The following is a 57,671-nucleotide window of genomic DNA, read 5'->3' on the forward strand; positions in this document are numbered from 1 at the left end:
CCGCCCAGCGAACTGCCGCTCCACTCCAGGCCCGCCCGGCCGCCGGCCTGCGGCACCTGCACGGAAAACGACATCTCGGCCTCCGCCGTGGGCACCTGCAGCTCTTCGAACAGACGGGTCAGCAGCGGATAGGTGCGGTGGTTGAACACCAGAAAGCCCGTGTCCACCCCCTGGCTCACGCCGCCCAGCGCCAGATCGACCGTGTTGGCATGGCCGCCGAAATGGCTGCCTGCCTCCAGCAGGGTCACGCCATGCCCGCCCGGCGCGCCGGCCAGCCGCCGTGCTGCGGCCAGCCCCGCAATCCCCGACCCGATGACTGCAATGCGATGCATGGGAGCGTCCTTCCTGGTTGAATCGATCAGTCAGACCATGAAGATCAAACTGTGAACTGATGAGTTCAAACTATATACCAAACGTATCTGCTTTGCACTATTTGGTATCGGATATGACCTGTCGGGTCTAAAATATGGCTATGACAAGCCGCTCCTCCATCAAAGAACAGATACAGCGCGTGCGCGAGCAGGCCATCGTGGCGGCCGTCAACCGGCTGCTGGCCACCAAGGGCTACGACGCCATGACGGTGGACGAGGTGGCGGCCGAGGCCGGCATGGCCAAGGCCAGCCTGTACAAGCTGTTCACCTCCAAGGAAGAACTGGCAGGGGCCGCCATGGTGGGCGTGCTGGACCGTGCCCTGGCCTTCGTGGACGGCCTGCGCGACGAAGCCAGCCTGGCGGCCGAGGCCGGCACGCCGACGCGCCCGCTGGAACAGCTCAAGGCCGTGACGCGCTGGGCCATGCAGACCCAGCTGGAAGGCGAGATGCCCTCCCTGCCCGCGCAGAACTCCAACCTCAGCGCCTCGCTGCAATCCAACGACGACTACATGGACCGGCTGATCGCGCTGAGCAACCGCCTGAGCATCTGGATCACCGAGGCCCAGACCAGCGGCCAGATGCAGGCCACGCTGCCGGCCGAACTGGTGCTCTACACGCTGTTCGCGCGGGCCTGCGATCCGGTGGTGGCCCTGCTCAAGGAGTCGGGCCAGTACACGCACGCGCAGATCATCGACTGGGTGACCAGCACGACCTTCGACGGGCTGGCGGCGGCGGGCTGATCCGGTGCGCGGGATCGCACAGATCCCAATGCAAATGAGAATTCATATCAACTGGATAAAATGCCGGCAGTTTCTTGACGCACAAGAGGAAAGGCCCGGCACGTGCATCCATCCACCGACAGTGGCGCCAGCCAGGCTCTGGGCAGCATGTACGCGCAGCACAACCCTTGGCTGGTCGCGTGGCTGCAGCGCAGGCTGGGCAACCGCTGCGATGCGGCCGACCTGGCCCAGGACACGTTCACGCGCATCTGGGTCAGCGCCAGGACACAGGCCATCGAGGACATCCAGGAGCCTCGGGCCTATCTGACGACAGTGGCCAGGCGGCTGCTGGTCAATCACCTCGAACGCCGCTCGCTGGAGCAGGCCTACCTGGCGTCGCTGCACCTCCTGCCCCAGGCCACCGTGCCGTCCGTGGAGGCGCGGGCCATCCTGCTGGAGACGCTGCAGGAGCTCGATGCGCTGCTGGACGCCCTGCCCGCCAGGGTGCGCACGGCCTTTCTCATGTCCCAGCTCGAAGGCCTGTCCTACGAGGACATTGCCGACCGGATGCAGCTGAGCGTGCGCACCGTGACGCGCTACATGGCCCAGGGCTTTCGGCAATGCCTGCTGGTGATGCTGGAGCGCTGAGCATGCAGGCCGCAGACGCACGCATCCTGGACGAGGCCGCCCGCTGGCTGGCCCGCAGGCATGCCTCGGACTTCAGCGCGGCCGAGCAGGCCGAACTGGCGCGCTGGCGCAGCCAGAGCAGCCGGCATGAACAGATCTGGCAATGCGCCGAGCAGCTCAAGGGCCGCTTCAACACCGTGCCCGCCGCCGTCGGCATGGCCACGCTCAACCGCGCGCGCCCCTCGGCGGCACGGCGCCAGTTGCTGCGCTCGGCCGTGCTGGCCCTGGCCACGCCTGCGCTGGGCTGGCTGGCCTGGCGCCATCTGCCCTGGCAGGACTGGACGGCCGACTACCGCACGGCCAGGGGCGAGCGCCGCGCGGTCACGCTGGCCGATGGCAGCCGCGTGCAGCTGAACACGGCCTCGGCCATCAGCGTGCGCATGGATGGCACGGCGCGGCGCATCCGCCAGCATGCCGGGGAAATCCTGGTCGAGACCGCGCATGCGCCGCCCTACGCCTCCCAGCCTTTCATGGTGCAGACAGACGACGGCCAGATGCAGGCCCTGGGCACGCGCTTCATCGTGCGCAAGCTGGAGCGGGGCACGGCGCTGGCCGTGCTGGAGGGCGCGGTGCGCGTCACGCCGGCAGCATCGGCCACGGCCGTGGTGGTGCATGCGGGCGAGCAACTGCAATTCGATGGACAAGGCGCCAGCGCCACCCGCCCGGTGGCGCCGCGGGACTCGGCCTGGACGCTGGGCGTGCTCTATGCCGAGAACCTGCGGCTGCAGGACTTCCTGGCCGAGCTGTCGCGCTACCGCGAAGGCCTTGTGCGGTGCGACGACGATGTCGCCGACCTGCGCGTCTCCGGCACCTACCAGCTGCATGACACCGACCGCATCCTGGCCCTGCTGGCCCAGACCCTGCCGGTGCGCGTGCACGAGCGCAGCCGGTACTGGGTGACGGTGGCGCGGCGCTGATTCGATTTTTTTCTGCCGTGGCTGTCCGGTTTTTCGCTCTCGCCTGTCAAGGCTTGCGAAGACCACTTTCATCGACAGCCCAGAGGACAGAACACCATGCACTCCCCTTCTTCCACCGCCGGACCACGCGCCAGCCTGCGCGCCACCGCCTTGGCGGCCCTGGCCGTCAGCACCTCGCTGCTGCTGCACGCGCTGCCAGTCCAGGCGGCCGAGCCGGCCGCCAGCGCCGCTGCCAGGAGCTACCAGATCCAGCCGGGTCCGCTGGGCCCGGCGCTGATGGCCTTTGCCGCACAGGCAGGCGTGAACCTGGGCATGGACCTGCAACAGCTCGGCGGCATGGAGACACGCGGCCTGTCCGGCACGTTCTCCGTGGAAGACGGCTTTGCGCAGCTGCTGAACACGTCAGGCTGGACAGCGCGCCGCGTGGGTGCGGGCAACTACGCGCTGGAGAAGCTGCCTGCGGCGGCCCGCCAGGCGCCGTCCGCTGCTGCGGCCGTGCCCGCAGCGCCGGCCGCAGCCCCGTCCGCTGCCCAAGCCGCAGCACAGGCCACGGAGCTTGCCGCCATCACGGTGACCGCGCGCACGCAGAACAACCTGGTCGCGCCCTCGCGGCAGGTCACGATTCTGGAAGGCCAGGAGGTGGAGCAGCTGCGCCAGGGCTCGGACAGCCTGGCCACCATGCTCAGCAAGGTGGTCCCCGGCATGGCGGACTCCAGCCACACCATCACCGACTACGGCCAGACGCTGCGCGGCCGCAACATGCTGGTGCTGGTGGACGGCGTTCCGCTGAACACCAACCGCGACTCGTCCAGGAACCTGGCCAACATCAACCCGGCCGACATCGAGCAGATCGAGGTGCTGCGCGGCAGCAGCGCCATCTACGGCAGTGGTGCGGCGGGCGGCATTGTCTCCATCCGCACCAAGCGGCCCTCGGGCGAGACGCGGGCCGAGACCATCGTCACCGGCTCGACCCCGCTGTCCCGCCTGCGCGGCGCAGGACTGGGCGGCGAGGTGCAGCACTACCTGTCCGGCGGTGGCGAGGTGGTCGACTATTCGGTGAGCCTGGGCGCCAGGCACATGGGCGGCGCCTTCGACGCCAGGGGCAACCGCATTGCACCCGAGCCCAGCCAGGGCGACCTGTTCGACTCCAACATCTACAACGCCTCGGCCAAGATCGGCTTCAAGCTCGATGCCGACCAGCGCCTGCAATTGACCGCCAGCCACTACAACGCGGCCCAGGACACGGACTACGCCTCCGACCCGTCGGTGGCGCGGCTGCCAGCCGGAACGGCGGCGGCCCGCCCCATCAAGGGCCTGGTGCTGGCCGACCAGAACCAGATCAAGAACACCATGCTGGGCCTGGACTACGAGAACCGGGACATCGCAGGCAGCACGCTGGCCGCCCAGCTCTACTACCGGGACTTCTTCACGCGGTTTGCGCCCTTCGACGCACGCGCCGTGCCGGTGCGGGGCGCCAATGTCGATCAGTCCATGCAGAACTCCGAGGTCTTTGGCGGGCGCCTGACCCTGAAGACGCCGCTGGGCGCCGGCAAGAAGAGCCTGCTGATCTGGGGTGCGGACTTCAACCAGGAGCGCACCGACATGCCCATCGACATCTTCGATCCCCGGGCCTATGACGCCAGCGGCGGCCTGGTCTTTCACAAGACGGGCCAGCTGATCTACATGCCGCCCGTCACCACGCGCAGCATCGGCGCCTTCGCCCAGCTGCAGCACCGGTTCAATGCGCAATGGTCGGCGGAAGGCGGCCTGCGCTACGACCGCGCCCAGGCCAGCTTCAATGACTTCACGCCGCTGTCGCAGTCACGCGCCCCCAGCCCCCAGTCCGTGAACGGCGGCACCGTCAGGTACAACGCCTGGACCTACAACCTGGGCACGGTCTTCACGCCGGTCCCCGGCCAGGAGCTCTATGCCTCGTACAGCCAGGGCTTCGAGCTGCCGGACATCGGCGTGGTGGTGCGCAATGCCACGCCGGCCTTCAACCTGGGCAACTCCAACCTGCAGGCGGTCAAGACCAACACCTATGAAATGGGCTGGCGCGGCAAGTTCTCCAACGTGATGGCCAACCTCAGCGTCTTCCAGTCGCGCTCCAACCTGGGCGCCGTGCAGAGCTTCAACAATGGCCTGACCCTGCTGCGCACCCGCGAGAAGATCCATGGCATCGAAGGCGGCCTGGACTACTTCAGCGACGACGACCACTGGAGCGTGGGCGGCAGCTTCACCTGGATGAAGGGCCGCGAGCTGCCCCAGGCCGCCAGCGGCTACCAGGACATGACGGGCTTTCGCATCCCTCCGCTCAAGCTCACCGCCTATGTGGAGTACCGGCCCGACACGCGCTGGAGCCACCGCCTCCAGGCCACCGCCTATGCCTCCAAGGACTACCGCCTGGGCGGCAAGACCGGCTTCGGCCGCTATGACACACGGGGCTACACCACGGTGGACCTGATCAGCCAGTGGAAGATCGACCCCAAGAACCGTGTGTCCCTGGGCGTGGAAAACCTGTTCAACCGCCAGTACTTCCCGCTCTACAGCCAGCTGCTGCGCAGCAACAACAACACCAGCCGCCTGCCAGCGGCCGGCACGGTGCTGAAGATCAGCTACGCGCACACCTGGTGACCCCATAGGCAGGCACCGGTCGCCGCAGCCCGCCAACAACCGGCCGGGCACGGAAAGGGCCTCCACCCGACGCAGCCGATCAACGACCATCGGCTGCGCCCGGACCTCAAGGCCCCTTGCGCAGCGAGATCGGCGTGCCCCAGATCGGATCGGCGGCGCCCTGGCGGCCCAGCGTGGTGACCTGCATGGGCGCCAGCCGCGCCATGAGTTTTTCCTGGTCAGGGGTCAGGTTGGCGCGGGAGGCCAGATAGGTGCGCGTGAATTCCATGGGCACCGGCAGCGTGTGGACGGTGAAGTCCTCCAGCGGGCATTCGACCTTCTCGGCCGCCACCTTGCGGCAGCCCGCCTGGCGGAACTGGTAGCTGGGCGTCTTCAGATACGAGCGCTGGCTCAGCACCAGCTGCCCGCCTTCCAGCGTGAAACTGGCCAGGGCCTGCCGGGGCGGCACGCGCACCTGGACCTTGAGCGCAGGGATGTCGCGCGAGTCCGTGTCCTGGTAGTAGCCCGCACCCATGCCCGGCGTACTGTCCGTGACCTGCCGCTCGCCCCAGGCCACGCAATGGCCCGAGGCACGGTGCACCGTGGTGCAGTACTTCTCGGTGCGGGTCTGCGTGTGCGTGGTGGCCTCCTTCCAGTTCATCTCGGTATAGAACTCGCGGTAGGTCTCGGGCGCCAGGGACACCGTGCCGCTGGCGCCGCGGCCTGCGCCCGCAGCGCCCGCCTTGGGCCCCAGCTGGTCGAGCCGGGCATTGAGCCAGTAGTCATCGCCGCCCGTCAGCAGGTACTTGCCGGGGGGCAGGACATGGACCTCGAAGGCCTTGAAGAGGTAGGTGGTCTTGGGATCGCGCTGCAGCGCGTTGTTCTGGAACTTGCGGCCGAACACGATCTCCGGCCTGTCCTGGTGGGTCCACAGCACGTTCGAGGTCCATTTGGACATGCCGTCGGCGTCGGCCAGCGACTTGTGCGGCGTCAGGTCAGCCACCAGCACCACGGCCATGTTGGCCTTCAAGGCCTCGCTGATCACCCACAGCGTCTTCGCCTGCTCGGCTTCCTCCTTCTCGAGCTGCCCGCTGGAAGGCGGCGCGGCACACCCCGACAATCCCAGGGCGAGCACCAGAGTCGGCAAAACGAAGCAGGGGCGCTGCAGTGTCATCGTTGAAATCCTTGGAGGTTGATGCTGGAAAGGCGTCATTGTGCTGGGAGATCTCCGGCGGCCCCGGCCAGGGCAGGCCCTCGACACGGAAAAGCCGCCCGAAGGCGGCCGGTTCCAGGGAGCGCTGCACCAGCGCTGGCTGCGATCAATCAGCGTTGCTGTGGCTGGCGCAAAGGCTGCCCTTGTTGGCGGACGTTCGCCTTGCACTGCATCTGGCTGTAGTTCCTGTCCGTGATGGGTTGCCCCATCTGCATGGGAACATAGGCCGGATGCTGCGGGCCTCTCGTGGGAAGAAGCTGTTTCATAGTTCCATCCTCACGTCAAACGGAACGCCGCCCAGCCTGTCAGCGGGGCTGATTGGGCTGCTGCTGGCCTGGCTGGTTTTGACCAGGCTGCTTGTGCTGGGGGTTGTCCTGCTGCTGCTGTCCCGGGTTTTGCTGGTTCGGGTTCTGCTGCTGCGGGTTGTTTTGCTGCTGTTGCTGGTCGTTTTGCTGAGCCATGGGTATCTCCTTCACATGGTGGTCAAAGAGGCGCGTCAAACGAAGCGCCCGACTGCAGCGCAGATATGCACTGCGCTGGTAACCAGTGTGGGCCCGGACATGCGGCTCAGCCGTAGGACCGGCCAGAGCGTGCGCAGCCCCATGTTGCGACACCGCAGGTAGGCCAGCCGCCGGGTGTCCGACGGACATTTCGCACAGGGGGCAACGAAGGACCAGGGCAGGCCACGGCCTGCGCCCTACCCCGGCCCCCGCCTCACTCCACCGTCACGCTCTTGGCCAGGTTGCGCGGCTTGTCCACATCGGTGCCGCGTGCGCAGGCCGTGTGGTAGGCCAGCAGCTGCAGCGGGACCACGTGCAGGATGGGGCTGAGCGCGCCGTAGTTCTCGGGCATGCGGATGACATGCATGCCTTCGCTGCTTTCGATGTTGGTCTTGGCATCGGCCAGCACATAGAGCACGCCGCCACGCGCACGCACTTCCTGCATGTTGCTCTTGAGCTTTTCCAGCAGCTCGTCGTTGGGCGCCACCGTGACCACGGGCATGGCGCTGTCCACCAGGGCCAGCGGGCCGTGCTTGAGCTCGCCGGCCGGATAGGCCTCGGCGTGGATGTAGCTGATTTCCTTGAGCTTGAGCGCGCCTTCCAGCGCAATCGGGTAGTGGATGCCACGGCCCAGGAAGAGCGCGTTCTCGCGCTTGGCGAAGTCCTCGGACCAGCTGATGACCTGGGGCTCCAGCGCCAGCACGGATTGCAGGGCCACGGGCAGGTGGCGCATGGCGGCCAGGTATTGCTGCTCCTTTTCCTCGCTCAGCCGCCCTTGCGACTGGGCCAGGGCCAGGGTCAGCAGGAACAGGCCTGCCAGCTGGGTGGTGAAGGCCTTGGTGGAGGCCACGCCGATCTCCACGCCGGCGCGCGTGATGTAGGCCAGCTCGCATTCGCGCACCATGGCGCTGGTGGCCACGTTGCAGACGGTCAGCGTGTGCTTCATGCCCAGGTTCTGGGCATGGCGCAGCGCGGCCAGGGTGTCGGCGGTCTCGCCCGACTGGCTGATGGTGACGACCAGGGTCTTGGGATGGGGAACGCTGGTGCGGTAGCGGTATTCGCTGGCCACTTCCACGCTGCAGGGCAGGCCGGCCAGCGACTCGATCCAGTACTTGGCCGTGCAGCCGCTGTAGTAGCTGGTGCCGCAGGCCAGGATGAGCACGCGGTCGATCTCCTTGAACACGCGCCAGGCCGAAGTGCCCGTCTTGCCGTCCGAGGCCACGCCGTCGAACAGCTCGGGCACGATGGCCTGCACGCCTTCCAGCGTGTCGGCAATGGCGCGCGGCTGCTCGAAGATTTCCTTTTGCATGTAGTGGCGGTAGGGACCCAGCTCGGCCGCGCCGCTGTGGGCGTGCACGGTGCGCACGGGGCGCTGCTCGGGCGCCAGCCGCTCGCCGCCCTTGCCCACCAGCCAGTAGCGGCCAGGCTGCAGGTCCACGATGTCGCCCTCTTCCAGGTAGACGATCTGGTCGGTCACGCCGGCCAGGGCCATGGCGTCGCTGGCCAGGAAGTGTTCGGCACCGTCCTGGCCCACGCCCAGGATCAGCGGCGAGCCGGCGCGCGAGCCCACCACGCGCTGCGGTTCGTCCTTGTGCATGACGGCGATGGCAAAGGCACCATGCAGGCGCTGCGTGGCGGCCTGCACGGCCTCGAACAGGTCGCCGCCGTAGAGGCTGTCCACCAGGTGGGCGATGACCTCGGTGTCCGTCTGGCTGGCGAAGACATAGCCCTTGGACTGCAGCTCGGCGCGCAGGGCTTCGTAGTTTTCGATGATGCCGTTGTGCACCAGGGCCACGCGGGCCGGCTGGTCGGTGTCGGCCACGGGCGAGACGCCAGGGCCGTGGCTGAAATGCGGATGGGCGTTGCGCACCGCCGGCTCGCCATGCGTGGCCCAGCGCGTGTGGGCAATGCCGGTGTGGCCGATGACCTTGTCCTGTTGCACCTGGTCCATGAGTTCGGCCACGCGCGCCGTGGAACGGGCGCGCCGCAGGCCCAGGCTGTGCACGCCCTGTGCGTCCAGCGCCTGCACGGCCACGCCGCAGGAGTCATAGCCGCGATATTCCAGGCGCTGCAGGCCCTGGACGAGAACGGGGACGATATCGCGGAAGGAAACCGCTGCGACGATGCCACACATGGACAAGCTCCTTGTTTCGAGATGACGACGGATGCTACGCAGGTTGAAAAGAAATTTCTCTCCAGATTTCCTTATCTATTGAACTAATATTTCATCATCAGGCATTCAAGAAATATTATTTCAATATAAATAACAAAATGAACCAAAATTCCATTCAACTGGACGCTACCGACCTGCAGCTGCTGCAGCTGCTGCAAGAAGACTGCAGCCGCAGCAACCAGGCCCTGGCCGCGCTGCTGCAGCTGTCGCCGCCCACCTGCCTGCGCCGCGTGCGGCGGCTGCAGGAGTCCGGGCTGATCGAGCGGCGGGTGGCCATCCTGCAGCCCGAACGCCTGGCCGCCGCCCTGGGCCATGGGCTGCAGGCCATTGTGGAGGTCTCGCTGGACCGCCAGGACAGTGACGCGCTGGACGGATTCGAGCGCCGCGCCGTAGCGCTGGACGCCGTGCAGCAGTGCTGGCGCGTATCGGCGGGGCCTGATTTCATCCTCGTGGTGGCCGCGCCCGACATGCCGGCCTACCTGGAGTTGAGCCGGGCGCTATTCACGGGCGACGCCAACGTGCGCAATGTCAAGAGTTTTTTCAGCGTCAGGCGCGCCAAGTTCTCCACCGCCATGCCGCTGCCGCCGGCAAATCCCGGAACAGGCGCCCAATGAGGCCAGGACGCTTGATTTTGCGAGTAATTGTGCGCATCAGGAAACTGCGCGGCGGCGGGACTGCGTAGGACAGCAAGCCTGCAATGTGTCCCGAACGCCAACTTTGGGCAACGTTGGACTTTAAGGCGTTGCGCACGCACGGGGACAATGATACAAATTGATGCAACAACACTTTCTGACGCGCTAGGCAATCGGCGCGCACTCGGCTCGCACCGCCATGTCCTTGCGCCAGCGCATCCATCGCCGCACCTATCCCTTGCGCGTCTCCAGCATGGCTTTGGGTGGCCTCGTCGTGGGCACGACCATGACCGAGCTGGGCGCCAGCACGGCTGTCTGGGGCTTTGTGCTGGTGAGCGCCCTGGTCTGGCCGCACATCGCCTTTCTCCACGCCCGCCACAGCCGTGACAGCCACCGCGCCGAACACGCCAATCTGAAGATAGATGCGCTGATCATCGGCAGCTGGATTCCCGTCATGCATTTCTGTGCATTGCCCAGCATTGCGCTGCTGGCCATCAGCATTGCAGACCGCAACCACACGGCCACGCGCGACGGCTGGCTGCAATCGCTGTTCGCCACCTTCCTGGCCGCCGCCGCGGGGGCCCTGCTGCTGCGGCCCGCGCCCGAGTGGGAGGCCAGCCTGGCAGTGCAGCTGAGCATGCTGCCCCTGCTTCTGCTGCACAGCGTGTTCTCCAGCTGGTCCACGCGCCAGCTGGTGCGCAAGCTGGCACGACAGAACGTGAAGCTGCAGGTGCTCAGCCGCATCGACCCACTGACCACGCTGTACAGCCGCGACTACTGGTGGCAGAAGGCGCGCGCCGCGCTGCGCGACTACCGGCAGACGCAGACCTCGGCCTGCCTGCTGATCGTGGACATAGACCACTTCAAGCGCATCAACGACAGCTTTGGGCACACCGTGGGTGACGAGGTGCTGCAGGCCATCGGTCTGACCATCCGGCACTGCCTGCGATCGCATGACGCGGCCGGCCGCTACGGAGGCGATGAATTCGCCGTGCTGTGCATGCACACCCATCTGGACGATGCCTATGCGGTGGCCCTGCGCATACGCAACCAGCTGAGCCAGCTGCGCGTGCGCGAGCACCCGCATCTGCGCGTCAGCGCCAGCATTGGCGTGGCGGCGGCGGACCCCAGCTTTCTGTCGGTCAAGGACTGGATCAATGCGGCCGACAGCGCGCTCTACAGCGCCAAGGACGCCGGGCGCGACCAGGTGATACCTGCTGCGCCGCTGATGGCCGGCAGCGCGCCCACCAGGTCGGGCACGGACGCGGGCAGCGAGGCCTCGCGCCAGGCACACCAGCCCGAGCCGGACGACACGCTGATCTGAGGGCTGGCGCCAGCGGCAGGCAGACTCAGAGCCCGCGATCCGTGCGCCGCACTTCGCCGCCGGGCCAGTTCAGGCATACGCTGCAGCCGCCCGCCGGCGTGGCGCGGATGGTGGCCTCGCCGCCGTGGCGGCGCATGACGCCGCGCACCAGGGCCAGGCCCGTGCCCAGGCCCGGAAACTCCGACTCACGGTGCATGCGCTGGAAGATGCCGAACAGCGCGCCCGCACGCGAGGGGTCGAACCCCACGCCGTTGTCCGTCACGCTGAGCGTGATGCCGCCGTCGGCATGACGCTCCACATCGATGGCAATGCGCGGCTGGGCCACGGGCTGGGTGAACTTGACGGCGTTGTCCAGCAGCGCCTCCAGCACCTGGCGCAGCAGGGCCGCGTCGGCACGCACGGCGGGACTTTGCTGCGGAAGGCTCCATTGCAGCCGCGCAGCCGCGCCGCAGGCCGCCCAGCGCGGCTGCGCCAGCACCGCCGTGCGCGCCTGCTCCAGCAGTTCCTGCAAGGCAATGGGCTGCCACTGCATGGGCGTGCGGGCGGCGCGCGCCAGGGCCAGCAGGCCGTCGAGCATGCCGCCCATGCGTCGGGCGGACTGGTCCATGGTCTGCAGGAAGCCGCGTGCCTCCTGCAGTTCCTGCGGCGAAGGCGCGGCCTGCGACAGCAGCTCGTCCACCAGGGGTCCGAAGGACAGCACATGGCGCAGCGGCGCGCGCAGGTCGTGCGACACCGCGTGCAGCCATTCCTGCTGCGCGGCGCGCAGGGCCTGCAGCTCCTGCTCGCGCTGGGCCAGGCGCTCCAGCGCGTCCTGCAGCGTGCGGGGCGGGCCTTGCAGGTCGGCGGCAGGGTCGGGCGGAGGGTGGGCGAAAGGTTCCGTCATGGCATGAACAGGGTCAGGAGATTCGGAAAATCGGCTTGCCCCGTACGGGACCCGCCATCGATGCGGGCCCTCGAGCCCACGTGTCTCGGAAGTCTCAGGACTTGGGCAGTTTGACCGGGCGCTTCCAGCTGGTGATGCTCACCTGCCTGCCCCGCGATACCGTGAGCACGCCGGGCTCGGTGCTCTTGGTGACCGTGGAGCCGCCGCCCACCGTGCCGCCCGCGCCAATGGTGACGGGCGCCACCAGCACGCAATTGCTGCCGATGTGCACGTCGGCCTCGATCACCGTGCGGTGCTTGTTCACGCCGTCGTAGTTGGCCGTGATGGAGCCGGCGCCGTAGTTGACGCGCTCGCCCACCGTGGCATCGCCCAGGTAGGCCAGGTGGTTGGCCTTGGCGCCATCGGCCAGCACGGAGTTCTTGACCTCGACGAAGTTGCCGATGTGCACTTCGCGGCCCAGTTGCGCTCCGGGGCGCAGGCGCGCAAACGGGCCGACCAGGGCGCCCTCGCCCACGCTGACGCCGGCCTTCTCGCCATCGACATGCGTGTACGGATGGAGGACGGCGCCCGCCGCAATCGTGGCGTTGGCAATGCTGCAATAGGCGCCGATGCGCGCACCTTCGCCAATCTCCACATGGCCGCTGAAGATGCAGCCCACGTCGATCTCCACATCCTGCCCGCAGGCCAGGCGTGCCGCGCGGCCGGTGCGCGGGTCATCGCGCAGGTCAAAGCGCGCGGGGTCGGCCAGGCGCACGCCCTGCTCCATCAGCGTGCGGGCCTGGGCGCCCTGGTGGGCGCGCTCCAACTCGGCCAGTTGCAGCGGGCTGTTGACGCCCGCCACCTGCACCGGGTCGGCAATGCAGTGCGCGACCACGGGCACGCCGTCGGCCACGGCCATGGCGACCACGTCGGTCAGGTAGTACTCGCCCTGGGCGTTGTCATTGGTCAGGCGGGCCAGCCAGCCGGCCAGGTGGCGGGCCGGCACGGCCATGATGCCGCTGTAGATTTCCTGGATGGCGCGCTGGGCGTCATTGGCATCCTTTTGCTCGACGATGCGCTGCACCGTGCCGTCTTCGCCGCGCACGATGCGGCCGTAGCCTGTGGGATCGGGCAGGCGCACGGTCAGCAGCGCCAGCCGCCGGCCATCGGCCGCATCGACCAGGGCGCGCAGCGTGTCGGCCTGCGTCAGCGGCACATCGCCCGAGAGCACGATGACCATACCGTCGCCCGCCAGCGCGGGCACGGCCTGCTGCACCGCGTGGCCCGTGCCCAGCTGCGGCTCCTGGCGCACGAACTTCAGCGCCATGGAGCCGCCCTGGCAGGCCGCCGCCATGGCGGGCTCCACCTGGTCCGCGCCGTGGCCCGTGACCACCACGGCCGAACGCGCATCCAGCTGCGCTGCGGTCGCCAGCACATGGCCCAGCAGCGGGCGCCCCGCCAGGCGCTGAAGGACTTTGGGCAGGCGGCTTTTCATGCGCGTGCCCTTGCCCGCGGCCATGATGACGAGATCCAGAGGTGCTGTCATAGGTGATTCATCCAAAACGCCAGAACCTGTGCCGGCAACGCCGCCGATTATCTGTCCGCCAAGGGCTGCGGCCGGTCACACGATTGACGTATGCTGGCGGCGCCATGCCCCATGCCACCACTGCACCCGTTCCCCTGCTGCGCACACGCGCCATCGGAGCCGGCCATCTGCGTGCCTTCCTGGCCGTGGCCCGGCACCTGAATTTCCGCGCGGCCGCCGACGAGCTGTCGCTGACGCAGTCGGCCGTGAGCCGCCAGATCCAGTCGCTGGAGGATGAAGTCGGCGTGCCGCTGTTCCTGCGTCACACGCGCGCCGTGGAGCTGACCGGGGCCGGCGCCCAGCTGCTGCGCTCGGTGGCGCCCGCGCTGGAGCAGATCGACGCCTCGGTGCGCCAGATCCGCCAGACCGTGGGCCGCAAGAGCGTGGCCATCACCACCTGGGCCAGCTTTGCCGCCATGTGGCTGATCCCGCGCCTGGAGTCCTTCCAGCGCGCCTGGCCCGATATCGACATCCGCATCGACACCAGCGACACCGTGATGGACCTGGACACCACCGACGTGGACCTGGCACTGCGCTACGGCCGCGCGGGCGACGGCTGGCCCCAGGCGCAGCGCCTGTTCGGCGAGCAGCTGGCCGTGGTGGCCAGCCCGCGCCTGCTGGCCGGCGGCCCGCCGCTCAGGACGCCGGCCGACGCGGCCCGCTACACGCTGATCGAGACCGGCGACGCCCACCGCATGCCCCAGCTGGAGTGGCTGGGCTGGCAGCGCTGGTTCGGCGTGCAGGGCTGCGACCAGCTGCAGCCGCCGCGCTGGCTGTACTTCAACTACGCCCACCAGATCGTGCAGGCCGCACTGGCCGGACAGGGCCTGGCGATTGCACGCCTGCCGCTGGTGGCCGATGCGCTGGCGGCTGGCGACCTGGTCGAGGTGCTGCCCGCGCACCGGCTGGAATCGCCGCTGGCCTACTGGCTGATCGTGGGCCCGCGCAGCGCCGCGCGTCCCGAGGTGGCCGCCTTCTGCCGGTGGCTGCAGGAGCAGGCCGAGGTCACGCGCGAAACCGTCGAATCGCCCCCGGCTTGAAAAATACCCCCCACGCTCCCCATGCTGCGCAAGGTCCGCTGCCCACCGAGGGGCCGTTTTCATCTTGGGGCGGCCCGGCGATGAAAAAAGGACGCGGGCATGCCGGCGTCCTTCATTCCTGTGCAGCCGGGCGCATGGCCCGGCGCGGGCATCAGCCCAGCGTCACGCGCGCAAACTTGCGCTTGCCCACCTGCACCACATAGGTGCCGGCTTCGAGCTTGAGGCCCCGGTCGCTGATGGCTGTGCCATCCACGCGCACGCCGCCGCCGTCGATCAGGCGGTTGGCCTCGCTGGTCGAGGGCGCCAGGTTGGCCTGCTTGAGCAGGGCACCGATGCCCAGCGGCGCGCCCGACAGGCTGACCTCGTCGATCTGGTCGGGAATGCCGCCCTTGCTGCGGTTGTTGAAATCCTGCTCGGCCGCATCGGCCAGCGCCGCGCTGTGAAAGCGCGCCGTGATCTCCTTGGCCAGCAGGACCTTGGCGTCCTTGGGGTTGCGCCCGCCTTCCACCTCGGCCTTGAGCGCGGCGATCTCGGCCAGGCTCTTGAACGACAGCAGGGTGTACCAGTTCCACATCAGCGTGTCCGAGATGCTCAGCACCTTGGCGAACATGGTGTTGGCGTCCTCGGTGATGCCGATGTAGTTGTTCTTGGACTTGGACATCTTGTGCTCGCCGTCCAGGCCCACCAGCAGCGGCATGGTGAGCACGCACTGCGTGTCCTGCCCGTATTCCTGCTGCAGGTGGCGGCCCATGAGCAGGTTGAACTTCTGGTCCGTGCCGCCCATTTCCAGGTCGGCGCGCAGCGCCACCGAGTCATAGCCCTGCAGCAGCGGGTAGAGGAATTCGTGCAGGCTGATGGAGCTGCCCTCGGTGAAGCGCTGGTGGAAGTCGTTGCGCTCCATCATGCGGGCCACCGTGTACTTGGCCGACAGCTCGATCATGCCGCGCGCGCCCAGCTTGTCGCACCACTCGCTGTTGTAGCGCACCTCGGTGCGCGCCGGGTCCAGCACCTTGGCGGCCTGGGTGTAGTAGGTCTCGGCGTTGACCTTGATCTGCTCGGCCGTCAGCGGCGGGCGCGTGCTGTTGCGGCCCGAAGGGTCGCCGATCAGGGTGGTGAAATCGCCGATCAGGAAGATCACCTGGTGGCCCAGGTCCTGCAGCTGGCGCATCTTGTTGAGCACCACGGTGTGGCCCAGGTGGATGTCGGGCGCCGTCGGATCCAGGCCCAGCTTGATGCGCAGCGGCACGCCCGTGGCCTCGGAGCGGGCCAGTTTCTGCACCCAGTCGGCCTGGGGCAGCAGTTCATCCACGCCGCGCAGGGTGATTTCAAGCGCTTGGCCTACACCTTCAGTGACCGGGTATGTTGTAACAGCAGATTGATTCATAAGGGTTTTTCGCCAGGCCGCGTAGGACCGCGTCGGTATACTCCGGGGATTTTCCCGCTGCGGCGAATTCTAGACGCCCGCCTTTCCGCACCACAGAGCGCGGACTTGTTGCCCGTCTGGAGAGCGTATCCCGCCGCTGCGATGCTGTCCGGCCCCCAGGCCGGATGCGCGCAACCCAAGGATCTGATGTTGTGAAATATGGCTTGAACCATGCCAGCGGTGCTCTTGTTGCGCGGCTGACCTCCGTGATCCAGCAACACCCCAAGCGTGTCACCGCAGCACTGGCAGCCATCTTGCTCACGGGCGGCGGCGGCGCCTTCGCCGTGGCCAACCTGGGACCCGATCCGGCCGACCTGCCGGTGCGCATGCTCTCCACGCCCGTGGAATCGCTGGCAGAAGGCCAGACCCTGGCCGAGCTGACCGACAGTGTGCAGGGCATGTCCCTGTACCGTTCCGAATACACGCGTGGCAGCGACACGGCCGAAACCCTGCTGCAGCGCCTGGGCGTGGCCGATCCGGCCGCCGCCGCCTTCATGCGCGGCAACGACCAGGTGCGCCAGCATGTGCTGGGCCGCGCCGGCCGCCTGGTGACGGCCGAGACCACGCCCGACCACCAGTTGTCCCTGCTGACCGTGCGCTGGGCACCTGACGAGGACGGCAGCTTCCGCCGCCTCGTGGTCGAGCGCAAGAACAATGAACTGAGCACACGCATCGAGACGGGCAAGCTGACCGCCTCGCCGCGCCTGGCCGGCGGCATCATCCGCAGCTCGCTGTTCGCCGCCACCGACGCGGCCTCCATTCCCGACGCCGTGGCCATGCAGATGGCCGACATCTTCCAGGGCGACGTGGACTTCCGCCGCGGCCTGCGCAAGGGCGACCGCTTCTCGGTGGTCTACGAATCGCTGGAAGCCGATGGCGAGCCGCTGCGCGCGGGCCGCGTGCTCAGCGCCGAGTTCCACAACAACGGCAAGGTCGTGCAGGCCCTGTGGTTCCAGGACGAAGGCAAGGCCAAGGGCGACTACTACACCATGGACGGCAAGAGCCGCCGCCAGGCCTACCTGACCTCGCCCGTGGAGTTCTCGCGCATCAGCAGCGGCTTTGCCATGCGCATGCACCCCATCCACAAGACCTGGCGAGCCCACCTGGGAACGGACTTCGCGGCGCCCACGGGCACCAAGGTACGCACCGTGGGCGACGGCACCGTCTCCTTCGCGGGAGTGCAGAACGGCTACGGCAACGTGATCTTCGTGGACCACGCCAACAACCACACCACGGTCTATGCCCACCTGAGCCACATCGGCGTCACGCGCGGCCAGCGCGTGGAACAGGGCGACATCATCGGCAACGTGGGCTCCACGGGCTGGGCCACGGGCCCGCACCTGCACTTCGAGTTCCGCGTCAATGGCGAGCACCGCGACCCCATGACCATCGTCCAGGCCACCGATGCCGCCCGCCCCGTCTCCAAGGCCGGCCGCGCCGCCTTCGACAAGATGGCCGCGCAGATGCGCATCGAGCTGCAGGCATCGAACGAGGCGCTGGCCTTGGCCACCGAGCGCTGAGCACTGCACCCCCCTCCAAAGGCTGCCCTGGCAGCCTTTGTTGTTTCAGACGCATCCTTTTGTGATCGCCAGCCCCGGGGTCCTGCAGGGCTACCATTGCCGGCATGAACCAGCCAGCCCCCTCCCCCATCGCCCACCGCTACTGCATAGGCCTGATGTCCGGCACCTCGCTAGACGGGGTGGATGGCGTGCTTGTGGACTTTGCCGAAGGCACGCAGGTGCTGTGGCATGCCAGCCGTGGCTTTGATGCCGCGCTGCGCGCCGAGCTGCTGGCCCTGAACACCCCCGAGGGCCGCGACGAGCTGCACCGCGCGGCGCTGGCGGCCAATGCGCTGGCGCGCAGCTATGCCGAGGTGGTGCGGGAGCTGCAGCAGGCCACAGGTCTGGCGCCCGGCCAGATCGCGGCCATCGGCGCCCACGGCCAGACCGTGCGCCACCGGCCGCAGATGTTCGACGGCATGGGCTACACGCTGCAGCTCAACAGCCCGGCCCTGCTGGCCGAGCTCAGCGGCGTTGCCGTGGTGGCCGACCTGCGCAGCCGCGACGTGGCCGCTGGCGGCCAGGGTGCGCCACTGGTGCCTGCCTTCCACCAGGGCGTGTTCGGCCGGCCCGGCGAGACGGTGCTGGTGCTCAACATCGGCGGCATCGCCAATCTCAGCGTGCTGGCCGGCGATGGCACGGTGCTGGGCTTCGACTGCGGCCCCGGCAATGCGCTGATGGACGGCTGGTGCCAGACGCACACGGGCCAGCCCTATGACGACGGCGGCCAGTGGGCGGCCACGGGCCAGGTGCTGCCCGCCCTGCTCGACCGCCTGCTGGCCGAGCCTTTCCTTCAGCAGCCGCCACCCAAGAGCACGGGGCGCGACCTGTTCCACGCGGACTGGCTGGCCGGCCATCTGTCCGCCAGTGCAACCAGCGCCGCCGATGCCCGCCCCGCCGACGTGCAGGCCACGCTCACCGAATTCACGGCCCGGGCCTGCGCCAGTGCCGTGCAGCGCTTCGGGCGTGGCGGCGGCGAGCTGCTGGTCTGCGGCGGAGGCGCCTTCAACACGCAGCTGATGCAGCGCATCGCCGCCCTGCTGCCCGGCGTGGCCGTGGACACCACGGCCGCGCGCGGCCTGCCTCCGCAGCAGGTGGAGGCCGCCGCCTTTGCCTGGCTGGCGCGCCAGGCCCTGCTGGGCCTGCCAGGCAACCTGCCCGCCGTGACGGGTGCACGCGGCCCGCGCATCCTGGGCGCCATCCACCCCGCATAAAAAAACCATGCAAGGCATCCGCCAAGCATGGGCCCACCAAGCATCTTGCCTGATGCCCAAAGCCTATGAAACTGGCGCGGCCCAAAAGCAGGGACGCCGAGCAAGAGCCGCCTCGCGGCGAGGGCGTCGTCCCCCTCCCGCGAAGCGAGAGAGGGCGCCGTGCATACGGGGGAAGGCGCGTAAGCGCCTCAGGGGGTGCTATCCGCCGATATAGACGAACTTGAAGAGGAAGACGCCGCCGATCAGCCACACCATCCAGTGCACTTCCTTGGAACGGCCCGTGAACAGCTTGAGCACGGCATAGGTGATGAAGCCGAAGGCCAGGCCATTGGCTACCGAGTAGGTGAAGGGCATGAGCAGGGCCGTGACGGCGGCGGGGATGGCCTCGGTGGTCTCGCCCCATTCGATCTCGGTCAGCTCCTTGAGCATCAGGCAGGCCACGAAGAACAGCGCGGGCGCCGTGGCGTAGCCGGGCACCACGCCGGCCAGGGGCGACAGGAACAGGCAGCACAGGAAGAGCGCGGCCACGGTCAGCGCCGTCAGGCCCGTGCGGCCACCCGCTTGCACACCGGCCGCGCTTTCCACGTAGGCCGTGGTGCTGGAGGTGCCCAGCAGCGAGCCCGCGAAGATGGCGCCGCTGTCGGCCAGCAGCGAGCGGTTGAAGCGGCCCATGCGGCTGGGCACCAGCAGGCCCGCGCGCTTGGCCACGCCCATCAGCGTGCCCGTGGCATCGAACAGCTCGACCAGGAAGAACACCAGCACCACGTTGAGGATGCCGCCGGTCAGCGCGGACTTGATGTCCAGCTGCAGGAAGGTGGGCGCGATGGAGGGCGGCGCCGAGAACACGCCGTGGAACTCGTTGCCCGCGAAGAAGAATGAGGCCACGGTGACCACGACGATGCCGATCAGGATGGCGCCCGGCACCTTCAGGCGGTCCAGCACCACGATGATCAGAAAGCCCAGCGAGGCCAGGATGACTTCGGGCTTGTGCAGGTCGCCCAGGGTCACGAAGGTGGCCGGCGATGCGGCGACGATGCCCGCGCTCTTGAGAGCGATCAGCGCCAGGAACAGTCCGATGCCCACGGTGATCGCTATGCGTATGGACTGCGGTATGCCCTTGATGATCAGCTCCCGCAGGCCGAACAGCGTCACCAGCAGGAACAGGCAGCCCGAGACGAAGACCGCGCCCAGCGCGGCCTGCCAGGTGAAGCCCATGTGCAGCACCACCACGTAGGCGAAGTAGGCGTTCAGGCCCATGCCCGGCGCCAGCGCGATGGGATAGTTGGCGTACAGCGCCATGATGGTCGTGCCCAGCGCCGCGATCAGGCAGGTGGCCACGAAGACGGCCCCCTTGGGCATCCCCGCATCCCCCAGGATCGAGGGATTGACGAAGATGATGTAGGCCATCGTCAGAAAGGTCGTCAGGCCCGCGACCAGCTCGGTTCTTACATTGGTGCCGTGCTCACTGAGCTTGAACACCCGTTCCATCCAGTTCATCGCATTGTCTCCGTGTTGTTTTCGCATGCGGGGCGCAACGGTTGTGAAAGCGCCCAGGGTTGAGCACCGGCTGTCCAGGCCGGCACAAGGCATGGCACCCTGCCGGGCAGCCATGGACCTGGTTGCGCGCATCGCTGCGCGCGGATTCAAGGAATGAGGGGGCGGCGGCGCCGGTCCGCTCAGCTCCCGGCGGCCTGCACGGCCTCGATGGCGCGCAGGATGGATTCCGGCGTGGCCGGCGATTGCAGCGGCGGGTTGCTGCGGTGCCCGCCCGCGGCCGAGACGGCATCGCGGATCGCGAAGAACACCGAGAACGGCAGCAGCAGCGGCGGCTCGCCCACGGCCTTGCTGCGGTGGATGGAGTCCTCGAAGTTGTCGCCCTCGAACAGACGCACGTTGAACACGGGCGGGCAGTCGTTGGCCGTCGGGATCTTGTAGGTGCTCGGGGCGTGCGTGGTGAGCTTGCCGCTTTGCGGGTGCCAGACCAGCTCTTCCGTGGTCAGCCAGCCCATGCCCTGGATGAAGGCGCCCTCGACCTGGCCCACGTCCACGGCCGGGTTCAGCGAGCGGCCCACGTCGTGCAGCACGTCGGCGCGCAGCAGCTTGAACTCGCCGGTCAGCGTGTCCACCACCACCTCGCTCACGGCGGCACCGTAGGCGTAGTAGAAGAAGGGCCGGCCCTGCATGGTGTCCTTGTTCCACGACAGGCCGGGCGTGGCATAGAAGCCGTCGGACCACAGCTGCACGCGCTCGATGTAGGCCTCGCCCACCACGGCCTTGAAATCCAGCACCTTGCCGTTGACGTGGACCTGGTCGTTGGCGAAGCGCACGTCCTGCGCGCGGCCGCCATGGCGCTCTGCGGCGCAGGCGGCCAGGCGCTCGCGGATCTGGCGCGCCGCGTCCTGCGCGGCCTTGCCGTTGAGGTCGGCCCCCGTCGATGCCGCCGTGGCCGAGGTATTGGCCACCTTGGTGGTGTCGGTGGCCGTGACGCGCACGCGCCCGAAGCCCACGCCCAGCTCATGCGCCACGACCTGGGCCACCTTGGTGTTCAGGCCCTGGCCCATCTCGGTGCCACCGTGGTTCACGAGGATGGAGCCGTCGTTGTAGACATGGACCAGGGCGCCGGCCTGGTTGAAGTGCTTGACGTTGAAGGAGATGCCGAATTTGAGCGGCGTCAGCGACAGGCCGCGCTTGAGCACGGGGCTGGCCGCGTTGAACGCGGCGATGGCATCGCGGCGCGCGCGGTAGTCGCTGCAGGTTTCCAGCTCGGCCACCAGCTCGTGGATGATGTTGTCGGTCACGACCTGGCTATAGGGCGTGACGTTGCGCTCGGTCTTGCCGTAGAAGTTGACGCGGCGCACATCGAGCGCATCGCGCCCCAGCTCGCGCGCGACCGTCTCCATGATGTTCTCGATGGCGATCGCGCCCTGCGGGCCGCCGAAGCCGCGGAACGCCGTATTGCTCTGGGTATTGGTCTTGCCCGAGTAGCCGTGCATGGACACATCGGGCAGCCAGTACGTGTTGTCGAAGTGGCACAGCGCGCGCGTCATCACGGGGCCGGACAGGTCGGCCGAGTGGCCGGCGCGCGAGACCATGGAGATCTCGGCGCCGAGGATGCGGCCCTCGTCGTCGTAGCCCACCTCGTACTCGTACCAGAAGCAGTGGCGGCGGCCCGTGATCATGAAGTCGTCATCGCGGTCCAGGCGCAGCTTGACGGGGCGGCGCAGCCGCGTCGCGGCCACCGAGGCCACGCAGGCGAACAGGGCCGACTGCGACTCCTTGCCGCCGAAGCCGCCGCCCATGCGGCGGCACTCCACATGCACGGCGTGCGAGGCCACGCCCAGCGCATGGGCCACCAGGTGCTGCATTTCGCTGGGGTGCTGGGTGGAGCAGTACAGGTGGACGGCGCCGTCCTCCTTGGGAATGGCGTAGCTGATCTGGCCTTCCAGGTAGAACTGCTCCTGGCCGCCCACGTAGAACGAGGACTTCAGGCGGTGCGGCGCCTCGTCCATGGCGCGGCGCGCGCCGCCTTCATTCGTGCTGCGCGCCAGGTGCATGGGCGGCAGCACGTACTGGCCCAGCTCATGCGCCTGCTGGGGCGTGAGCACGGGCGGCTCGGCCGTGATGTCGGCCGCCGCCTTGGCCTGGGCCGCAGCCAGACGCGCCGCCTCGCGGCTTTCGGCGATCACGGCGAACAGCGGCTGGCCCAGGTAGCGGATCTCGCCGCTGCACAGGATGGGGTCGTCGTGGATGATGGAGCCGCAGTCGTTGACGCCGGGAATGTCCTCGCCGGTGAGCACGGCCACCACGCCGGGCATGGCGCGGATGGCGTCGAGCCTGAGCGCATTGAGCCGGCCATTGGCCACGGGAGACAGGCCCAGCGCGCAGTGCAGCGTGCCGTCCAGCTCGGGCAGGTCATCGATGTAGGCGGCCTCGCCGGCCACATGCAGATGGGCCGATTCATGCGGGCGGCTGATGCCCACGCGCTGGCCCTGGGTGTGGGCGCCGGCCTCGGCACGCTCGTCCACGCGGAAGGCGGCGTTCTTCAGGTAATGCGCAAAGGCCTCGGACGAGTGCAGCAGGGAAGGGTCGATGGGGCGGTTCATTTCAGGCTCCTTGGTGCACTGCGTGGGGCATCACGCTCCAGACGCTGGTGGCCTGCAGCGGCAGCGGCTGCTGCAGACGTGTCTCCAGCCACAGGCGCTGCAGCAGGTTCTGCGCCACCTTGAGCCGGTAGTCGGCGCTGGCGCGCATGTCGGACATGGGCTTGAAGTCCTGGGCCAGCGCGGCCTGGGCGGCCTTCACTGCGGCCTGGTCCCAGGGCTGGCCCACGATGGCCGCCTCCGCCAGGGCCGCACGCTTGACCACGGCGGCCATGCCGCCAAAGGCCAGGCGGGCGGACTTCACCACCTCGCCATCGAGCTCGATGGCCAGCCCCGCGCACAGCGCCGAGATGTCGCAGTCGAAGCGCTTGCTGATCTTGTAGGCACGGGTCTGGCGCCGTGCAGCGTCCAGCGGCACGGCCAGTGCCTGCACGAACTCGCCCGGCTCCAGCTGGTTCTTCATGTAGTCCAGATAGAAGTCATGCAGCGGCATGCGGCGCACGCGTGCGCCCTTGCGCAGCTCGATCTGCGCGTCCAGCGCCATCAGCACGGGCGGGGAGTCGCCAATGGGCGAGCCATTGGCCACGTTGCCGCCCATGGTGCCCGCATGGCGGATGGGCACGGAGGCAAAGCGCAGCCACACATCGGTCAGCCCCTCGAAGCGCTGCGACAGCGCCGACCAGGCCGATTCCAGCGAGGCACCGGCGCCGATGTACAGCTCGCCGCCGTCCAGGCTGCCCGCACCGTGGCGCTCCTCGACGCGCTTCATCTCGGCCACGTCGCCCACATAGACGATGTCGCCCAGGTCGCGGAACTGCTTGGTCACCCACAGCCCCACATCGGTAGAGCCTGCCAGCAGCCGCGCGCGGGGCTTGGCCTCGCACACGGCGGCCAGCTCGTCCAGCGTGCGCGGAGCGTGGAAGCTGTCCACACGGCCGCCCTGGGCGGCGTTGGGAGCGGCGTAGTCCAAGCCGGCATCCTGCGCGCGCAGGCCCTGCAGTGCCTGCACCACGGGGTCGGTGGCCATGCGCGTGGCGGGCAGGTCGAACATGCGCTGGCCTGCGTCCAGGATGGGACGGTAGCCCGTGCAGCGGCACAGATTGCCCGACAGCTCGTCGGCCAGCTGCTGGCGCGAGGGACGCGTGCCGGCCTGCTGGTGGTGCTCGTAGGCCGACCACAGCGACATCACGAAGCCCGGCGTGCAAAAGCCGCATTGGGAGCCGTGACAGTCCACCAGCGCCTGCTGCACGGGGTGCAGCTCGGCACCGCCTGCGGGCTCGCCCGTGGCACAGCCCTGCTTGCCGGCGCACTGGCCCTTGACGTCCTCCACCGTGAACAGCGCCTTGCCGTGCAGTGTGGGCAGGAACTGGATGCAGGCATTGACCGTCTGCAGCTGCAGGCCGCCCACGGCGTCGGGCGCGCCGTCTTCGGCCAGCTCGGCGATGACCACGGTGCAGGCGCCGCAGTCACCTTCGTTGCAGCCCTCCTTGGTGCCGGTGCAGCGCGCGTCGCCGCGCAGCCAGTCCAGCACCGAACGCGTGGGATGCGGCCCCTGTACCTCGACGATCTGGCCGCGGTGATAGAAGCGGATGGGTTGGGAACTGGGGCTCTGGCTCATGCTCGTGGGGGCAACTGCTGGTGCGTGGACTGTTCGGATCACGACTTACGCAAATTCCGAGGAAGAAAGCCGCTGGCCCTGTGGCGATGGCGTGTTTGCGTTCTTGCTTGCGTAAGTCCTGCGGATGTACGCGAGATTAAGTCCAGCCCCGCCCAAACGCATAAGACGGCCTCGATATTTCCTATGCGGGCTGCCATATATCCTTGTCAAAAACAAGGGTAAACCCGCAACAAAAGTGTGGATTGCAGCGGTTCAGGGTGCAAAAGGCATGCACAGCCCTCACTCGTGCTCGGCCGGCTCCAGAGGCTTGGGCCGCACATCCTCATCGTCGCCCAGCTGCGAGAAGATCATGGTCGAGGCCAGCGTCACCGCGCCCATGCAGACGAAGGTGGCGCGGAAGGCATTGAGGGTGTGCTGCGGCGTATCGCCGCCGAACCATTCGCTGAAACCGGCCAGCACCGCACCTGCGGCGGCCACGCCCATGCCCATGGCCAGCATCTGCACCATGGACAGCAGGCTGTTGCCGCTGCTGGCGTTGCCGGCATCCAGGTCCTTGAGCGTGACGGTGTTCATGGCCGTGAACTGCATGGAGTTGGTGGCGCCGAAGATCAGCAGCTGGACGATGACCACCCACAGCGGCAGCGCCGTGGAGACCGTGCCGAAGCTGGCGATCATCAGCGACAGCACCAGGGTGTTGCCCATGAGCACGCGGCGGTAGCCGATGCGCTGGATCAGCGTGGTGGTCTGGCGCTTCATGGCCATGCTGGCCAGCACCGTGGGCAGCATCATCATGCCGGCCTGCAGCGGCGAAAAGCCCAGGCAGACCTGCAGCACCAGCGGGATCAGGAAGGGCATGCAGGAGCTGCCCAGGCGCGAGAACAGATTGCCCAGCAGGCCCACGCGCAGGCTGCGCACGGCGAACAGCTCGGGGGCGAACAGCGGGTCGGGCCGGCGCAGCGCATGCAGCCAGTAGGCGGCCAGGCTGGCCAGGCCGAAGATCAGCAGCACGAAGACCATGGCGCCGTGGATGCCCTTGCCCGACATGCTGTCCAGCGCCAGCGACACGGCCACCATGCCGAAGGCCAGCAGCGCATAGCCCACGCCGTCGAAGCGCTTGACGGCGAAGCGGTCGCCCACCGGCATGAAGCGCAGGGTAGCGGCCAGGCCGATCAGGCCCACGGGCACGTTGACCAGGAAGATCCAGTGCCAGCTCACGTACTCCACCATCCAGCCGCCCAACGTGGGGCCGATCAGCGGCCCGACCAAGCCGGGAATGGCCACGAAGCTCATGGCCTTGAGGAACTGCTCGCGCGGAAAGGCGCGCAGCACGGCCAGCCGGCCCACGGGCATGAGCAGCGCACCGCCCATGCCCTGCAGCACGCGTGCGGCCACCATCAGCTGCAGGTTGGGAGCAATCGCGCACAGCACCGATCCCAGCACGAACAGCGCAATCGCCCACAGGTAGACGCGCCGCGTGCCGAAGCGGTCGGCCATCCAGCCCGATGCCGGGATCAGCATGGCCATGGTCAGCGAATAGGCGACGATGACGGACTGCATGCGCAGCGGGCTCTCGCCCAGGGCCTCGGCCATGGTGGGCAGCGCGGTATTGACGATGGTGCCGTCCAGCGTCTGCATGAAAAAGCCGATGGCCACGAGCCATAGGAGCACCGAACGCGAGGAGGATGTGGTGGAGGCGGAAGCGCTTTTGTCTTCAGGAATCATGGCAAGGCAGGGAGGGCGCAGGCGTTAAAAAACCGCCTGCGCATTGCTGCGCGGCGGTTGGTGGCGTGTTGTGCGGCGGGCTGCTGCGGGCTTCACTGCAGCGCGGCCGACAAGGCTTACACCGAGAAGCTCGATCCGCAGCCGCAGGTGGTGGACGCATTGGGATTCTTGATCACGAACTGCGCGCCCTGCAGGTCTTCCTTGTAGTCGATCTCGGCACCCACCAGGTACTGGTAGCTCATGGCGTCGATCAGCAGCGACACGCCATTCTTGGTCATGGTCGTGTCGTCTTCGTTGGTGATCTCGTCGAAGGTGAAGCCGTACTGGAAGCCCGAGCAGCCGCCACCTTGCACGAACACGCGCAGCTTCAGGTCAGGGTTGCCTTCCTCGGCGATCAGATCGGCCACCTTGGCAGCTGCGCTGTCGGTGAAGACGATCGGGGTGGGCATTTCGGCGGTGGTGGTTTCGGTGATTTCTGCGACGGCGCTCATGGGGATACTCCGAAGTTCTCAATTGGCCCGAATGGTACAGCAAAGGGCTCGGGAATTCCCGGGGCTGCCGGCTTGACGACAGTGCAAGTGGGGGCATTGCCCACTGAATGAGAAAGGTTTGCATCGCCCAGAAAAAAACCGCCGGCAAAGGCGGTTTTTTTCTGGGGAAAGCCCCGGGGGACTTTCCTGCAGTGCCAGCGGATTAACGCTTGGAGAACTGCTTGGCGCGGCGTGCGGAGCGCAGGCCGACCTTCTTACGTTCGACTTCACGAGCGTCACGCGTCACGAAGCCGGCTTGGCTCAGGACGGGCTTGAGCGCTGCGTCATAGTCGATCAGGGCGCGGGTGATGCCGTGGCGGGTAGCGCCGGCCTGGCCGGATTCACCACCACCGTGGACGTTCACTTGAATGTCGAAAGCTTCCAGGTTGCTCGTCAGAGCCAGGGGCTGCTTTGCGATCATGATCGAGGTTTCGCGGCCGAAGTATTCCTGAATGTCCTTGCCATTCACGGTAATCTTGCCGGAGCCCTTCTTCAGGAACACGCGTGCGACGCTGGATTTGCGACGGCCGGTGCCATTGTTCCAATCACCAATCATCTAGGTCTCCTTAGATTTCCAGAGCCTTGGGCTGCTGGGCGGTGTGGGGATGCTCAGCACCGCCGTACACCTTGAGCTTCTTGATCATTGCGTAGCCCAGGGGACCCTTGGGCAGCATGCCCTTGACGGCCTTTTCCAGAGCGCGGCCGGGGAACTTGGCCTGCATGTCGCGGAAGTTGGTGGCAGTGATGCCGCCGGGGAAACCAGAGTGGCGGTAGTACACCTTGTCCAGGTTCTTGGTGCCGGTGACCTTGAGCTTGGAGGCGTTGATGATGACGATGAAGTCGCCGGTGTCAACGTGAGGTGTGTAAATGGCCTTGTGCTTGCCGCGCAGACGGAGTGCCACTTCGCTGGCGACACGTCCGAGCACCTTATCGGTGGCGTCAATCACAAACCACTCGTGTTGCACCTCAGCGGGCTTTGCGCTGAATGTAGACATGAGTTTTCTCTTTCAAGAAAGGTTTGGCGGGCCCTTTTCCGCGGTCGGTGCTTCTTCAAAAAGGAAGCCTCTTAGGCGGGGATGTAAACTTCGCCGCGGGACCCATAAAATCGCTGCGAAGCCCGCCATTATACAAATCTGGCGCAACCGCACCATCCCCCCGATCCGCAAGTCCCCGGCAGCCCTCGCCGCGAGGCGCCAGCGCCGGGCAACCTTGCAGCCGCCATGGGTGTCCACCCGCCAGCGCGGCTGGTTACCATCACGCCTATGTTCAGTTACCGCCACGCCTTCCATGCAGGCAACCATGCCGATGTGCTCAAGCACACCGTGCTGATCGCCACCCTGCAATACCTCCTCCAGAAGGAGGCCGCCCTTACGGTGCTGGACACGCACGCCGGCGCCGGCCTGTACCGTCTGGATGGCGACTATGCCAACAAGAGCGGCGAGGCCGCAGACGGCATCCTGCGCCTGGCCCAGGCCAAGGAGTCCGAGCTGGCCCCGGTGCTGCAGGCCTACATCGCATCGGTGCGTTCCTTCAACCAGGGAGCGCAGCTGCGCAACTATCCGGGCTCGCCGTTCATCATCCAGTCCCTGCTGCGCGTGCAGGAGCGCGACAAGCTCAAGGTCTTCGAGCTGCATCCCACCGACATGCGCTCGCTGGCCGGCAACATTGCCCAGCTCGAAGCGGGCCGCCAGGTGGCCGTGCTGCACGAGGACGGCTTCGAGGGCATCAAGAAATTCCTGCCGCCGCCGTCGCGCCGAGCCCTGGTGCTGTGCGACCCCAGCTACGAGCTCAAGAGCGACTACGCCAAGGTGCTGGACATGGCGGCCGACAGCCTCAAGCGCTTTGCCACGGGCACGTATGCGTTCTGGTATCCGATCATCCCGCGCCCCGAGGCGCACGATCTGCCGCGCCGCCTGAAGACCATGACCACCAAGGCCGGCAGGAGCTGGCTGCATGTGGAGCTCACGGTCAAGAGCAACAAGACCTCGGAGCGCGGCGGCCTGCCGGCCAGCGGCATGTTCCTGATCAATCCGCCGTTCAATCTCAAGGAACAGCTCAAGCCGGCCATGCCGCAGCTGGTCAAGCTGCTAGGTCAGGACGAGAACGCGGCCTTCACGCTCGAATCCGGCGGCTGAGCCCGTTCAGCGCGCGTTCGAGGCCGCAGAGGCCACTGCGGTGGACGAGGCAGCGGCGGGCGCCGCAGCCTTCGCCACCGGCTTGGCGGCAGGGACGGCACGGCTGGCCACGGCCGTGCGTGCATTGGGCCTGGGGGCAGGCGCCTTGGCCTGGACACGCGGACGCACTGGCGCCTTGGCCTGAACCCGGGTCCGTGCCTGTGTTGTCTGTGCCTGTGCCTTGGCCTGCTGCGTCTTCTCGATGGACTTGGCCTTCCTGGCCGTGACCAGGGTTTCGGGGCATTCCTGCTCACCATCGTCGAGCTGCCACAGCTCCACGGGCTTGATGCCCAGGCCGACCATGCCCAGCTCCTGGGCTGCGGCCTGGCTCAGATCGATCACGCGGCCAGGCGCAAACGGCCCGCGGTCGTTGATGCGCACCACCACTGTCTTGCCCGTGGCGGCGCTGCGCACGCAGACGCGGCTGCCGAAGGCAAAGCTGCGGTGCGCGGCCGTCAATTCTTCCTTGTCGAAACGCTCGCCGCTGGCGGTCAGCCGGCCATGCAGGCCCGGGCCATACCAGGAGGCCAGGCCTTGCTGGTCGCTGTCGCGCGAGGGCACGAGGGCGAAGTCGGGATTGGAGGGAGCCTCGGCACTGTCTTCGGGCGAGGCCGACTCGGAGGGCTTGGCATCCGGGGATTTGCTGGCCGGCTGCGCGGTCCGCGATGTGCGGCCACCGCGCTTGCCGGCCGAGGGCACGGCCGCTGGCGTCTGGCCTTCATCCATTGCCGCCGCACCTGCGGTCAGGGCGCCGGACTCGGCATCGCTTTGTGCCACGGGAGCCGGCGCGCAGCCGGCCAGGGTGGCGGTGATGGCGCACATGGCCAGCCAGCGCCAGTGCAGGCGTCGAAAACCACGATCCATGGGCAAAAACCTCCAGGGAACGCCTGACCGTTCCCAAGTTCTAGAGGGTCGCCCGGGGCCGGCGCAGTGGCTGCGCGCTCAAAGGCCCAATCGATCGCAGATTTCCAGCGTGGCGACGCTCTGGTTCATCGTATAGAAGTGCAGCCCGGGAGCGCCCTGGCTGCGCAACTGCTCGCATAGACGGGACACGACATCAAGGCCGAAGGCGCGAATGGACGCCGTGTCATCTCCGTAAGCCTGCAGACGCAGGCGGATCCAGCGCGGGATCTCGGCGCCGCAGGCGTCCGAGAAGCGCATCAGCTGCGTAGAGCTGGTGATGGGCATGATGCCGGGAACAACCGGTGCATCAAGCCCCATGCCGCGCGCCGCATCAACGAAACGGCAGTAGGCGTCGGCATTGTAGAAATATTGGGTGATCGCGGAATCCGCGCCAGCGCGCACTTTAGCCGCAAACGCATCCAGATCGGACTGTGGGGATTTCGCCTGCGGATGGACCTCCGGGTAGGCAGCCACCTCGATGTGGAACCAGTCGCCGAACTCGCGGCGGATGAATTCCACGAGATCGCTGGCGTACTGGAATTCGCCACCCAGGCCATAGCCGCTGGGCAGGTCGCCGCGCAGCGCGACGATGCGGCGCACGCCCATGGCCTTCAGCTCCTGCAGTTCGGCGCGCACCTTGTCGTGCGTGGCGCCCACGCAGGAGAAATGCGATGCCGCGCTGACGCCTTCGTTCTGGATGTCACGCACCATGGCGAAGGTGCCCGTCTGCGTGGAGCCGCCCGCGCCATAGGTGACGGAGCAGAACTGGGGCTTGCGCGCATAGAGGTTCTTGCGCACCTGCACATGCTTGGTCGCGCCCTCGGGCGTCTTGGTCGGGAAGAACTCGAAGCTGATCGGAAAGCTCATGTAAGACTCGCTGCTCAGTGTTTCATTCGTTGCGTTTGCGCAGCTTGGCGCGGCCCGGACCGGGCACGCCGAACTCGGTACTGGTGTCGATCACACGCTCGTTGCGCTGCTCGCGCAGCACGGTGCGGGACACGCGCTTAGGCGCGGCCGGCTTAGGCGCGGCCGGCTTAGGAGCTGCCTTCACGGCCGAGCGGGGCTCGTCGTCGTCCTGCGTTTCAGGCTGCTCTGGCTCCTTCACCACGGCCGCCTGCTGGGCATGCACGAAGAATTCGCGGTTGCCGTCGCCGCCTTCGATGGCCGACTCCATCCAGCCCTTGACCTCCAGGCCCAGCTCGCCCAGGCAGGTGCGGATGCGCTGCTCCACCTCGGTGAACAGGGCCGCATCGCGCACGATGCCGCCCTTGCCGACCTGGCCCGGCTGCAGCTCGAACTGCGGCTTGACCAGCATCAGCAGCTGGCCATGCGGCTTGAGCAGGCGCGTGACGGCCGGCAGCACCAGGGTCAGAGAGATGAAGGACAGATCGCCCGTGACGAAGTCGAACTGCGGCGTGATGTCCACGTCGGCAAACTCGGCGCGGCGGCGGCGCTGCGTGGCCACCGTGCCCTCATCGCGCGCCTTGCCCTTGGCCGCGCGCTCGGCCTTGAAGGCCTCGATCTCGTTTTCCTTGGCGTCGTCGCTGTCGTCGTAGTCCTCGTCGACCACGCCGCCGTTGCGCATCCAGGCATAGGGCGCCACGGGCTGGGTGTCGTTGTCGTCGGGATCTTCTTCCCAGCGTTCGGACAGCACTTCCTCGCAGGCCTCCTGCAGGCCCTCGGCCGTCACCGCGCGGGCATTGACGCCTTCGACGCAGATCACGCGCGCATCCGAGCGCAGCCGGTCATGCAGCTGGCCATGGCCCACGTCCACGCCGATGACCTGGGCGGCGCCTGCCTGCAGCAGGCAGTCGGTGAAACCGCCCGTGCTCTGACCCACGTCCAGGCAGCGCAGGCCGTCCACCGACAGCTTGGTGGCCGCCAGCGCGCCTTCCAGCTTCAGCCCGCCGCGCGAGATGAACCGGGCCTCGGCCCCGTCCAGCAACTGCAGCTCGGCACCTGCGGGAATCTCGTCACCGTTCTTGGCGACCTTCTTCCACGGCGTCAACGGCGTCATGCGCCACTGCACGCCACCCGCAATCAGCCGCTGCGCCTGCGAGCGCGTGGCCGCATGGCCGGCTTCCACCAAAAATACATCTGCGCGCATAGCGTCGCTCCAGGAAATCTCAGTTGACTAATGCCCGAAACCGGCGCGACCCAACTCAGGGACGCCAAGCAAGGGCCGCCCCGCAGCGAGGGCGTCGTCCCCCTCCCCCGCGAAGCGGGTAGAGAGGGGGAAGGCGCGTCAGCGCCTCAGGGGGTGCTTAGTAGCGATAAGTTTCGGGCTTGTAGGGACCCTGCTTGCTCACGCCGATATAGGCAGCCTGGCCGTCCGTCAGCTCGGTCAGCATGGCGCCGACCTTCTTCAGGTGCAGGCGGGCAACCTTCTCGTCCAGGATCTTGGGCAGCACGTAGACCTTGCCGACCTCGTAGGCATCGGGCTTGGTGAACAGCTCGATCTGGGCGATGGTCTGGTTGGCGAACGAGGCGCTCATCACGAAGCTGGGGTGGCCGGTGGCGCAGCCCAGGTTCACCAGGCGGCCCTTGGCCAGCAGGATGATCTTCTTGCCGTCAGGGAAGGTGATGTGGTCCACCTGGGGCTTGATCTCTTCCCACTGGTACTGCTCGATGGAGGCGACGTCGATCTCGTTGTCGAAGTGGCCGATGTTGCAGACGATGGCTTCGTTCTTCATGGCCACCATGTGCTCGTGGCGGATGATGTCGCGGTTGCCGGTGGTGGTCACGAAGATGTCGGCCTTGTCTGCCGCCCACTCCATGGTCACGACCTTGTAGCCTTCCATGGCGGCCTGCAGGGCGTTGATGGGATCGATCTCGGTGACCCAGACCTGGGCCGACAGCGCGCGCAGCGCCTGGGCGCAGCCCTTGCCCACGTCGCCGTAGCCGGCCACCACGGCGACCTTGCCGGCGATCATCACGTCGGTGGCGCGCTTGATGCCGTCCACCAGCGATTCGCGGCAGCCGTAGAGGTTGTCGAACTTGCTCTTGGTGACGGAGTCGTTGACGTTGATGGCGCGGAACTTCAGCGTGCCCTTGGCCGACATCTCGTTGAGGCGGTGCACGCCGGTGGTGGTCTCTTCGGTCACGCCGATGATGTGGGCGCTCTTGCGCGTGTACCAGGTGGGGTCCTGGGCCAGCTTGGCGCGGATGGCGGCGAAGGCGATCTTCTCTTCCTCGGAGGCGGGGTTGTCCAGCACGGACAGGTCCTTTTCGGCGCGCATGCCCAGGTGCAGCAGCATGGTGGCATCGCCGCCGTCGTCCAGGATCATGTTGGGGCCTTCGCCTTCGGTACCGGCGGCGCCGAATTCAAAGATGCGGTGGGTGTAGTCCCAGTAGTCGGCCAGCGATTCACCCTTGATGGCGAACACGGGCGTGCCCGTGGCGGCGATGGCGGCGGCGGCATGGTCCTGCGTCGAGAAAATGTTGCACGAGGCCCAGCGCACGTCGGCGCCCAGGGCCTTGAGCGTCTCGATCAGCACGGCCGTCTGGATGGTCATGTGCAGCGAGCCGGCGATGCGCGCGCCCTTGAGCGGCTGTGCCGCGGCGAATTCCTCGCGCGTGGCCATCAGGCCGGGCATTTCGGTTTCGGCGATCAGGATTTCCTTGCGGCCCCAGGCGGCGAGGGAAATGTCAGCGATGGCCGTGTCGGCGGAAACGGGACGAACAGCAGCGTTCATGGTTTTCTCCAAAAGATGAATGAAAAACCACGTTCTGCGGGAGACGAAAAAAAGCTCACCGCACAGAAAGCGTGGGCGAGCGTCGTTGCAGGTATGACTCCGAGCCTCGCAGACCGCATCTGGTGAATGGGCCTGCTGCAACGCTCCTCGGAGAGGCGCTGATTATACCGATCCCGGGGATGCCTCACCGCCCAGCCCCACAAGCCGGTAGCCCACCTGCAGCTCGGTCACCAGGTGGCGCGGCTGGGCCGGCTCGTCCTCGATCTTCTGGCGCAGATTGGCCATGTGCACGCGCAGGTAATGGGCACGGCCCAGGTATTCGGGTCCCCAGACCTGCAGCAGCAGCTGGCGGTGGGTCATCACACGGCCCTGGGCGGCGATCAGCGCCGCCAGCAGGCGGAATTCGATGGGCGTGAGGTGCACCGGCTGGCCCGCACGCCGCACCTCGTGCGTGGCCAGGTCCACCTGCACCTGGCCGAAGTGCACCTGACTGGATGCAACTGCGCCGCCTGCGGCCCCCAGTTGCTGGCGGCGGCGCAGCATCACGCGCAGCCGGGCCAGCAGCTCGGGCACACCGAAAGGCTTGACCAGGTAATCGTCTGCGCCGGCGTCCAGGGCGGCCACCTTCTCGTCCTCGCGCTCGCGCGCGGAAAGCACAAGCACGGGCACGGAGGACCATCCGCGCAGCTCGGTGAGAACCTGCTTGCCGTCGGCATCCGGCAGGCCCAGGTCGAGGATGACCAGATCGGGCTGGCGGCTCGCCGCCTCGATCAGGCCCCGGCGCGCGCTGTCGGCCTCGAAGACCTGCCAGCCCTCGTCCTCCAGCACCAGGCGCACGAAGCGGCGGATGCCGGGGTCGTCCTCGATCATCAGGATGCGGTTGGTGGGCGTGCTCATGGCGCAAGACTCTAATCGAGCAATGGCTGCTCCGGCACCGGAAAGCGCAGCGTGAACACGGTGCCGGGGCCTGGGCGCGCGGCAGCGGCCTCGATGCGCCCGCCATGGGCCTCGACAATGCTGCGCACCAGCGCCAACCCCAGGCCTATGCCCGAGACGGTGGACTCGGCCGTGCCGCGCGTGAAGGGCTCGAACAGCGTCTCCACGGGCAGGTGTGGCGGCAGGCCGGGCCCGCCATCCTGCACGGCCACAAGCACCTCGCCGTCCTGTTCGCGTGCGTGGATGGTCAGCGGCGTGCCGGCCGGCGTGTACTTGGCGGCGTTGTCCAGCAGGTTGACCAGCACGCGCTCCATGAGCACGGCATCGAGCTGCAGCAGCGGCAGGCTGGCGGGCACGTCGGTGCTCACGGGATGCTCGTGCAGGCGCGCGCGCATCTGGCGCAGCGCGCTGCCGACCACTTCATCCAGCGGCAGCCATTCGCGCTGCAGGTGCACGCCGCCTTGCTGCAGGCGCGCCATGTCCAGCAGGTTCTCCACCAGTCGCTGCATGGCCTGGGCCTGGATGCGGACCTGCTCCAGCATGTCGGCTGCGCCGCCCGGCGGCACATGGCGCTGCGCGGCCTCGGCCGCGCCCAGGATGGTGGTCAGCGGCGTGCGCAGGTCGTGCGAGACGGCCGACAGCAAGGTGTTGCGCATGCGCTCGCCCTCCATGGCGATCTGGGTCTGCTGGGCCACGGCCACGAAGTGCTGACGCTCCAGCGCCAGCGCCACCTGGCTGGCACAGGCCTCCAGCAGGCGCTGCTCCTCGGGCACCTCCAGGCGCTGGGGCGCACGCAGTTGCAGCACCAGTACGCCCCGCATGCGCACGGGCGCCGCCAGCGGCACGTAGCGGGCCGGCGCGGCCGGCAACGTGTCCGTGCCCTGGCCGGCCTGCTGACCGTGGTCCATGGCCCAGCGCGCAATGCTGTCGTCCATGGGGCAGGAGCCGCCGCCGGCGGGGCGCAGGCGCTCGTCGGCATCGGGCAACAGCAGCCCGGCCTGGGCGTCGAACACGCCCGAGACCGTGCTCAGCGCAATCTCCACCACCTGCTCCTGCGTGAGCGCGCCCGAAAGGTCGCGCGCCAGCCGCGCCAGGGCGCCCGCGCGCCGCTCGCGCTCGGCCGCCACGCGCGCCTCGTGGCGCAGCCGCGCCATGAGCTGGCCGCAGACCAGGGCCACGCCCAGCATCAGCACGAAGGTGAACAGGTACTGCGTGTCGTTGACATGGAAGGATCCGCGCGGGGGCACGAAGAAAAAGTCGAAGCACAGTACCGACAGCAGCGCCGCCCAGGCGCCCGGGCCACGCCCCCAGCGCAACGAAGACAGCACGACGATGAGCAGGAACAGCATCACCACGTTGGCCGGGTCGAAGATGCGCAGCAGCTGCTCGGCCAGCACCGTGGCGGTCAAGCAGGCCAGGGTCACGCCGGCATAGCCCTTCCAGGGCAGCGGCCTGCGCCGCAGCGGTGCGGCAGGCGCGGCCTCGGTCCGGGCCGCGCTGGAGCCCCCGGAGAGCACCAGCACGTCGATGTCGGGATGCAGCTGGACGATGCGGTCGGGCAGGCTGCGGCCCCACCAGCGCCAGGGCGACCATGCCGGGCGCGGCGGCTGGGCCAGCACCAGGCGGCTGGCGTTGCGCTCGCGCGCGAAGGCAACCAGGGCCTCGGCCACATCGGCGCCCGGCAGCGTGGCCGTCTCGGCCCCCAGGCGTGCGGCCAGGGCCAGGGTCTTGAGCACGGCGGCCTGCACGCTGCGTGGGCGGTGCTGGCGCTGGGGCGCGTCCACGTACACCACCATCCAGCCAGCATCCAGCCGGCGTGCCATGCGCGCCACCTGGCGCACCAGGGCGTCGTCGCCCGCATGACCTGCCACGGCCACCAGCAGGCGCTCACGCGCAGGCCAGACCGTGCCTATGGAGCGCTCGCGCCGGTAGTCGCGCATGTCCTCGTCCACGCGGTCGGCCGTGCGGCGCAGTGCCAGCTCGCGCAGCGCCAGCAGGTTGCCGCGCCTGAAGAAGTTGCGCGAGGCCCGCTCGGCCTGCTCCATCATGTAGACCTTGCCGTCCTTCAAGCGGCGCAGCAGCTCGTCGGGCGAGATGTCGACGACGATGACCTCGTCGGCATCGTCGAAGATCTGGTCGGGCACGGTCTCGCGCACCGTGATGCCGACGATGCCGCCCACCACGTCGTTCAGGCTTTCCAGGTGCTGCACGTTGATCGTGGTCCAGACATCGATGCCTGCGTCCAGCAGCTCCTGCACGTCCTGCCAGCGCTTGGGATGGCGTGAGCCTGGCGCATTGCTGTGCGCCAGTTCATCGAGCAGCAGCACGCGCGGACGCCGCGCGAGCGCCGCATCCAGGTCGAACTCGCGCAGCGTCCGTCCCTGGTGCGGCAGCTCGCGCAGCGGCAGTTGCTCCAGGCCATGCAGCTGCTGCGCCGTTTCCTTGCGGCCATGGGTTTCCACGAGTCCCACCAGAACCTCGCGGCCCCCCTGGCGTTCGCGCTGGGCGGCGGCCAGCATGGCGTAGGTCTTGCCCACGCCTGCATTCGATCCGAAGTAGATGCGCAGCTTGCCCCGCCCCTCCTGCGCCCGCTCATGGCGCAGGCGCGCGACCAGGGCGTCGGGATCGGGACGCGGCAGACCGGGCGGCGCCGGCTCGGCAGAGGACGAAATGGGCATGGTTCTCAGCCTAGCACCAGAGCGTGCTCCCACACTAGAACGCCGCCGACAGCGACAGCACCCAGCCGCTGCGGCCCAGGCTTTGCATCTGGCCTGCCGCATTGGCCGCGCGGTAGTAGCGCGTGTCGGCCGAGGTGCCGGCCCAGGCCAGCGTGGCCGTCCATGGCCCCCAGCTGCGGGCCAGCGAGACGCGCCAGTCGGCGTACGACAGTTCGCTGTAGTTGCGCACCTGCGTGTGGCCGGCATGCAGGCCCAGCACCGCCCAGTCGCCCAGCGGATGCTGGTAGTTCAGGTCCAGATAGCTGCTGCCGCGTGAGCTGCCGCTGCCGGGAAGTGCCTCGGCAAAGGCCGTGGCCGCCGTGCTGTCGCGCAGGCCGAAGTAAGGCGTCAGCGCCAGCGACCATTTGGCGCTGAAGCCGCCGTGGGTGACGCCCAGATAGGCCTCGGTGGTGTCGTAGCGCACGCCGCCGCTGCCATCCCCGCGGGGCACGCGCGCGCCGGGGTAGTTGTAGTGCAGCAGGCCGATGTCGCCCGTCCAGCCCGGCAGCAGCTCGGTGCGCCAGCCGCCGTACAGGTCAAGCTCCAGCGCGCGGCCGTCCAGATAGCTGTGGCGCGACACGCTGGAGCCGGACACGCCCAGGTAGGCGCCACGCGGCAGCGACAGCTCCAGCCCGCCCTGCAGCGCCGGCCCCATCCAGCTTTGCGAGATGCCACGGAAACGGTAGTCGCTGAGCAGCGCCACGCTGCCGGTGAGCGCGTAGGCGGGTGCGGGCGATGGCTGGGCATCGGCACTGGCAGTGTTGACGGGAGAGGTTTCGGCCTGGGCATGGCAGGACGCAGCCGCCAGCGACAGCAGTGCAGCCAGCGAGGCACGGGGGAAGAAGCGGGGGACGGCACAAGCGGCCGTCATGGAAGAAACGGATTTCATCTTGGTTTTTGTACAGAGAAAGCAAGGCGGTGCCTGCCCGGACGGGCAGGCTTGCCGCCAAAGATCAGGCCAGACCGAAAGCCACCAGCAGCATGTCGATCAGCTTGATGCCGATGAAGGGGACGACCAGGCCCCCCAGCCCGTAGACCAGCAGGTTGCGCCGCAGCAGGGCCGAGGCGCCGATGGCGTGGTAGGGCACGCCACGCAAGGCCAGCGGTATCAGGACGATGATGATCAGCGCGTTGAAGATCACGGCGCTCAGGATGGCCGAGCCCGGGCTGGCCAGTCCCATGACATTGAGCGCCGACAGCTGCGGATACGTGCCCACGAAGGCGGCCGGGATGATGGCGAAGTACTTGGCCACGTCGTTGGCCACGCTGAAGGTGGTCAGCGCACCGCGCGTCATCAGCATCTGCTTGCCGGTCTCCACGACCTCGATGAGCTTGGTCGGGTTGCTGTCCAGGTCCACCATGTTGCCGGCTTCCTTGGCCGCCTGGGTGCCGCTGTTCATGGCCACGGCCACGTCGGCCTGGGCCAGTGCGGGTGCGTCATTGGTGCCGTCGCCGGTCATGGCCACCAGCCGGCCGGCGGCCTGGTGTTCGCGGATCAGGCGCAGCTTGTCCTCGGGCGTGGCTTCGGCAAGGTAGTCGTCCACGCCGGCCTCGGCCGCAATGGCGGCGGCCGTGAGCGGATTGTCGCCCGTGATCATCACGGTCTTGATGCCCATGCGGCGCAGCTCGGCAAAGCGTTCGCGTATGCCGTGCTTGACCACGTCCTTGAGCTCGATCACGCCCAGCACGCGGGCGCCATCGGCCACCACCAGCGGCGTGCTGCCGCGCCGCGAGACATCCTCCACCACCTTGAGCATGGCGGGCGGGAACTTGCCGCCCATGGCTTCGACGTGGCGGCGCACGGCGTCGGCCGCGCCCTTGCGCAGGCTGCGCGTGCCGCCGTCGGGCTGCGGCATGTCCACGCCGCTCATGCGCGTCTGGGCCGTGAAGGGAACGAAGACGGCATGCAGGGTTGCCAGGTCACGCTCGCGCAGGCCATGCATTTCCTTGGCCAGCACGACCACGCTGCGGCCCTCGGGTGTCTCGTCGGCCAGTGATGCCAGCTGCGCCGCATCGACCAGCTGCGCGGCCGTCACTCCGGGCGCGGGCAGGAATTCGCTGGCCTGGCGGTTGCCCAGCGTGATGGTGCCGGTCTTGTCCAGCAGCAGCACGTCCACGTCGCCGGCCGCCTCCACGGCGCGGCCCGAAGTGGCGATCACGTTGGCCTGCATCATGCGGCTCATGCCTGCCACGCCAATGGCCGACAGCAGGCCGCCGATGGTGGTCGGGATCAGGCACACCAGCAGGGCGATCAGCACCGTCAGTCCCACGACCTGCCCGCTGCCCGTCAGCTCCACCGCAAAGGCCGAATAGGGCCGCAGCGTGACGATGACCAGCAGGAACAGCAGCGTCAGCCCGACCAGCAAGATGGTCAGCGCCAGTTCGTTGGGCGTCTTGTGGCGGCGGGCCGACTCCACCATGGAGATCATGCGGTCCAGGAAGGACTCGCCGGGGTTCACGGTGATCTGCACCACCAGCCAGTCCGACAGCACGCGCGTGCCGCCGGTGACCGAAGAGAAGTCGCCGCCGGCCTCGCGGATCACGGGGGCCGATTCGCCGGTGATGGCGCTCTCGTCCACCGAGGCCACGCCCTCGATCACCGTGCCGTCCAGCGGTATGGTGTCGCCGGCCTCGACCAGCACCCACATGCCCGAGCGCAGTTCTTCCGCACCCACGGGATGCCAGCGGCTTTGGTAGCTTGCCTGCTCCAGCTTCTTGGCGACCGTGCTGCGCTTCATGCTGCGCAGGCTCGCGGCCTGGGCGCGGCTGCGCCCCTCGGCCAGCGCCTCCGCAAAATTGGCGAACAGCACGGTGAACCACAGCCACAGCGCAATGGCCAGGATGAAGCCCGCAGGCGCCTCGCCCTCGCCCGCCAGGGCCTGGGCCCAGAGCAGGCTGGTGAAGATGGCGCCCAGATAGACCACGAACATCACCGGGTTGCGCCATTGCGCGCTCGGTGCCAGCTTGCGGATGGAGTCACCCAGCGCCTGGCGCACCAGCGAAGGATCGAACAGGGACAAAGCAGTTTTGCGCGACATGGCTTACTCCTTGGCGGCATTGGCTGCCGCAGGCTGCAGCGTCGCGGCCGAGAGATCGTCCAGCGCCAGATTCAACTGCAGCACGTTCACGCGCGGCTCACCCAGCAGGCCCAGAACGCGCGGCTGCATCTGCTGGCGCAGCAGTTCCTGGACCTTGGCCACAGGCAGCTGGCGCTCGCGTGCCACGCGCGGCAGCTGCAGCTCGGCATTGGCCACAGAGATGTGCGGATCCAGGCCGGAGGCCGAGGCCGTCACGGCATCCACAGGCACAGCGGCATCTGCCGCCAGACCATTGAGTTCGCGGTAGGCCGCCACGCGCGCCGCCACGGACTCCTTGAGCGCCGCGTGGGTCGACCCCTGGTTGGTGGCGGCCGACAGCGCGGCGTTGTAGGGCGCGGCCACCGTGGCATCGGCCTTGTCGGGATCCGGCGCCGTGGTGGCGCTGGGCCGACCCTGGAAATAACGGGGCGAAGCGAACTCCTGCCCGATCAGGGCCGAGCCCACGACCGAGCCCTGGCGCGTGATCAGGCTGCCATTGGCGGCCTTGGGAAACGCGGCCTGGGCCACGAGCGTGGTGACCAGCGGATACGCCAGGCCCGTGACCACGGCGACGAACAGCGCCGACCGCAGGCTGGGGCCGAACAGCGAGCGCAGCCCCCCGGCATCGGTCTGGGATGGAACCTGCGCATCGGTGCGCAGCACCGGCAACGGGCCGGAAGTGTGTGTTTGAACTTGCATTTCGGAAACCTCCGCCGCGCTGCTGTGTCAGGCACAGCAGGCGGCCAGAAAAAAACGGGCTCAGGGGTGCTCAGGGATAGACCTGTCCTGACAGCATCTGCAGTTGCTCGACCACAGGGCCCAGGGCCAGCGAAGGCAGGAAGGTCAGTCCACCGACCACCACCACCACGAAGACCAGCAAGCCCATGAACAGCGGCGTGGCCGTCGGGAAGGTGCCCGGCCCCGCAGGCACGGTGGGCTTGGCCGCCAGGCTGCCGGCCAGGGCCAGCATGGGCAGCAGTGTCAGATAGCGGCCAGCCAGCATGGCCAGGCCGATGGTGGTGTTGAAGAACGGCGTGTTCGCATTCAGGCCCGCAAAGGCCGAACCGTTGTTGGCCGTGCCCGAGGCATAGGCATAGAGCACCTCCGAGAAGCCGTGCGGCCCCCGGTTGGTCAGACTGGCCATGGTGTCGGGCCAGACCGCAGCCAACGCCGTGAAGCCCAGGATGGAGATCGGGTGCGCCATCACGGCCAGCATCACCAGCTTGATCTCGCGCGCCTCGATCTTCTTGCCCAGGAACTCGGGCGTGCGGCCGATCATCATGCCGGCCAGGAAGACCGTGAGGATGGCGTACTGCAGCAGGTTGATCAGGCCCACGCCGTCGCCGCCGAACACACAGTTGAGCATCATCTGCGCCAGCGGCACCAGCCCGCCCAGGGGCGTCAGCGAGTCATGCATGGCATTGACCGAGCCCGTGGTCGCGGCCGTGGTCGTGGTCACGAACAGCGCCGTATCGGCGATGCCGAAGCGCAGCTCCTTGCCCTCCATGTTGCCGCCCGGCTGGGTGGCGCTGATCTGCTGGTCGGCACCTGCGGCCGTGAGCAGCGGATTGCCGGCCTGCTCAGCCGTGAACACCAGCGCCAGAAAGCCCACGAACATCACCAGGCAGGCGCCGAACAGCACCCAGCCCTGGCGACGGCGCAGCAGCATGGAGCCGAGCGCATAGGTCAGCGCCGACGGGATCAGCAGCATGCCCAGGATGTGGAATGCGTTGGTCAGCGGCGTGGGGTTCTCGAACGGATGGGCAGCATTCATGCCGAAGAAGCCGCCACCGTTGGTGCCGATGTGCTTGATGCTCTCCAGGCTGGCCACGGGGCCGAGAAGAATCTGCTGGCGAGCGCCCTCCAGCGTCGTCGCCCAGACCTGGCCATCCAGCGTCTGAGGCACACCCTGCCACACATAGACCAGGGCCACCACAAAGCTCAGCGGCAGCATCACGCGCCAGAGCATGCGCACATAGTCCACCCAGTAGTTGCCCAGGTCCGAGGCACTGGAGCGCGCCAGGCCGCGGATGACACCCGCCGCGGCGACCACGCCCGTGGTCGCGCCAGCGAACATCATGAAGGTGATGGCCACCATCTGCGTGGCGTTGGACAGGCTGCTCTCGCCCGAATACGCCTGCCAGTTGGTATTGGTCACAAAGGACACGGCCGTGTTGAAGGCCAGGTCCGGTGTCTGCGCCGCATTGCTCAGCGCATTGAGCGGCATCCAGCCCTGCAGGCGCAGCAGCGCATAGCCCAGCAGCAGCATGGCGCCGTTGGACAGCAGCAGCGCCAGCCCGTAGCGCTGCCAGCCCATGCGCTCGGCCGGGTTCACGCCCAGGGCGCGAAAGCTCAGCCGCTCGATCCAGGCATGGTGCTCACTCGTGAAGCAGCGTGCCAGCCACTGCCCCATGGGCACGGCCAGCGCCGTCATCAGCAGCAGCACCAGTGCATATTCCATCCAGGTCAACCACATGGAGGTCTCCTTTCAGGCAGTCAAATCCGGCCCAGCGCCGCCACGAAGGCCAGCAGGCCCCCGAAGCAGCCCAGGCTCAGGGCGATAAAGATCAGGTCTTGCATCTGCGCCACCTCAGAACTGTTCGGGCCGCAGCAATGCGTATCCGAGGTAGACAAACACAGCCAGGGCGCCCAGGGCGCCCAGCCATCCGGTGATTTCGGTCAAGGTCATAGGGATTTCTCCCGCATCGGCGCCGCATGGCGGCACCTGTTGTTGCGATGGGGAAAACTCTAGGGCCGGGGCTGTCAAAAGCGGATTGAGATTGCGACGTGCCGTATCAAGACGGCATCAAGAAACCAGGGACACGACTTACATCCCTGTTCGCCGATATTCCCGGTGCGAAAGTAGAATGGCGGCCATTTGCGGCCTCGCTTGGCTCCATGCCCCAATGGCCGCCCGCGACAGACATTACGTCTCCCTTTCCTGGCAGGCACCGCCCTGCCTCTGCGCTTTCAATACTGTGTCATACGCCTCTGAAACCCGGCGCCGCCGGACTTTTGCCATCATTTCCCACCCCGACGCGGGCAAGACCACGCTGACCGAGAAGCTGCTGCTGTTCTCGGGCGCGATCCAGATCGCGGGCGCCGTCAAGGGCCGCAAGGCCAGCCGCCACGCCACCTCCGACTGGATGGAAATCGAAAAGCAGCGCGGCATCTCGGTGGCCAGCTCGGTCATGCAGATGAGCTACCGCGACCATGTGGTCAATCTGCTCGACACCCCGGGCCACAAGGACTTCTCGGAAGACACCTACCGCGTGCTCACGGCCGTGGACTCGGCGCTGATGGTGATCGACGCCGCCAACGGCGTGGAATCGCAGACCCGCCGCCTGATCGAGGTCTGCCGCCAGCGCGACACCCCCATCATCACTTTCGTCAACAAGATGGACCGCGAAGTGCGCGATCCGCTGGACATTCTTGACGAAGTCGAGCGCGAGCTGGGCATGCCCTGCTGCCCCGTCACCTGGCCCGTGGGCCAGGGCAAGCAGTTCGGCGGCATCATCAACCTGCTCACCCAGACCATGACGGTGTTCCAGCCCGGCAGCGAACGCCGCCCCCAGGACTTCGAGGCCATCCCCCTGGCAGAGGCCGACAAGCTGCGCGCGCGCTTCGGGCAGGCCTTTGACGACGCGCTGGAAAGCATGGAACTGGCCCAGGGCGCCTCGGCCCCCTGGAACCACGAGGCCTTCCTGGCCGGCAAGCTCACGCCGGTCTTCTTCGGCTCGGGCGTGAACAACTTCGGTGTCATGGAAGTGCTGGATGCCGTGGTCGACATGTCGCCCCCGCCCGGCCCCCGCAAAAGCTCGCTGCTGGTCAACAAGCAGCCTGTGGAAAAGATCATCCACCCCGAGGACGAAGGCTTCTCCGGCGTGGTCTTCAAGGTCCAGGCCAACATGGATGCCAACCACCGCGACCGCATCGCCTTCGTGCGCGTGGCCTCGGGCAAGTACACGCCCGGCATGAAGATGAAGGTGCAGCGCACCGCCAAGGAACTGCGCCCCACCTCGGTCGTGACCTTCATGAGCCAGCGCCGCGAAGCCGTCGAAGAAGCCTATGCGGGCGACATCATCGGCTTCACCACGCATGGTGGCGTGCAGTTGGGCGACACCATCACCGACGGCGCGAGCCTGCAATTCACGGGCCTGCCCTTCTTCGCCCCTGAAATGTTCATGACCGTGGTGCTCAAGAACCCGCTGCGCACCAAACAGCTGCAGCAGGGCCTGATGCAGCTGGGCGAGGAAGGCGCCATCCAGGTCTTCAAACCCGAAGCCGGCGGCAACATGCTGCTGGGCGCCGTGGGCCAGCTGCAGTTCGAAGTGGTGCAGCACCGCCTGAACACCGAATACGACTGCGACATCCGTCTGGAAGGCTGCCAGTACACGGCCGCCCGCTGGATCACGGCCGACACGCCGGGCGAACTGCGCGAATTCGAGAACGCCTACCCGCTGCGCATGGCGCGCGATGCGGCCGACACGCTGGCCTATCTGTGCACGTCACCCTATGACGTGCGATTGGCGCAGGAGCGGTTTCCGAAGATCCATTTCCATCCGCTGCGCGAGCATGCGGGGTTGGCGTTGCAGCGTGGCTAAGACAGCAATCCCCATGAACTGCATGGCGGCCTACCAGGCCATCAAGCTCCCCTGAAGGCCAGCCCCCGATTCAGGGGCACAGGCCAGTAGCCGGGCAAAGTCCGAATTCGGTTCGAGCAAAAGCCCCGACCTGCGCCCAGAAATTCACGATCTTTGAAGGCAAGGGAAGGGCTTGGTGCAGCAGGATCTCCTGATGCATCGGACCCAAGAGCCTTGCTCGGCAAATCCGTAAAGATTTCTATCGCCCCTCTTTTTTGATGGCAAACCAGTGCAGGCGCCTGTACTCGCCCATCCATGTCAACGAGGCATTGGAACGCAGATCGTTCGCCTGTGCAGCTTCCACAACCACGCGCTGAGCACCTGTCTTGGAGAAGTCAAACCGTTGTGGATGGATATCGACGCGTACATAGTCGACCGATGCTGCAGACGCACGGTAACCTGAGACATTTTCAACACTGGCGTCCGTGTAGAAACCAAGATGCTGATAGCGATTAACCACGGGCCATTCTTTTTCGGGCAACCCCATTCTGGACCACAGCTCCTTGTGCGGGTAGTACAACACACCATTGGAAATTGGAAATCCTGCTGCAGCGAGCATGTGCGGCCCTATGCCGTCGCCATTGAGCAAAATGGTCCTCAAGTGTCTGCCCTCTGAGTTGATGACATAGGGGATACTCCCTTCTGCTAGGCTCACGCTCTTGGGCGCCCGCATCACAGGATTGAAAGTCAGTGTTGCAAGCAGATGCACGGCGATCAACATGGCAACGGCGGCGCCCACTTTGCCCCTCAGCATCCACCAGCACATCATCGTTCCGACAATGACCATGGCCGATGTATAGACCCAACTGCCCTCCGGCATGAAAAACAGTGGTGTGCGATAGAGCATCCATGCAATCACCACTGCGCTGCCGAGAGCAGCCAGTGCCGGCACAAGGCAGCTCGTCCACCAACCGGGCGCTGGCTTATCGGCCAGCACCCCCTTCTCGGCCGCCAATGTAATCAAAACGACGCTCACCAGCCCCATACCCACATCCATGCGGAACGTGGGCATATTTCCCCAAAGTGTGTATTTGGCCAGCCAGATCGGCACGCCGACAAAGCCGTAGATCCAGTAGCAGGCAATGAAGGCCGTGCATGCTGCGACAGCCCAACGCCGCTCTCGCCGCTGCACCAGATGGCTAACGCAAAGCACAAGCAACATCAAGGGCAACAGGAAATAGGAACTGGCGGAAGACTGGTCGGTATGCGCTCCAGAAGCATGTGTCACGATATCCGCGTTGTTGTATCCACGCAGATGCCACAGCCAGTCCAGATCCCCCCCGGGCAGCGCGCCTCGCTTGCCGGGATATTCGGTTGCCCGCATCAATGCAACGGCGTCGTGCGTATCCATCCACCAGCTGCCTAGCAGGGCCGCGGCAACCACCCCCGCCGCCACGGCGCCTAGCACCTGCGGCATGCCCCAATGCAGCCGATCACGATTGTCTAGGCACCAGCCCACACCGACGAACAGCAGCAAACTGCCAACGATGATGAGCCAGGTGGGATACAGCACTAGGAACCAGCACGCCATCAGCCAGCCAAGACCGAGGCCTAGCAATAGCGCATGCCCGCGACGTGTGGTCTGCATCAGCTTGCATGCGAGCACAAAACCCAGTGCCGGGAACATCGTGGCGTACAGGGGCCAGTTGGACCAGGCGGCAGCGTAGGGGGCCACGCAGAAAGCGAACGACAAAGCCAGATTGAGCCCGCGCCTGTCAGGCCGCAGCAGGTTGAGCAGCAGCCAGACCGAAAGCAGGCCACCCCAGAACGGGAGCTGCCATTGCCAGCTCATGGCCTGGCGCAACGGCAGCAGGAAATATCCCCAGGTCGCAGGCTTGGCCAAAGCGGCCCAATTAGCGATCGGAACACCCGTCATGCCGATCACACCCATGTTCTGCCCACTCAAACCGATATTGGTATTCACGACCGGAAACTGCGGCTCATGATTGACCTGAGCCAGCACGTTCGGCATAAGCACGCCCCACTCGTCTCCACGAATGTCGCGCAGGTCGAACAGGCGCGCCTGGCTCCCCTTCGCGCTGAGCAGACTTTGCCCTATCGGGCTCTCCAGAAGCAGATTCATCGAACTGCCGGTAATGCCAGCGGTCACCAGCACGGCGAAGGCACCGACGATCAGCAGGTAACCCGTTCGCTCCTGCGTCCACTGGGACAGACGGCGCGCCAGCCTTGTGCGCTCAAGCCTGCCGAAACGGATGAGCAGCACGACGACCAGCACGATCCCCAGCGCCCACCAATGGCTTTTTTTTATCCTCTTGACGATCAATTCGGGGCTGCCACCCAACGAGCTTTGCAGCAAGAATGTCTGGCCCCCCGGGTAGACGACCTCGAGCCGGATGACATGCACACCGCCAGGAGGCTTCGCAGGTAATGTCACCGTCCAATCGAAGCCCACGCCCACCTGACCACCGGTGTAGGGGCTGTCCGCCGACAGCTCCGGCCTCGCAGTCCACGCCGCATCCTTCGCCTGGAATTCCGTCCCCAAAATGGAAAGCTTCATCGCAGGTGGAGCCGTCCCGTCCTGACCTGCCAGCACCCATCCTGTAAGCGACAGCTTGCTGCTGGGCTCATCGAGCGACCAATGCTCCAACGCACCCGATACTCGTGTCTTCTCCGGAGCCTGGGCGTGCCCCCCCACCGACACAAAGAGAAAAATGAGGGCAAAAAGGAAACGAAACATCAGTATTACGGCAATCTGTGAAGTCAGCACAGGCAACATCCCTCGACTGCGGCGAGGCATCGCCAGAAAGATGGCTAATTTACTCGACTGCGGCAAAGTAGCTCGTGGGAAAAGGCCGCAGTCGATGGCACCTAATGCATGGGCCGGCCAACGCAGTACGGCATTTCCACTAGCTGTACCTCGCGGCCGCCGCGGCCGCCGCGGCCGCCACAGGCCATGCACACTGCACGCGCGCGGCCTGCCGTACCTGCATAATCAGCAACGCCTACCGTACCGGGCGAGCTGGCGACTGCCTGCTCCATCAATCCTCGCACTAGTCTGACATCCGCATCAATGGGACCTCACTCGCAGCCGATCCAGATTTCCGCAGCATTTTGCAACCAGCGCCCTAAGTGCAGCCGAGCCGCAAGGAAAGCTCCTCAGCCATCCCGGCCCGTCATGTTTGCCTTGGCAACACCGGGCAGCACGCCTACCAAGACAACACACCTTCCAACACATGACACCTTTTCTCACCAGTCTAGCTGTTATTTGCGTCCTCGGCATTTCGCTGGGGCAGCTGCTTTTCAAGAAGGCAGCAGCCGCTATTCCGCTTTCCCCCTCTCTGATGGATATTGCCCTCAATGGCTGGCTGCTTGCGGCTTTCGCGCTTTACGGAGTCACCACGCTGGCCTGGGTGTGGATTCTGAGAAGTGCACCTCTGTATCTGGCTTATCCGATTATGGGACTGGCCTTTATAATTGTGCCCAGTCTGGCCTGGCTATTTCTGAACGAGCCAATGCACCCTAAAACTATTATCGGAGGCATCTTCATTGCAACAGGGATAACCATTGCATCCCAAGCACCCAATTAACAAAACAGATCACATGAAAATTTCAGTTGCCATCCCTTGCTACAAAGTCACACAGCATGTCATAGAGGTGATAGAAAAAATACCCGATTGCGTAACAACAATATATGCCGTAGACGATTGTTGCCCTGATGGCAGTGGAAACTGGATTCTGCAGAATTGCAAGGATCCTCGGGTGAGGGTACTTTTCCACACAAAAAACCAAGGCGTGGGAGGAGCGGTAAGCACGGCTTATGGTCAAGCGATCAAGGATGGAATGGATATCGTAGTCAAAATAGATGGCGATGGACAGATGAATCCTAAACTACTTCCACTTTTTGTCACCCCCATCATCCAAGGAAGAGCAGACTACACAAAAGGCAATCGATTTTTCAGGCTTGAATCAGTGCAAACCATGCCAAAAATCCGCATTTTTGGGAATGCTGCACTTTCCTTCATTACCAAAATCAGCTGCGGATACTGGAACATCATGGACCCGTCCAACGGATATACAGCCATCCACACGAGCGTCTTACGAGAACTACCCATCAGCAAGCTGGAAAAACGCTACTTCTTCGAGACCGACATGCTCTTTCGGCTGAACACCATCCGTGCTGTCGTCAAAGATATACCCATGGACGCAGTCTATGCAGATGAGGAGTCCAATCTCAAGATAAACAAGATCCTCCCGGAATTCCTGAAAAAGCATGCCATCCGCATAGGAAAACGCTATTTCTACAATTATTTTCTAAGAGATTTCAACGCCGGAACCATATATAGCATCTTTGGCGTTCTTTTTTTATCCTTCGGAATAATTTTCGGAGGAATTCATTGGATCAGCAGTTTATTGGACAATCTCCCGGCAAGCAGCGGAACAGTTATGCTCGCTGCCTTGCCTGTCATCATTGGAATCCAGTTCCTCATCGCCTTTCTGCACCACGATATTAGCAGCACCCCTCAGGAGCCGCTTAGCGGGCTGCTAATGGACGCATGCATACTCAAAGACTTCAGAAAAGATAGATTATCCTCTTGAGGAACCCCAATGTTAAAAAACGTGCAGACTTTGCGATTCTTTGCCGCATTCTGGGTGGTACTCCACCACATGAGTCCACCCGTGACGCCATTCACACTGACAATATTGCCAGAAGCGGTCACTCGACTGGGTTTTGCTGGGGTTGATTTATTCTTCGTAATCAGCGGACTGATAATGGCTGAAACCACGAGGAATCTAAAACCTGGATGGCATTCATTCGCACGTTTTTTAACGCAGCGATTTGGCCGAATCTACATTGGCTGGTGGCCATTTTTCTTTGTTTACCTCATCGCTGCATGGCATTTCCAAAATATCAAGCCTCAGACAAGCCTGTTGGGATCTTTCTTCCTGTGGCCTCAGGATTTAATGCTCTACCTTCTCCCCATTACTTGGACGCTGAGTTTTGAGTTGTATTTCTATGTCGTCGTTGCCTTGATTGTCCTCTGGCAAAGACGCTATGCGGCAAAGATCCTAGGGATCTGTGGCCTTGGCATCATCATTTTCAATGTCTGGCTGTACAAGAACGGGATGTACCTCCCTCAAAATGAAGGGAAGGCCAAGGCGAGCCTGCTGATTCCCTTCTACGCATCTCCGCTTGTCGTGGAGTTCATCGCAGGCTTTCTGCTATCGGAATTCGTCCGTCGACGGCCACAGCAATATATCTCTATCTGGGCGACTGCTGCCATTGCCTTTCTAGCTGCCGCATACTTCTATCAAATTCATGGGAATTTGAACGCCAGCGGGATGGCCGGATTTTTCCACGCCGGAGAAAGAGCCGTTCTTTTCGGCGGGTTCTCCTGCTGTCTTGTGGCCTGCGCCATGGAGTTTGAGCGAAAAAACATCACCCCGTGGAAATTGCTGCAATCCCTGGGAGATGCCTCATACAGCATATATCTCAGCCATATCATGGTGCTCGTTGCGATGAGCATCATCTATTTCAAATCACCCGTGCGAATTCCCAATACCATCTGGGCTCTTGCAAGCATATTAGCCACACTGGTATTTTCCTGGCTTTGCTACCGCCTCGTTGAATATCCGCTCTATCAGATATTCAAGAAAAAAGTCTCCACCTGGTTCGGATTCTCCTCGCGCAAAGGCGCTTGACAGCAGGAACTTCCTCTTTTATCGAATCTCCAACTCGCGACAGTAGTTCTCCCCAGATACTCCCCTACAAGCTGGAAAAATATAATCCAGAAAATCATGAATGAGGCCAGGGGCATCTTTTAAGAGCCCCTGCTTTTTATCATAACCCAAGCCTCTGCAATTCCTGCGTCTTCCCAAATGACCCCAACCCGTATTTCACCAAAATCATTCCATCTTTCCGCGCTGAACTTGGTGGGACTGGTGATGTTTGCCACGGCCAATTTTTCACAGGCAGGAACTGCTGCAAGGCCATCCGATCAGCCCTTGATTATCGCGCCCACCGTCGAGGGCATATATTTGTGCGATGAGGCCGTTGCAGACAAGAAGATCCGGACCCTCAAAGAGGCCTATGCGTTCTGCCGCAAAAGCGGCATGGATGGTGCCACGGCTGTCACGCGTCTCCTCGATACACTGGAACCGGGCGGCCCCAAAGGCTCTGTTCAAATTGGCTACACGGCAACCCTGCAACTGCTCGACCTATATCACCGCACGGGAAAGGGCTGGGAAATTGACGACTCCAAGGTTGACAGTTTCCTGAACGTCATCCGAAAGATTCCACGCCCCGTCGTTGTTTATCTTGCGGCCGACCATTTCGATTCATTAGGGCCCATCGTAGAGGACCTGCGCAAGACTCCCAAGAATCTGATGCAGTTGCGTGATGGCAAGCCGTTGCAGTTGGACTACTTCGGCTACAGCATCCTGCCCTATACACTTGCGACAAATCCGGAAATTCCTGTCAACCACTATCGCTTCAAGGCACTTGAGCATGTGGCAAAAAAAATCCAGGAACTGCCTCTGCCCGTGCAAAATCGCATCGTGGCCTATACGTTGGCCGGTGAACTTCACCATATGTTTCCAGACTTCGAGAATGGAATGGGCGCCTATAGGGACATCCGTGTGACGGACTACAGCCCGGAATCGATAGAAGGCTTCCGACAATGGCTCCGCACACACTACAGGGACATTCAACGATTCAAGGCGCAGACCGGCTTGGACTACGCGTCCTTCGATGTCATCCCAGCCCCCTCCAAGGATATTCGGAAAGAGAAACTCGGCTCCTTCGGCGAGCACTACGACGCATATGCCGACGGTACCCTGCCTGTTGCAGGATGGCTCTGGGATCCCGCACAGATCGTGGATAAAATCAACCTTTATGTGGATGGCAAGCTTGTCGGACCCATGGCCCGCAGCCTCAATCGCTTGGATGTCTACCGTGCCGTCGATGAAATCACAAACCCCAACACCGGTTTTCGGCGCGACATTGACTTCAGCAAACTGAAGCCCGGTCCTCATGTGGCCCAAGTAGTGGTCCTATCCAAAGGGCGGCGCTACAAAATGGCTGATGTGGATTTCGTGGTGGTGCCACGGGATCAAAGCAGCCCACCACCCGGATTGGAGCCTCGGCGGCTTGGTTGGATGCCAGCCTTTACGGCGCTGGAGCGCAAGGGCGCTCGCTCATGGCTGGACATGCCTCCCCCATTGCAGGACGTCTACTACAACCCTCTGGCACGTGACTGGAACCACTATCGAGAATCCCAAGTCTTCAATTTTTTGAAGACCTTCCATGAGCGCGCCCTCAAGGCGGGCCTGCCCGCAGCCAAGCTGTACTCCCACCAAATCATTCCCGATGTGAACCCCTCGTGGAATCCGCAGCTGTTCGCCTCCACCCAGACCCTGGATGGCAAGGCACCTTGGAAGCAGGGCCTGAACATGTACGGCGGCGCCACAAACAGCGACTGGCTGCGCGGTTTCATGAAGCAGCACCAGATCGGCAGCGGCTACGGCGCGCCCGAGTTCAATCCGCAGCAATGGAAACTTGACGGAACGCACCTGGCCGCGCTGAAGGCCCACTATGACGCAGGCGCCACCTTCATCAGCCCCTACTACTTCTCGGTGATCAACCAGCGCTTCAAGGGCGCGGCCGAACACGGCGTCAACCGCATGGAGCTGTCCCCAGACAACCCCAAGGACGGCTCCGACAAGTTCTACAAGGCCATCGTCGAGTTCGCCAGGCAGTAGGATGGAGCCCTTGCGCGCACGGTCCGTGCGCGCAAGCGCTGCCCTTTTACAAGCCGCCCCGGGCGGCTTTTTGCATTTTGACGACCGTGCCTACAACCCTCCAGCCGCTGTCCCTCTGGACACCTCCCGCATCGCCGCTCGGCATCCTCACCGACATCGACGACACCCTGACCACGGAAGGCGTGGTGCCGGCCCATGTCGTTGATGCCATTGCCCAGCTCAAGCAGTCCGGGCTGCGCGTGGTACCGATCACCGGCCGCCCCGTAGGCTGGAGCGAGCCGTTTGCCCAGGCCTGGCCCGTGGATGCCATCGTGGCCGAGAACGGCGCCGTGGCACTGCGGCGCAATGCGCAGGGCGGGCTGGACAAGCTCTACCAGCAGGACGAGGTCACACGCACTGCCAACTACGCGCGCATGCAGCAGGTGCTGGCCGAGATCGAGGCCACCGTGCCCGGCGCGCTGCGCGCCACCGACTCGGCGGGCCGCGAATGCGACATTGCCGTGGACCATAGCGAATTCACCCAGATGCCCCAGCAGGACATTGACCGCTGCGTGGCCATCATGAAGGCGGCGGGCATGAACGCCACCGTCAGCTCCATCCACATCAACGGCTGGTTTGGCGCGCACAACAAGCTCGAAGGCGCGCGATGGATCCTGCGCACCCTGTTCGACATCGACCTCGACGCCACGCTGGACCGCTGGATCTACATCGGCGACTCCACCAACGACCAGCTGATGTTCGAGCACATGCCCCACAGCCTGGGCGTGGCCAACATCGCGCGCTTCGTGCCCCAGCTCAAGCACCTGCCTCGCCATGTCACGCAGGCCGAGCGCGGCGACGGCTTTGCCGAAATGGCGCAGTATTTGCTGTCCCAGCGCCCCTGATCCACAGGGCCGAGGGCCGGTGCTGCCCTTGCAGGCCTTCGCCCTCGACCACCCCTCCTGATCTGCGGGACCCGCGCCCCCTCCGCAGACACCATCACCCTCAGCACAGGCAACCGCCCGGCGCAGGCGGGCTGCGCACCCTCTTTCCCCCATTCGACAGAGCAAATCTAGGACTATTCCTAGATCCAGGCTCAAAAATCAGAATGCGCCCTATTTCATATAACGGCGGCGCACACCTAGAATCCATCACATACCCAAAGAATAGGTTTTTTCGCCTTTTTCTTTGACATATTCTCTCCTGAACCCCGTCCGCGCCATTGGGCACTGGTGTCTTTGAGCAATTCAATTTCAAACATGCCAGAGAAACAAACCTCGCCCAACCCTCGCCAACGCTCCCTCATCCGAACAATTTCTCCATGTCAGCGCCACCACCTATTCCAGCATGATCGCAACCCCTGCAAATCATTGACCATGCTGACAGTTACCAACCATTGGATTGATGAGGTGAACATGGGACACTGATGATTTATTAACCACTCAACCATTCACACAATCTCCTATTCCATCAGCGGATTCATCGCTGCTGGAATTTCATTTATCTCTTCAACTCGAGGGAATACCCATGAAAAAGATCGCATTGCTGACATCGGTCGCCGGCCTGGTCATGATGACCATGAACACCGCTCAAGCAGCAGACGGCACCATCAACTTCACGGGCGAGGTGGTCACCACCACCTGCAAGGTGGACACCACGGTCGCCGGCGCAGCCAAGGACGGCGTGAAGCTGCCCAACGTGGCGAACAACCAGCTGGCCACCGTGGGCGCTACGGTCGGCCGCCAGGCGTTCTCGCTGGAACTCAGTGGCTGCGAACTGGCCTCCAGCGCCACCGCCACGACGCCTGTCTCCAAGGTCGCCGTGTTCTTCGAAGCCGGCCCCAACGTGGATCTGGTCACCGGCATGCTCAAGCCTGCAGCTGCCAGCGGTACTGGTGCGCCCACCGTGGCCTCCGGTGTCCAGATCGCCATCGTGGATCCCAGCAACAACGAGCGTCTGAAGATCGGTTCCGCCCAATCACGCTTTGTGGACATCGACAACAAGGTCGGTGGCACGGGCCGGGCCGTCATGCGTTTCGCCTCCGAATACGTGGCCACCGGCCCCGTGACGGCCGGCCGTACCGACACCTCGGTGACCTACTCGCTGGTCTATCAGTAATCACTGACTTTCAGGCATATCGGCCGCCTTGCGGTGGTCGATATGCCGTGTCTTCTGCTTTCGTGACATGGGCCCGACCCCATTCTTTCGCTCAAAACCCAGAGAGTTCTCCGATGCTGACGATCAAACGTTCATATGGGCTTGCTGCCATCCTGTTGTCCCTTCTTCTTGGAGCGGCGGCACAGGCCAGCGTGACATTGACGGGCACGCGCATCATCTTCCCCAGTGGCGAGAAGGAAGCCACCATCCAGCTCACCAACGAAGGCAGCAAACCTGCCCTGGTGCAGACCTGGCTGGACAAGGGCAACAACCAGGAATCGCCTGAGAACATCGACGTTCCCTTCGTCATCACGCCCACCATCATGCGCATCGAGGCGGGCAAGAGCCAGACGTTGCGCATCATCTATTCGGGCGAAGCACTGCCTGCCGACAAGGAATCCCTGTTCTGGCTCAACGTACTGGACGTCCCGCCCAAGGCGGAAATGGAAGGCGACTCCAACAATCTCCAGTTCGCCTTTCGCACCCGTGTCAAGCTCATGTACCGACCCAGCAACCTGCCCGGCAATGCCCAGGAAGCTCCTGCCCAGCTTCAATGGTCGGTAGACGTTGACGCCAAAAACCAGCCCGTGTTGAAAGCACGCAATCCCAGCGCCTTTGTGGTCAATGTGGCTGGCGTTGAAGTGCAACTCGGCGGCAAATCCTTCGAGGCAGGCGTCGGGCCCGTTCTTCCCGGCCAGGTGGCCACCTTTCCAATCAAGGAACCTGCGGGTGTCAATATGGCTGGCGCGGCAGGTGCCACGGTGATGTTCAGCAGCATAAATGATTGGGGCGCCAGCCTCAACCACGAAGCCAGAATCGGAAATTCCGCCCAATAAACAGGGCAATGCGAGCACAGCCACGCGAATCCCCCGTCCTTTCCGGCCTGATTATCTAATGCCACTGCATTTTTAGCCCGGCCAGCACACCGATACCCAGCGTTAATACCCGGCGAAACGGCATCGGTCTCTTTACCGGGACTGGCACATCGGCCTTGGCCGTTCGCTTTGCATCGGGCGCACAGCATTAGGAGATAAGCAAATGATCAGGCCAGTCTTTCCAGATTCAGAAAAGGGAATCAAAAGCCGGCATACAAGGCAAGGAAAAGGAACAATGCCGGGGCCAGGCCAAGGCCCTGCCGGATATTTCCAACTGAAGCCCGGCCATGCGCTGCTGCTCTCCGTGCTGGTGTGCTGGCAGTCCGAGGCCCAGCAGGGGCAGCAGGTCAAGGAAGTCACGACCTCCACGTCCACCGGCCAGTGGCAGCCCACGCCGGCTGCCGTCGACTTCGACCCCAGCTTTCTGAACACCGGCAAGCAGACCATTGATGTCTCGCGCTACTCGCGCGCCAACGTGGTCACGCCCGGCAACTACAGCCCCGACATCTACATCAACGGCAACTGGGTTGGCCGCCGCGAAGTGCAGTTCAAGGCCCAGTCCGGCTCACAGGACGCGCTGCCCTGCCTGGACAAGGCCCTGCTGGAGAAGGTGGGCATCGACCTCTCACGCCTGCCGCCCGAGGCCGCCTTGAAGCTGGCGGCCGACGGTGGCTGCAACCGTCTGGACCAGATCGTTGCGGGCGCCTTGACCAGTTTCGACTTCGGCAAGCAGCGACTGGACCTGAGCGTGCCCCAGGCCTCGCTACGCCGTTCGGTGCGCGGCTATGTCAGTCCCGACCAATGGAGCGCTGGCGTGCCTGTCGGCCTGCTCGGCTACCAGTTCAACACCTACCACGGGCGCTCCAGCAACGCAGAAAACACCACGCAGAGCTACCTGGGCCTGAACGGCGGCGTCAACATCGACCGCTGGCATTTCCGGCACAACGGCTCCTTCAGCTGGGCGGACACTGGACGGGGCAACTACCAGAACATCTCCACCTACGCACAGCGCGACATTGCCGACTGGTCTTCCCAGCTCATACTGGGCGACACCTACACGGGTGGCGACCTGATGGACTCCACCTCGTTTCGCGGCATACGCTTGAACAGTGATGACCGCATGCTGCCCGACTCCCAGCGCGGCTACGCGCCCGTGGTGCGCGGCGTGGCCAACACCAATGCCCGAGTCACCATCACGCAGAACGGCATCAAGCTCTACGAAACCACGGTGGCGCCCGGCGCCTTCGTCATCAACGACCTCTATCCCACGGGCTACGGTGGTGACCTGCAAGTCAGCATCACCGAGGCCAATGGCGCCGTGCGCAGCTTCTCCGTTCCCTACGCGGCCGTGCCGCTGTCGCTGCGTGAAGGGCAGAACCGATACAGCCTCACTGCGGGCGTGGTGCGCCACCTGCCCAACACCTCGCCCATGTTCTCCCAGGCCACGTGGCAGCACGGCTTCACCAATATGCTGACAGGCTACGGCGGCGTGTCCCTGGCCAAGGGCCATATCTCGCCCATGATTGGCGCAGCGCTCACCACGCCCTGGGGCGCCTTCGGCGCAGACATCACGCACGCCTCCACCAGCATCCCCCACGACGGTTCCTTTTCCGGGCAGAGCCTGCGGGCCAGCTACGCAAAATCCTTTGCCCAGACCGGCACCCACGTGGCCATTGCCGCCTATCGCTACTCCACCAACGGATTCTTCGGCCTCAACGACGCCATGCGCGCACGGGATCAGGCCAATCTGCTACGGCCCTCCACGGACCTGTACCGGCCGCGCAACCGTGCCTCCCTGGTCATGGGCCAGCAGTTCGGGCCTGGGGGAGGCAACCTCAGCCTCACGGCGTCCACTGCCAAGTACTGGAACCGACAGGGCTCCAACGTCGACTACGCCATTGGCTACAGCAACTCGTTCCGCAACATCTCCTACAACCTCTCTGCGGCGCGCCAACGCGATGCCTGGGGACAGTCCAACACGTTCCTGCACGTGG

Annotated in this window: 45 protein-coding genes and 1 riboswitch (2 of these 46 cut by a window edge); of the genes, 19 read left to right on the forward strand and 26 right to left on the reverse strand. The window is 65.5% G+C overall.

The window, feature by feature from the left end; all coding sequences use genetic code 11:
* Positions 1-332 carry the beginning of an NAD(P)/FAD-dependent oxidoreductase gene (locus PO605_RS18090; protein ID WP_272206712.1) on the reverse strand. The gene continues 1,015 nt to the left of window position 1, outside the view, so 332 of the gene's 1,347 nt are visible here — the first part of the coding sequence; the start codon lies at positions 330-332; its stop codon lies beyond the left edge, outside the window.
* Between the two features lie 140 nt (positions 333-472).
* Between PO605_RS18090 and PO605_RS18095 the strand changes: the two genes are divergently transcribed.
* The 4 genes from PO605_RS18095 (at position 473) to PO605_RS18110 (ending at position 5,328) form a co-directional block, all read left to right on the forward strand.
* On the forward strand, positions 473-1,111 hold the full coding sequence (locus tag PO605_RS18095) for a TetR/AcrR family transcriptional regulator (protein ID WP_197065103.1): 639 nt from the start codon (positions 473-475) through the stop codon (positions 1,109-1,111).
* A 147-nt stretch (positions 1,112-1,258) separates the two neighbouring features.
* Positions 1,259-1,738, forward strand: coding sequence for a sigma-70 family RNA polymerase sigma factor (locus tag PO605_RS18100; RefSeq protein WP_052195752.1), 480 nt, complete (start codon positions 1,259-1,261; stop codon positions 1,736-1,738).
* Positions 1,739-1,740: 2 nt separating this feature from the next.
* The gene (locus tag PO605_RS18105; RefSeq protein WP_046986841.1) at positions 1,741-2,694 is read left to right on the forward strand and encodes a FecR domain-containing protein; all 954 of its coding nucleotides are present in this window, start codon (positions 1,741-1,743) and stop codon (positions 2,692-2,694) included.
* Positions 2,695-2,790: 96 nt separating this feature from the next.
* The gene (locus PO605_RS18110) at positions 2,791-5,328 is read left to right on the forward strand and encodes a TonB-dependent siderophore receptor (protein WP_272206713.1); all 2,538 of its coding nucleotides are present in this window, start codon (positions 2,791-2,793) and stop codon (positions 5,326-5,328) included.
* Positions 5,329-5,434: 106 nt separating this feature from the next.
* Here the strand turns inward: PO605_RS18110 and PO605_RS18115 are convergent, their stop codons facing one another.
* From PO605_RS18115 to glmS, 3 genes are all read right to left on the reverse strand, one after another.
* Complete coding sequence (locus tag PO605_RS18115) at positions 5,435-6,481, reverse strand: hypothetical protein (protein WP_272206714.1); 1,047 nt, start codon at positions 6,479-6,481, stop codon at positions 5,435-5,437.
* 344 nt (positions 6,482-6,825) lie between these two features.
* The gene (locus PO605_RS18120) at positions 6,826-6,981 is read right to left on the reverse strand and encodes a hypothetical protein (protein WP_164474684.1); all 156 of its coding nucleotides are present in this window, start codon (positions 6,979-6,981) and stop codon (positions 6,826-6,828) included.
* A 253-nt stretch (positions 6,982-7,234) separates the two neighbouring features.
* Positions 7,235-9,154 (reverse strand): glutamine--fructose-6-phosphate transaminase (isomerizing), encoded by a 1,920-nt coding sequence (gene glmS, locus PO605_RS18125; RefSeq protein ID WP_047474381.1) that lies wholly within the window; start codon positions 9,152-9,154, stop codon positions 7,235-7,237.
* Between the two features lie 137 nt (positions 9,155-9,291).
* Here glmS and PO605_RS18130 point away from each other — a divergent pair, with 137 nt between their 5' ends.
* Together PO605_RS18130 and PO605_RS18135 are read left to right on the forward strand one after the other, a co-directional pair.
* Complete coding sequence (locus tag PO605_RS18130; RefSeq protein WP_047474380.1) at positions 9,292-9,807, forward strand: Lrp/AsnC family transcriptional regulator; 516 nt, start codon at positions 9,292-9,294, stop codon at positions 9,805-9,807.
* A 217-nt stretch (positions 9,808-10,024) separates the two neighbouring features.
* Entirely contained in the window at positions 10,025-11,149 is a 1,125-nt protein-coding gene (locus tag PO605_RS18135; RefSeq protein WP_016448446.1) for a GGDEF domain-containing protein, read from the forward strand.
* A gap of 25 nt (positions 11,150-11,174) precedes the next feature.
* Here the strand turns inward: PO605_RS18135 and PO605_RS18140 are convergent, their stop codons facing one another.
* Positions 11,175-12,032 carry a sensor histidine kinase gene (locus PO605_RS18140; protein ID WP_016448447.1) on the reverse strand — a complete coding sequence of 286 codons (858 nt, stop codon included), beginning with the start codon at positions 12,030-12,032 and terminating at the stop codon, positions 11,175-11,177.
* A 94-nt stretch (positions 12,033-12,126) separates the two neighbouring features.
* Positions 12,127-13,557, reverse strand: a complete 1,431-nt coding sequence (gene glmU / locus PO605_RS18145) for a bifunctional UDP-N-acetylglucosamine diphosphorylase/glucosamine-1-phosphate N-acetyltransferase GlmU (protein WP_272206715.1) — start codon at positions 13,555-13,557, stop codon at positions 12,127-12,129.
* Positions 13,558-13,661: 104 nt separating this feature from the next.
* Between glmU and PO605_RS18150 the strand changes: the two genes are divergently transcribed.
* Positions 13,662-14,636, forward strand: coding sequence for a LysR substrate-binding domain-containing protein (locus PO605_RS18150; protein WP_012207701.1), 975 nt, complete (start codon positions 13,662-13,664; stop codon positions 14,634-14,636).
* A 151-nt stretch (positions 14,637-14,787) separates the two neighbouring features.
* Here PO605_RS18150 and tyrS read toward each other — a convergent pair whose 3' ends face one another.
* Positions 14,788-16,020: a tyrosine--tRNA ligase gene (gene tyrS / locus PO605_RS18155; protein WP_016448449.1), complete on the reverse strand. Its 1,233-nt coding sequence runs from the start codon at positions 16,018-16,020 to the stop codon at positions 14,788-14,790.
* A 164-nt stretch (positions 16,021-16,184) separates the two neighbouring features.
* Between tyrS and PO605_RS18160 the strand changes: the two genes are divergently transcribed.
* Together PO605_RS18160 and PO605_RS18165 are read left to right on the forward strand one after the other, a co-directional pair.
* Positions 16,185-17,579 carry a peptidoglycan DD-metalloendopeptidase family protein gene (locus PO605_RS18160; RefSeq protein ID WP_046241655.1) on the forward strand — a complete coding sequence of 465 codons (1,395 nt, stop codon included), beginning with the start codon at positions 16,185-16,187 and terminating at the stop codon, positions 17,577-17,579.
* 104 nt (positions 17,580-17,683) lie between these two features.
* On the forward strand, positions 17,684-18,832 hold the full coding sequence (locus PO605_RS18165) for an anhydro-N-acetylmuramic acid kinase (protein ID WP_272206716.1): 1,149 nt from the start codon (positions 17,684-17,686) through the stop codon (positions 18,830-18,832).
* Between the two features lie 198 nt (positions 18,833-19,030).
* On the opposite strand, the gene PO605_RS18170 is transcribed toward PO605_RS18165, so the two are convergent.
* From PO605_RS18170 to rplM, 7 genes are all read right to left on the reverse strand, one after another.
* Positions 19,031-20,329: an NCS2 family permease gene (locus PO605_RS18170; RefSeq protein ID WP_016448452.1), complete on the reverse strand. Its 1,299-nt coding sequence runs from the start codon at positions 20,327-20,329 to the stop codon at positions 19,031-19,033.
* Between the two features lie 179 nt (positions 20,330-20,508).
* Complete coding sequence (gene xdhB, locus PO605_RS18175) at positions 20,509-22,935, reverse strand: xanthine dehydrogenase molybdopterin binding subunit (protein ID WP_272206717.1); 2,427 nt, start codon at positions 22,933-22,935, stop codon at positions 20,509-20,511.
* Between the two features lies 1 nt (position 22,936).
* Positions 22,937-24,550 carry a xanthine dehydrogenase small subunit gene (gene xdhA, locus PO605_RS18180; RefSeq protein ID WP_047474259.1) on the reverse strand — a complete coding sequence of 538 codons (1,614 nt, stop codon included), beginning with the start codon at positions 24,548-24,550 and terminating at the stop codon, positions 22,937-22,939.
* Between the two features lie 279 nt (positions 24,551-24,829).
* Positions 24,830-26,272 (reverse strand): multidrug transporter subunit MdtD, encoded by a 1,443-nt coding sequence (mdtD, locus tag PO605_RS18185; protein ID WP_016448457.1) that lies wholly within the window; start codon positions 26,270-26,272, stop codon positions 24,830-24,832.
* Between the two features lie 116 nt (positions 26,273-26,388).
* Positions 26,389-26,763: an iron-sulfur cluster insertion protein ErpA gene (gene erpA / locus PO605_RS18190; RefSeq protein ID WP_016448458.1), complete on the reverse strand. Its 375-nt coding sequence runs from the start codon at positions 26,761-26,763 to the stop codon at positions 26,389-26,391.
* A 202-nt stretch (positions 26,764-26,965) separates the two neighbouring features.
* A complete protein-coding gene (rpsI, locus tag PO605_RS18195) occupies positions 26,966-27,358 on the reverse strand; it encodes a 30S ribosomal protein S9 (protein ID WP_012207710.1) in 393 nt (130 codons plus the stop codon).
* Positions 27,359-27,368: 10 nt separating this feature from the next.
* Positions 27,369-27,797 (reverse strand): 50S ribosomal protein L13, encoded by a 429-nt coding sequence (gene rplM, locus PO605_RS18200; RefSeq protein ID WP_012207711.1) that lies wholly within the window; start codon positions 27,795-27,797, stop codon positions 27,369-27,371.
* Between the two features lie 267 nt (positions 27,798-28,064).
* Here rplM and PO605_RS18205 point away from each other — a divergent pair, with 267 nt between their 5' ends.
* Complete coding sequence (locus PO605_RS18205; protein ID WP_017406717.1) at positions 28,065-28,937, forward strand: 23S rRNA (adenine(2030)-N(6))-methyltransferase RlmJ; 873 nt, start codon at positions 28,065-28,067, stop codon at positions 28,935-28,937.
* A gap of 6 nt (positions 28,938-28,943) precedes the next feature.
* Here the strand turns inward: PO605_RS18205 and PO605_RS18210 are convergent, their stop codons facing one another.
* The 11 genes from PO605_RS18210 to PO605_RS18260 form a co-directional block, all read right to left on the reverse strand.
* Positions 28,944-29,840 carry a septal ring lytic transglycosylase RlpA family protein gene (locus PO605_RS18210; RefSeq protein WP_047473875.1) on the reverse strand — a complete coding sequence of 299 codons (897 nt, stop codon included), beginning with the start codon at positions 29,838-29,840 and terminating at the stop codon, positions 28,944-28,946.
* Between the two features lie 78 nt (positions 29,841-29,918).
* A complete protein-coding gene (metF, locus tag PO605_RS18215; protein WP_016448461.1) occupies positions 29,919-30,746 on the reverse strand; it encodes a methylenetetrahydrofolate reductase [NAD(P)H] in 828 nt (275 codons plus the stop codon).
* Positions 30,747-30,768: 22 nt separating this feature from the next.
* A complete protein-coding gene (locus tag PO605_RS18220; RefSeq protein WP_047473874.1) occupies positions 30,769-31,986 on the reverse strand; it encodes a TlyA family RNA methyltransferase in 1,218 nt (405 codons plus the stop codon).
* Between the two features lie 157 nt (positions 31,987-32,143).
* Positions 32,144-33,574, reverse strand: a complete 1,431-nt coding sequence (gene ahcY, locus PO605_RS18225) for an adenosylhomocysteinase (protein WP_016448463.1) — start codon at positions 33,572-33,574, stop codon at positions 32,144-32,146.
* 70 nt (positions 33,575-33,644) lie between these two features.
* Positions 33,645-33,729: riboswitch (S-adenosyl-L-homocysteine riboswitch) on the reverse strand.
* A 7-nt stretch (positions 33,730-33,736) separates the two neighbouring features.
* Positions 33,737-34,471 carry a response regulator gene (locus PO605_RS18230; RefSeq protein WP_016448464.1) on the reverse strand — a complete coding sequence of 245 codons (735 nt, stop codon included), beginning with the start codon at positions 34,469-34,471 and terminating at the stop codon, positions 33,737-33,739.
* Between the two features lie 11 nt (positions 34,472-34,482).
* The gene (locus PO605_RS18235) at positions 34,483-37,188 is read right to left on the reverse strand and encodes a sensor histidine kinase (RefSeq protein ID WP_016448465.1); all 2,706 of its coding nucleotides are present in this window, start codon (positions 37,186-37,188) and stop codon (positions 34,483-34,485) included.
* A gap of 34 nt (positions 37,189-37,222) precedes the next feature.
* Positions 37,223-38,098, reverse strand: a complete 876-nt coding sequence (locus PO605_RS18240; protein WP_047472404.1) for a TorF family putative porin — start codon at positions 38,096-38,098, stop codon at positions 37,223-37,225.
* An 82-nt stretch (positions 38,099-38,180) separates the two neighbouring features.
* Positions 38,181-40,265 carry a potassium-transporting ATPase subunit KdpB gene (kdpB, locus tag PO605_RS18245; protein WP_047327914.1) on the reverse strand — a complete coding sequence of 695 codons (2,085 nt, stop codon included), beginning with the start codon at positions 40,263-40,265 and terminating at the stop codon, positions 38,181-38,183.
* 3 nt (positions 40,266-40,268) lie between these two features.
* Positions 40,269-41,003 (reverse strand): potassium-transporting ATPase subunit KdpC, encoded by a 735-nt coding sequence (kdpC, locus tag PO605_RS18250; protein WP_016448468.1) that lies wholly within the window; start codon positions 41,001-41,003, stop codon positions 40,269-40,271.
* A 70-nt stretch (positions 41,004-41,073) separates the two neighbouring features.
* Positions 41,074-42,780, reverse strand: coding sequence for a potassium-transporting ATPase subunit KdpA (kdpA, locus tag PO605_RS18255; RefSeq protein WP_016448469.1), 1,707 nt, complete (start codon positions 42,778-42,780; stop codon positions 41,074-41,076).
* A gap of 114 nt (positions 42,781-42,894) precedes the next feature.
* A complete protein-coding gene (locus tag PO605_RS18260; protein WP_013800438.1) occupies positions 42,895-42,993 on the reverse strand; it encodes a potassium-transporting ATPase subunit F in 99 nt (32 codons plus the stop codon).
* A 289-nt stretch (positions 42,994-43,282) separates the two neighbouring features.
* On the opposite strand from PO605_RS18260, the gene PO605_RS18265 reads away from it, so the two are divergent.
* Entirely contained in the window at positions 43,283-44,908 is a 1,626-nt protein-coding gene (locus PO605_RS18265) for a peptide chain release factor 3 (RefSeq protein WP_047472405.1), read from the forward strand.
* A gap of 238 nt (positions 44,909-45,146) precedes the next feature.
* On the opposite strand, the gene PO605_RS18270 is transcribed toward PO605_RS18265, so the two are convergent.
* Positions 45,147-47,684: a DUF7657 domain-containing protein gene (locus PO605_RS18270; RefSeq protein ID WP_047472406.1), complete on the reverse strand. Its 2,538-nt coding sequence runs from the start codon at positions 47,682-47,684 to the stop codon at positions 45,147-45,149.
* 457 nt (positions 47,685-48,141) lie between these two features.
* On the opposite strand from PO605_RS18270, the gene PO605_RS18275 reads away from it, so the two are divergent.
* From PO605_RS18275 to PO605_RS18310, 8 genes are all read left to right on the forward strand, one after another.
* Positions 48,142-48,495 carry an undecaprenyl phosphate-alpha-L-ara4N flippase subunit ArnE gene (locus PO605_RS18275; RefSeq protein WP_047472407.1) on the forward strand — a complete coding sequence of 118 codons (354 nt, stop codon included), beginning with the start codon at positions 48,142-48,144 and terminating at the stop codon, positions 48,493-48,495.
* A 13-nt stretch (positions 48,496-48,508) separates the two neighbouring features.
* Complete coding sequence (locus PO605_RS18280; protein ID WP_080649909.1) at positions 48,509-49,504, forward strand: glycosyltransferase family 2 protein; 996 nt, start codon at positions 48,509-48,511, stop codon at positions 49,502-49,504.
* 9 nt (positions 49,505-49,513) lie between these two features.
* Positions 49,514-50,608 carry an acyltransferase family protein gene (locus PO605_RS18285; RefSeq protein ID WP_016448474.1) on the forward strand — a complete coding sequence of 365 codons (1,095 nt, stop codon included), beginning with the start codon at positions 49,514-49,516 and terminating at the stop codon, positions 50,606-50,608.
* 243 nt (positions 50,609-50,851) lie between these two features.
* On the forward strand, positions 50,852-52,666 hold the full coding sequence (locus PO605_RS18290) for a hypothetical protein (RefSeq protein ID WP_047472408.1): 1,815 nt from the start codon (positions 50,852-50,854) through the stop codon (positions 52,664-52,666).
* A gap of 86 nt (positions 52,667-52,752) precedes the next feature.
* Positions 52,753-53,550, forward strand: coding sequence for an HAD-IIB family hydrolase (locus PO605_RS18295; protein ID WP_047472414.1), 798 nt, complete (start codon positions 52,753-52,755; stop codon positions 53,548-53,550).
* A 622-nt stretch (positions 53,551-54,172) separates the two neighbouring features.
* Positions 54,173-54,763, forward strand: coding sequence for a fimbrial protein (locus PO605_RS18300; RefSeq protein ID WP_047472409.1), 591 nt, complete (start codon positions 54,173-54,175; stop codon positions 54,761-54,763).
* Positions 54,764-54,876: 113 nt separating this feature from the next.
* Positions 54,877-55,638, forward strand: a complete 762-nt coding sequence (locus PO605_RS18305; protein ID WP_047472410.1) for a fimbrial biogenesis chaperone — start codon at positions 54,877-54,879, stop codon at positions 55,636-55,638.
* 274 nt (positions 55,639-55,912) lie between these two features.
* Positions 55,913-57,671 carry the 5' portion of a fimbria/pilus outer membrane usher protein gene (locus PO605_RS18310; protein WP_047472411.1) on the forward strand. The gene runs 1,334 nt beyond the window's last position, so only the first 1,759 of its 3,093 coding nucleotides appear in the window; the start codon lies at positions 55,913-55,915; its stop codon lies beyond the right edge, outside the window.

This window comes from Delftia sp. DT-2 (genome assembly GCF_028401915.1).
Taxonomy (GTDB): domain Bacteria; phylum Pseudomonadota; class Gammaproteobacteria; order Burkholderiales; family Burkholderiaceae_C; genus Comamonas; species Comamonas tsuruhatensis.

Bases quoted from the DNA above. Each gene is read 5' to 3' on its own strand.
- PO605_RS18095 (WP_197065103.1), top strand. From the start codon at position 473: ATGACAAGCCGCTCCTCCATCAAAGAACAGATACAGCGCGTGCGCGAG.
- PO605_RS18100 (WP_052195752.1), top strand. From the start codon at position 1,259: ATGTACGCGCAGCACAACCCTTGGCTGGTCGCGTGGCTGCAGCGCAGG.
- PO605_RS18105 (WP_046986841.1), top strand. From the start codon at position 1,741: ATGCAGGCCGCAGACGCACGCATCCTGGACGAGGCCGCCCGCTGGCTG.
- PO605_RS18110 (WP_272206713.1), top strand. From the start codon at position 2,791: ATGCACTCCCCTTCTTCCACCGCCGGACCACGCGCCAGCCTGCGCGCC.
- PO605_RS18115 (WP_272206714.1), bottom strand. From the start codon at position 6,481: ATGACACTGCAGCGCCCCTGCTTCGTTTTGCCGACTCTGGTGCTCGCC.
- PO605_RS18120 (WP_164474684.1), bottom strand. From the start codon at position 6,981: ATGGCTCAGCAAAACGACCAGCAACAGCAGCAAAACAACCCGCAGCAG.
- glmS (WP_047474381.1), bottom strand. From the start codon at position 9,154: ATGTGTGGCATCGTCGCAGCGGTTTCCTTCCGCGATATCGTCCCCGTT.
- PO605_RS18130 (WP_047474380.1), top strand. From the start codon at position 9,292: ATGAACCAAAATTCCATTCAACTGGACGCTACCGACCTGCAGCTGCTG.
- PO605_RS18135 (WP_016448446.1), top strand. From the start codon at position 10,025: ATGTCCTTGCGCCAGCGCATCCATCGCCGCACCTATCCCTTGCGCGTC.
- PO605_RS18140 (WP_016448447.1), bottom strand. From the start codon at position 12,032: ATGACGGAACCTTTCGCCCACCCTCCGCCCGACCCTGCCGCCGACCTG.
- glmU (WP_272206715.1), bottom strand. From the start codon at position 13,557: ATGACAGCACCTCTGGATCTCGTCATCATGGCCGCGGGCAAGGGCACG.
- PO605_RS18150 (WP_012207701.1), top strand. From the start codon at position 13,662: ATGCCCCATGCCACCACTGCACCCGTTCCCCTGCTGCGCACACGCGCC.
- tyrS (WP_016448449.1), bottom strand. From the start codon at position 16,020: ATGAATCAATCTGCTGTTACAACATACCCGGTCACTGAAGGTGTAGGC.
- PO605_RS18160 (WP_046241655.1), top strand. From the start codon at position 16,185: ATGCGCGCAACCCAAGGATCTGATGTTGTGAAATATGGCTTGAACCAT.
- PO605_RS18165 (WP_272206716.1), top strand. From the start codon at position 17,684: ATGAACCAGCCAGCCCCCTCCCCCATCGCCCACCGCTACTGCATAGGC.
- PO605_RS18170 (WP_016448452.1), bottom strand. From the start codon at position 20,329: ATGAACTGGATGGAACGGGTGTTCAAGCTCAGTGAGCACGGCACCAAT.
- xdhB (WP_272206717.1), bottom strand. From the start codon at position 22,935: ATGAACCGCCCCATCGACCCTTCCCTGCTGCACTCGTCCGAGGCCTTT.
- xdhA (WP_047474259.1), bottom strand. From the start codon at position 24,550: ATGAGCCAGAGCCCCAGTTCCCAACCCATCCGCTTCTATCACCGCGGC.
- mdtD (WP_016448457.1), bottom strand. From the start codon at position 26,272: ATGATTCCTGAAGACAAAAGCGCTTCCGCCTCCACCACATCCTCCTCG.
- erpA (WP_016448458.1), bottom strand. From the start codon at position 26,763: ATGAGCGCCGTCGCAGAAATCACCGAAACCACCACCGCCGAAATGCCC.
- rpsI (WP_012207710.1), bottom strand. From the start codon at position 27,358: ATGATTGGTGATTGGAACAATGGCACCGGCCGTCGCAAATCCAGCGTC.
- rplM (WP_012207711.1), bottom strand. From the start codon at position 27,797: ATGTCTACATTCAGCGCAAAGCCCGCTGAGGTGCAACACGAGTGGTTT.
- PO605_RS18205 (WP_017406717.1), top strand. From the start codon at position 28,065: ATGTTCAGTTACCGCCACGCCTTCCATGCAGGCAACCATGCCGATGTG.
- PO605_RS18210 (WP_047473875.1), bottom strand. From the start codon at position 29,840: ATGGATCGTGGTTTTCGACGCCTGCACTGGCGCTGGCTGGCCATGTGC.
- metF (WP_016448461.1), bottom strand. From the start codon at position 30,746: ATGAGCTTTCCGATCAGCTTCGAGTTCTTCCCGACCAAGACGCCCGAG.
- PO605_RS18220 (WP_047473874.1), bottom strand. From the start codon at position 31,986: ATGCGCGCAGATGTATTTTTGGTGGAAGCCGGCCATGCGGCCACGCGC.
- ahcY (WP_016448463.1), bottom strand. From the start codon at position 33,574: ATGAACGCTGCTGTTCGTCCCGTTTCCGCCGACACGGCCATCGCTGAC.
- PO605_RS18230 (WP_016448464.1), bottom strand. From the start codon at position 34,471: ATGAGCACGCCCACCAACCGCATCCTGATGATCGAGGACGACCCCGGC.
- PO605_RS18235 (WP_016448465.1), bottom strand. From the start codon at position 37,188: ATGCCCATTTCGTCCTCTGCCGAGCCGGCGCCGCCCGGTCTGCCGCGT.
- PO605_RS18240 (WP_047472404.1), bottom strand. From the start codon at position 38,098: ATGACGGCCGCTTGTGCCGTCCCCCGCTTCTTCCCCCGTGCCTCGCTG.
- kdpB (WP_047327914.1), bottom strand. From the start codon at position 40,265: ATGTCGCGCAAAACTGCTTTGTCCCTGTTCGATCCTTCGCTGGTGCGC.
- kdpC (WP_016448468.1), bottom strand. From the start codon at position 41,003: ATGCAAGTTCAAACACACACTTCCGGCCCGTTGCCGGTGCTGCGCACC.
- kdpA (WP_016448469.1), bottom strand. From the start codon at position 42,780: ATGTGGTTGACCTGGATGGAATATGCACTGGTGCTGCTGCTGATGACG.
- PO605_RS18260 (WP_013800438.1), bottom strand. From the start codon at position 42,993: ATGACCTTGACCGAAATCACCGGATGGCTGGGCGCCCTGGGCGCCCTG.
- PO605_RS18270 (WP_047472406.1), bottom strand. From the start codon at position 47,684: ATGTTGCCTGTGCTGACTTCACAGATTGCCGTAATACTGATGTTTCGT.
- PO605_RS18275 (WP_047472407.1), top strand. From the start codon at position 48,142: ATGACACCTTTTCTCACCAGTCTAGCTGTTATTTGCGTCCTCGGCATT.
- PO605_RS18280 (WP_080649909.1), top strand. From the start codon at position 48,509: ATGAAAATTTCAGTTGCCATCCCTTGCTACAAAGTCACACAGCATGTC.
- PO605_RS18285 (WP_016448474.1), top strand. From the start codon at position 49,514: ATGTTAAAAAACGTGCAGACTTTGCGATTCTTTGCCGCATTCTGGGTG.
- PO605_RS18290 (WP_047472408.1), top strand. From the start codon at position 50,852: ATGTTTGCCACGGCCAATTTTTCACAGGCAGGAACTGCTGCAAGGCCA.
- PO605_RS18300 (WP_047472409.1), top strand. From the start codon at position 54,173: ATGAAAAAGATCGCATTGCTGACATCGGTCGCCGGCCTGGTCATGATG.
- PO605_RS18305 (WP_047472410.1), top strand. From the start codon at position 54,877: ATGCTGACGATCAAACGTTCATATGGGCTTGCTGCCATCCTGTTGTCC.